The sequence below is a fragment of the Microbacterium bovistercoris genome (genome assembly GCF_003387575.1).
GTDB classification, from domain to species: domain Bacteria; phylum Actinomycetota; class Actinomycetes; order Actinomycetales; family Microbacteriaceae; genus Microbacterium; species Microbacterium bovistercoris.
In genome coordinates, this window is sequence record NZ_QUAB01000046.1 from 1 (window position 1) to 55,913 (window position 55,913).

The following is a 55,913-nucleotide window of genomic DNA, read 5'->3' on the forward strand; positions in this document are numbered from 1 at the left end:
CCCCCCCGCCGCAGAGGCCCCAGCAGGTCGCTGAAGTGGATCTCGTGGATCACGACGTCCGCTCCCGGATATCGCTTCCGGAACTCTGCGATGTGCTCCAGGAACATCGCGGAGTCGTTCCCCATGACTCCGAGGCGGAGCTCCCCGCAGATCCCCACCGCAGCGCTCCTGGCCTTGGCGACGCCGTCGAGGATCGCGCGATATCCGATCCGGAGATCGTCGCGGAGCTCGGCGCCGATCGGGGTCAGCTCGACCCTGCGACTGCTGCGGGTGAACAGGCGCGCGCCGATCGCCTGCTCCTGAGCATTGATCGCCTGACTCACCCGAGCCTGCGAGACGTGCAGGCGCTCCGCGGTGCGGCCGAAGTGCAGTTCGTCCGCAAGAGTGAGGAAGATCTCGATGTCGCGCAGTTCCACGCTCGCCTCCCGGCGATAACCGACAGGTTATCGCAGCATCCGTCTTTTCGCCCTTGATCGGGCGAAATCAGGATCGGATGCTGGTGATGACGACCCATCCGGGTCATCAGAACACAGCACAAGGAGGACGATCATGGATCTCACACTGAACGCCGTGACGCTCGCGGTCGAGGACCTGGCCCGCGCGAAGGCGTTCTACTCGGAAGGACTCGGCTGCGGCCGTCGATGACGTGCTGACGCGGGCCGAGCGGGCCGGCGGTTCGATCGTGCGACCGGCCGAGCGCGCCCAGTGGGGCGGCTACTTCGGCTACCTCGGCGACCCCGACGGACACCTGTGGAAGGTGGTGTCCACCGCGTGAGAAGAGCGCTGCGGATACGAAGAAGGCCCCGCCGAAGCGGGGCCTTCCTGCGGAGATTCGCCTTACTTGGCGGAGCCACCGAAGTTCTTGAAGCGCTGGTTGAACTTCTCGACGCGACCGGCCGAGTCCATGATGCGCTGCTTGCCCGTGTAGAACGGGTGCGAGGCCGAGGAGATCTCGACGTCGATCACCGGGTACTCCACGCCGTCCAGCTCGATGGTCTTGTCGCTGGTGACGGTGGAGCGGGTGAGGAAGGTCTCGCCCGAGCCGAGGTCGCGGAACACGACGGCGTGGTAGTCGGGGTGGATGTCAGTCTTCATGGGATTCCTTACGTGGTGCCCTGGATTTGGCCAGGGGCGAGGGAAGTCTGCGGTGCGGAAAAGCACCAAGGATCGATTCTAGCAGACGGCGGTCAGGATGCCGCGCGGGCGGCGTAGCGGCCCCCGTCGGATGTCAGCACGATCGGCATGCCGAACGCGATGCTGAGATTCTCGGCCGTCAGCGCCTCGTCCAGCGGCCCCGCGGCGACGACGCCACCGTCCCGGAGCAGCAGCACGTGGGTGAATCCGACCGGGATCTCCTCGACATGGTGGGTGACCATGACCATTGCCGGAGTGGTCGGCGAGGAGGCGTACCCGCTGAGCAGGCCGAGCAGCTCCTCACGCGACCCGAGGTCGAGGCTGGCCGTGGGCTCGTCGAGCAGCAGCAGCTCGGGGTCGGTCATGATCGCACGGGCGATCTGCACACGCTTCTGCTCACCGTCGCTGAGCGTGCCGAACAGACGGTCGGCGAGGTGGTCGAGATGCCACTCGGCGAGCACGCGCATCGCCTGACGCTCGTCGATGTCCTCGTACTCCTCGTTCCAGCGACCGAGCACGGAGTATGCGGCGGTGAGCACCGCGTTCAGCACGGTCTCGTCGCGGGGCACCCGTCGGGCCATCGCGCTCGACGCGAAGCCGATGCGGGGGCGCAGCTCGAACACGTCGGTGCGGCCCAGCTGCTCGCCGAGGATCTCGACGGCACCCGAGGTGGGATGCAGCAGCGTGTCGGCCAGCTGCAGCAGCGTGGTCTTGCCTGCGCCGTTCGGGCCGAGGACCACCCAGCGCTGATCGTCCGAGACCTCCCAGGTCACGTGATCGACGATGTTGCGCCCTTCGCGGCGCACGACGACATCGGTGAATTCCAGAGCACTCGGCATGTCGCCAGCCTATCGGCTCAGCCGGCCAGCTCCGCGTACAGCGCCTCGGTCGTGTCGGCGATCGCGCCCCAGCTGAACTGCGCGCGGGCGCGCTCGCGACCCGCCTCGCCGTACTCCCCCGCGCGCACGGGGTCGGATACCACCTCGGTGAGCACCGCGGCGAGGTCGGCGACGTACCGATCCGGATCCATCGGAGTCCCGGTTCCGTCCTGCACCTGATCGATCGGCACCAGACGCCCGGTGACGCCGTCCTCGACGACTTCGGGGATGCCGCCGGTCGCGGTGCCGACGACGGCGGCGCCGCACGCCATCGCCTCGAGGTTCACGATGCCGAGCGGCTCGTAGATCGAGGGGCAGACGAACGTGGTCGCCGCGGTGAGGATCGCCGAGAGCTCGTCGCGCGGCAGCATCCTGTCGATCCAGATGACTCCGTCCCGCGTCTGCTGCAGCAGCCGGACGAGTTCCTGCACCTCGGCCATGATCTCGGGGGTGTCCGGCGCGCCCGCGCACAGCACCAGCTGCACCTCGGGCGGCAGCGCGGCGGCCGCGCGCAGCAGGTACGGCAGCCCCTTCTGCCGCGTGATGCGGCCGACGAAGACCACGGACGGGCGGGCCGGATCCATGCCGACGCTCTGCAGGAATGCGGCATCCTCGACCGGTCGCCAGCGCTCCACGTCGATGCCGTTGTGGATCACGCGCACGCGGGCGGGATCCACCTGCGGGTAGCTGCGCAGGATGTCACTGCGCATGCCCGCGCTCACCGCGATGATCGCGGCGGCGTTCTCGTAGGCGAGCTTCTCGATGCCGCTCGAGACGGCGTAGCCGCCGCCGAGCTGCTCGGCCTTCCACGGTCGCAGCGGCTCGAGGCTGTGGGCCGTCAGCACATGCGGGATCCCGTGCAGCTGCGACGCCAGGTGCCCGGCGAAGTTCGCGTACCAGGTGTGGCTGTGCACGACGTCGGCACCGGCGACATCGCCGACCATCGCGAGATCCGTGCCCAGCGTCTGCAGCGCGGGGTTCGCACCCGCGAGCTCGACGGGGGTCCGATACGCGCGCGTGCCAGGCTCGTCACGGTCGGCGCCGAATGCCCTGACCTGTACGTCGATACTCCTGCGAAGGGCGGCGACGAGCTCCGCGACATGCACACCGGCACCGCCGTAGATCTCCGGCGGGTACTCCTTCGTGATGACATCGACTCGCATGTCGCAAACGCTAGTACACGACGTCATCCGCCCTCTATGGTGGAGCCATGTCGGCACCCAAGAAGGTTTTCGGGATCATCCTCGCCGGCGGCGAGGGCAAGCGGCTGATGCCCCTGACGGCGGATCGCGCCAAACCCGCGGTGCCCTTCGGTGGGCAGTATCGACTCATCGACTTCGCGATCTCGAACCTGATCAATTCGGGCCTCAGACAGGTCGTCGTGCTGACGCAGTACAAGTCGCACAGCCTCGACCGGCACATCACGCAGACCTGGCGGATGTCTTCGCTGCTGGACTCCTACATCACCTCGGTGCCCGCGCAGCAGAGGCTCGGCAAGCGCTGGTTCTCCGGCTCGGCCGATGCGATCCTGCAGAGCCTGAACCTCATCAACGACGAGCGCCCCGACATCGTCGTCGTCATCGGCGCCGACCACGTGTACCGGATGGACTTCCAGCAGATGGTCGACGCGCACGTCGCCTCGGGCGCGGCGGCCACGGTCGCCGGCATCCGGCAGCCGCTCGCTCTCGCCTCGCAGTTCGGCGTGATCGACGCCGACGCGGAGACGGGACGCATCAGGCAGTTCCTCGAGAAGCCGACGGATGCCACGGGGCTCGCCGACTCGCCCAACGAGGTGCTCGCCTCCATGGGCAACTACGTCTTCGATGCGGACGCCCTGGTGGCCGCGGTCGAGGCCGATGGCGAGCTCGCCACCTCCGGTCACGACATGGGCGGCGACATCGTGCCGTACTTCGTCTCGCGCGGTGAAGCGGGGTACTACGACATGAAGCAGAACGAGGTGCCTGGTTCTTCGCCGCGGGACCGCGCCTACTGGCGCGACGTCGGGACCATCGACTCCTTCTTCGACGCGCACATGGATCTCATCTCCACCCTGCCGGTGTTCAACCTGTACAACACCGCGTGGCCGATCCGCACGCAGTCGGTGAACGCGCCGCCCGCGAAGTTCGTCCGCGACGCGGTGGGCCGGATAGGGAATGCCATCGATTCGATCGTGTCCCAGGGGTCAGTGCTCTCCGGCACGCATCTGGAACGCAGCGTGGTGGGTCCGGGCACGCTGGCCTCGGGCGGCTCGACCATCACCGACTCGGTGCTGTTCGATCATGTGCACGTCGGACAGGGTGCCCGCGTGCACCGTGCGGTGCTGGACAAGAATGTCGTGCTCGAGGACGGCGCGACCGTCGGGGTCGATCGCGAACGCGACATCGAGCGCGGGTTCACCGTGACCGAATCGGGTCTCACCGTGGTCGGCAAGGGACTGCGCGTCGCCCGCTGACCGCTACGCTCGGACGGTGACCGCTGCGCGCTTCCTCGTCGTCCTCGATGCCGATTCCACCCTCATCCAGGATGAGGTGATCGAGCTGCTCGCCGAAGAGGCCGGACGCCGGGCCGAAGTGCAGGCGGCGACGGAGGCCGCGATGCGCGGCGAGGTCGACTTCGCGACGAGCCTGCGCTCGCGTGTGGCCGCGCTGACCGGTGTTCCCACGGCGGCGTTCGAGCGGGTGCGGGCGCGGGTGCGCCCGACGCCCGGTGTGCGGGCGCTGACCGCGGCGGTGCACGAGCGCGGCGGTGTCGTCGGCGTGGTCTCCGGCGGGTTCCACGAGATCCTCGACGGTGTCGCTCCCGGGCTCGGCGTCGACCGCTGGAGGGCGAACCGTCTGGTCGTCGCCGATGGAGCGCTCACCGGCGAGGTCGACGGCGAGATCGTCGATGCCGAGGCCAAGGCCTCGTCGCTGCTCGCCTGGGCGGCCGAACTCGGAGTGCCCTCATCCCGCACCGTCGCGATCGGCGACGGTGCCAACGATCTGCGGATGATGGACGTCGCCGGTCTGGGACTGGCGTTCAACGCCAAGCCGGCGGTGCGCGCAGCCGCCTCGCTGGTGATCGGTCCGCAGAACCTGTCCGAGGTCGTCCCGCTGCTCCCCTAGCCGGACGTCGGCGCCCGGCGTTAGCGTCGGTGCATGGACATCATCCTGATCCCTGGACTGTGGCTCGAGGCATCCAGCTGGGACGACGTGACGCCCGCGCTGCGCGCGGCGGGCCACCGGGTGCATCCGCTGACCATGCCCGGGGTGGGCGCGCCCGCATCCGACATCGGACTGGACGACTGGGTGGGCCACGTCACGGCACGGATCGATGACGTCGACGGTCCGACAGCGCTCGTCGGGCACTCCGGTGGCGGGGACGTGGCCTGGCTCGCGACCGACGCCCGCCCCGACCGCATCGACAGGCTCGTGCTCGTCGACGCACTCCCTCCCGCGGCGGACGAGCGAGTGAACGAGTTCCCGGTCGTCGACGGGGTGATTCCGTTCCCGGGATGGGAGAGCTTCTCGGCAGCCGATCTGCGGGACCTCGACGCACCCACCAGGGAGCGCATCGTGCGGGAGATGGCACCGATCCCGGAGCGCATCCCCGGAGACTCCATCGTGCTCTCCGACAGACGGCGCTTCTCCGTGCCGGTGACGGTGCTGGCCGGAGGTGAGGACCTCGAGGAGCTGGAGGCCGCACTCGCTGACTGGCCCGCCTACGACAAGGAGTTCCACGCGATCGAGGACATCAGCGTGGTGACGATCGGATCGGGGCACTGGCCGCAGTTCACCGTCCCTGACCGTCTCGCCCAGCTGATCCTGGCCGCGATCGCCTGAAACCCGTGCGGATGTCGGCGGCTCGGCCTATCGTCGGGACATGGACATCATCCTCGTTCCCGGTCTCTGGCTCGACGCGTCGTCCTGGGACCCGGTTCTGCACGCCCTGAAGACCGCGGGTCATCGTCCCTTCGCCATGACGATGCCGGGTGTCGGTGCTCCGGCGTCGGAGTCGTCCGAGATCGGCATGGCCGACTGGGTCGACGCGGTTGTCAATCGGATCGATGAAGCCGGTGAACCCGTGGTTCTCGTCGGGCATTCCGGCGGAGGCAACGTCGTGTGGGGTGCCGCCGACGCACGACCCGAGCAGGTGCGCCGCGTCGTGTTCGTCGACACGGTGCCGCCGCCGGGCGGCGCGATCAGTGACTTCACCGTCGTGGACGGGGTGATCCCCTTCCCCGGCTGGGACTTCTTCCCGGACGAGGACGTGAGCGACCTCGACGCCGAGACCCGGGCGCGGACAGCGCCACTCGCGCAGAGCGTTCCCGCGCGGGTTCCGACCGACGAGATCGTCCTCACGAGGGAGAGCCGTCACGGCATACCGGTCACGCTGCTGATGGGCGGACTCGATCAGCAGCAGTTCGAGTCCCAGGTCGACGGCTGGGGCCCCTACGGCGAGGAGTACCGCGCAATCGCGGATGCCACGGTCGTGAAGATCGGGTCAGGCCACTGGCCGCAGTACTCCGCGCCGGAACGACTGTCGGAACTGCTGGTGGAGGCGGTGGGTCGCTGAGTCAGTGCCCCATGCCGAGGCCGCCGTCGACCGGGATCACGGCGCCCGAGATGTAGGCGGCATCGTCCGAAGCCAGCCACGTGACGACGCCGGCGACCTCGTCGGCCGTCGCGAAGCGACCTGCCGGGATGCTGGCCTTGTACTGCTTCTGGGTGTCCTCGGGCAGTTCCGCGGTCATGTCGGTCTCGATGAAGCCGGGGGCGACGACGTTGGTCGTGATGCCACGAGCGCCGAGCTCGCGGGTGAGTGAGCGGGCGAAGCCGACCAGAGCGCTCTTCGAGGCCGCGTAGTTGACCTGTCCGGCCGAGCCGTAGAGGCCGACGACGCTGGAGATGAGGACGATCCGGCCGAAGCGGGCCCGCAGCATCCCCTTGGAGGCGCGCTTGACGACGCGGAACGAGCCGCCGAGATTGGTGGAGACGACGCTGTCGAAGTCGTCCTCGCTCATGCGCATCAGCAGCGTGTCCTTGGTGATCCCGGCGTTCGCCACGAGGATCTCGATCGGGCCGAGCTTCTGCTCGACCTCGGTGAACGCCGCGTCGACGGCAGCGGCATCCGTCACGTCGGCGCGGACCGTGAGCGTGCCCTCGGGACCCTCGCCGCTGCGGGCCGTGACCGCGACGCGGTAGCCGTCTCGGACGAAGCGTTCGGCGATCGCGCGGCCGATGCCGCGGTTTCCGCCGGTGACGAGGACGACGCGGTCAGCGCTCATGAGGGCTCCAGTTTCTTCGAGGTCGCTGGCCATCCTATCGAGCGGTGCGCGATCCGCAGGTGCGCGCGCGGCGTAGGCTGGAGGCACCGTGAAGAACACCCGAAACGCCCCCTCCGTCACCTCTCTGCCGCAGGCGCCGCACGACGAGGCGAACCACCGCGTGCGCCGGTACGCGCTGACCATGGGCATCCGCACGGTGTGCTTCATCCTCATGGTCGTCGTGCAGCCCTACGGATGGTGGACCTGGGCCTTCGGCGTCGGTGCCGCGGTGCTGCCGTACATCGCCGTGGTGTTCGCGAACGCCGGCAGCGACAGCAACGAGGTGCTCGCCGAGTCACCCGAGCGCCAGCTCGAGGCGCCCGCGGTCGCGGTGGACGACTCCGCCGGGCGTCCCACCATCGTCACGATCGATGAGAAGCGGGACGACGCGCAGTGACCGAGGAGCTGGAGTGCTCTCGCGCCGGATGCCGGCTCGCGGCCACTCATCACATTCTGTGGCGGAACCCGCGCATCCACGCCGAGGACCGGACGAAGGTCTGGCTGGCGTGCGATGAGCACGTCGGGTTCCTGAGCGAGTATCTGCGGTCGCGCGAGTTCCCCGTAGAGGTGCGAGAGGGCATTCCGCAGTGAGCAGTCGGCTGGTGCGCTGGAGCGTCTACGTGCTGGTGGCGGCGCTGTTCGCGGTGGCGTGCGCGTATCTTTCCCATTGGCAGTTCGATCGCAACGAGGAGCGCTCCCGGCAGATCGCCCTCGTCGAGAAGAACTACGATGCGGATCCCGTGCCGCTGGCGGACGCGATCGGCGCCGACGGCGCACTCGATCCGTCGGATGAATGGCTGCCGGTCGCGCTGCGCGGCACGTACCTCGCCGATCAGCAGGTGCTCGCGCGCAACCGGCCGCACGGCGGCACCAGCGCCTTCGAGGTGCTCGTGCCGTTCCGCGATGAGGATGGTCGCGTGTTCGTCGTGGACCGCGGCTGGGTGCCCCCGGCCGAGGACTCCAGCCCTTCCGCGGTGCCCGCTCCCCCGTCGGGCGAGGTCACGGTGATCGTACGACTGCGGCCGGGCGAGCAGCTCCCGCCATCGGGCCGAGGCGCCCCGGACGGGCAGGTGCCGACCATCAACCTGCCGCTGATCGCCCAGCAGACCGGTCTCGAAGACGTGATCACCTCCGCCTACGGACAGCTCGTGTCCGAGGATCCGCCGGCCGAGGCGCTCGGCGGCTTCGACAAGCCGACCGAGGATCCCGGTCCGCACCTGTCCTACGCGATCCAATGGATCCTGTTCGCCATCATGGGCTTCGCCTTCATCGGGTACATCATCCGCACCGAGATCGCGAAGGCGAAGGAGGACGCCGAGGGACGGCCCGCCCGCGCGTCGAAGCGGCGCCGCGACAAGGACGCCGAGACCGAGGACGCGCTGCTCGATTCGGTGCGCTGAGCCCGCGCGCCGTCGCGACATCTCGGAGATCTGCAGAATCCCGGACGCCCGCTGCCTCTCCGTTCCGGAATCCTGCATTTCTCCGATGCTGCCAAGGTCACACGAGCGCGAGCACCTCGTCGAGCGAACGGATGCTGTGCACTCCTGCCTGTGCGGCCTGGTGACCGCCGTCGAAGTGGACGAAGCGTGTGCCGAGACCCGTTGAGATCTCGAGGTCATGGTTCGTGTCACCGATCATGAGCACCTCGTCCGGCGCGAATCCGGATGTGTGCAGCCACCCGGCGATCACCTCGTGCTTCGAGGGGTGGAACGGGTCGGTGATCGAGAGGATCCGGTCGAACCGATGGGCGAGCCCGTGCGGCTCGAGCTGCCTGGTGAGCAGGTCTGTCAGGGTCGCGGATGCGAGTACCTGAATCACGCCGCGGTCAGTAAGCGTTGCGACAGTGGACTCTGCGCGGGTGTGCAACGCGGCTTCGCCCGTGCGCTGCTCCAACCAGCCGAGGTACTGCTCGGCTGCCGGGCGGAAGACGTCGTCACCGAGCCCGGCGTCGGCGTAGAAAGCGCGGATCGGGAACCGGAACGTCGCGCGGTATGCCGCCAGGTCGGGGAACGGCTCTCGATCATGGGTCGCCAGCACCCGGTTCATGACCTGGCGGCAGATCTCGGCGTCGTCGAGCAGCGTCCCGTTCCAGTCCCAGCAGATCGCGCGTATGCCCACCCCGGCATACTACGGTGAGGATGCGGGCCCGAGCGGCAGAACTCCGAGACCGTGCTGCGCGAGCAGCTACGCGAGCTCGATGAGGTCCTGGTAGTCCTTGCTCCAGATATCCTCGACGCCGTCGGGCAGGATCAGCACGCGCTCGGGGTTCAGTGACTCGACCGCACCGGGGTCGTGCGAGACCAGCACCACCGCGCCCTCGTAGTGCGCCAGAGCACCGAGGATCTCCTCGCGGGACGCGGGATCGAGGTTGTTGGTCGGCTCGTCGAGCAGCAGCATGTTCGCCGACGAGACCACGAGTGTCGCGAGAGACAGGCGGGTCTTCTCACCACCGGAGAGCACACCGGCCGGCTTGAGCACGTCGTCGCCGGTGAACAGGAACGAGCCGAGCACCTTCCGTGCCTCGGTCTCGTTGATGTCGGGCGCCGCCGACATCATGTTCTCCAGCACGGAACGACTCACATCGAGGTTCTCGTGCTCCTGCGCGTAGTAGCCGATCTTCAGGCCGTGACCGGGCTCCAGCTGCCCGGTGTCGGACTTGTCCACTCCCGCGAGGATGCGCAGCAGCGTCGTCTTCCCCGCGCCGTTCAGGCCCAGCACGACGACCTTCGAGCCGCGGTCGATCGCAAGGTCGACGTCGGTGAAGATCTCCAGCGAGCCGTACGACTTCGACAGGCCCGTCGCCATGAGCGGGGTCTTGCCGCAGGGCGCAGGCTTCGGGAAGCGCAGTTTCGCGACCCGATCGACCTGGCGGACCTCCTCCAACCCGGAGAGCAGCTTCTCGGCCCGCGCGACCATCTGGTGCGCGGCCGCGGCCTTCGAGGCCTTCGCGCCGAACCGGGCCGCCTGCAGCTGCAGCTGGGTCGCCTTCTTCTCGGCGTTGGCTCGCTCCTTCTTGCGGCGCTCCTCATCGGCCACCCGCTGACGCTGGTAGTTCTTCCAGTTCATGTTGTAGATGTCGATGATCTGGCGGTTCGCATCCAGGTAGAACACCCGGTTCACGGTCTCGCCGACCAGCTCGACATCATGGCTGATCACGATCAGCCCGCCCTTGTACCCCTTGAGGAACTCGCGCAGCCATACGACGCTGTCGGCGTCGAGGTGGTTCGTGGGCTCGTCGAGGATCATGGTTCCGGCATCCGAGAACAGGATGCGGGCCAGTTCGATGCGCCGGCGCTGACCACCGGACAGCGTCTTGAGCGGCTGGTCGAGGATGCGGTCCGGCAGCGAGAGGTTGTGCGCGATCGACGCGGCCTCCGCCTCTGCGGCGTACCCGCCCATGGCCTCGAACCGCTCGGTGAGGTTCGCGAACCGCCGCATCGCCTTGTCGGCGACCTTCGGATCGTCGGAGGCCATCTCGTGCGACGCGGTCGCGATGCCGAGCTGCAGCGTGCCCAGGCCGCGGGCGTCGAGGATCCGGGTGCGCGCGAGCATCTCCGGGTCGCCCGAGCGCGGATCCTGCGGCAGGTAGCCGAGCTCGCCCGACTTCGTGACCTTGCCGTCCGAGGGCAGCAGGTCTCCGGCGAGCACCTTCGTCAGGGTGGTCTTGCCCGCGCCGTTGCGGCCGACCAGTCCGATCTTGTCGCCATCGGCGACGCGGAAGGACACGCCCGACATCAGCACACGGGCGCCGACGCGGATCTCGAGGTCGTGCACGGCGAGCACAGCAGCATCCGATCTTCGAAGGGTGAGGGAGACGGCCGAATGGCCAGCTGATCAGTATACGTGGCCGACCTGAGCGAGAACGGTACCTGAGTATGACCCTTCTACGCCCCTGGGTTGATGTGCGACCCCATCCGCGCTTCCTACCGTTGTGACCGTGGACGCCATCAACGACTTCATCCTGGCCGCAGCCGCCTCCCCGTGGCTGCTGCTCGTCATGTTCGCCGTGGCCGTCGTGGACGCCGTGTTCCCGCCGGTGCCGAGCGAGACGGTGCTCGTCGCCGGAGCCGCCGCGGCCGCAGCCGTCGGTGGCTGGCCCACGATCCTCGCCCTCGTCCTCGCCGCCGCGCTCGGCGCGATGCTCGGCGACAACCTGGCCTACGCCCTCGGCCGCGCGATCGGCACGAGCCGGTTCCGCTGGATGCGCCGCCCACGCATCGCAGCGGCCTTCGAATACGCCCAGCACGCGCTGTCGCGCCGCGGTGCGACCCTCATCATCGGCGCCCGCTACATCCCGGTCGGCCGGGTCGCCGTGAACGTCTCCGCGGGTGCGCTCGGCTACCCGTGGCGCCGCTTCCTGCCGATCAGCCTCATCGCCGGTGCGACCTGGGGGCTTTACGGCGCCGCCATCGGCATCCTCGCAGGCAGCTGGCTGGCGAACCAGCCGTTCCTGGCGGCTGTTGTGGGTATCGTGGTCGCTGTCGCCGTCGGCATCGTCGTCGACCGCATCGCTGCGGCCCGGCGCCGCCGCAGGGAGAACCTCGAGGCCGGCACCCCCGCGGATGCTGCAGTGCCGGAGCCCGCCCGACTGGCAGGATGACATCTATGCGGAGGACGGCGGAGCGCAGATCCGCGCGGAAGGCGGCGAAGGGCGAGCGCGACGCGGCGCGGGAGACCGCCGCAGCAGAGAAGAGCGCGAAGAAGGCCGCGAAGGCCCAGAAACTGCGCTCCAACCCCTCACGCATCATCGCGATGTTCCGGCGCCTGCGCGACCGCCAGACCGCCCAGGTCGTCGTGCTCTCGATCATCGCCATCTCGCTCTACCCCGTCCTCGTGCCGGTGCACACGCAGCTCTACGGCACCTACCTGCCTGCAGTGATGGTCCTCGGTGGCGCGGCCGTCGCCGCGCCGATCGTCAGCAGACACCGCCCCCGCACCGCCATCGCACTCTTCCTCGTCGCGGCGGTGCTGCTCCCGCTGATGGCCGTCCTGCCCGAGACGGCGTCCTCGTCGCCGTGGCCGTGGTCGGTGCCGATGATCATCGCTTTCGTCGTGTTCCTCATGGCGATCACGCTGCAGCACGGCTGGCGGTACGGCCTGTTCGTGCTGGTCGCCGGTCTCTCGCTGGTCATGTTGCCTGCCGGAGTGATTCCGGACATCTCGATGTCGGGTGGTGTGATCGCCGATCTGATCGTCACGGCGTCCGTCGCCTCGGCGGCGTTCCTCATCGCCGTCCTCGTAGCCGGCCAGCTGCGGATCAGCGACGAACTGGTCAAGGAGCGCGCCCAGTCCGCCCAGGAGTTGGCCCGCCGCGAACTCGTCGAGGAGCGCACCCTCATCGCCAGGGAGCTGCACGATGTCGTCGCGCACAGCATGTCCCTCATCCAGGTGCAAGCCTCGACCGCCCGCTACCGACTTCCCGATCTGCCCGACGACGTCGCATCCGAGTTCGACGGCATCGCCGCGACGGCCCGCACGTCGCTCGGTGAGATGCGCCGCATCCTCGGCGTGCTCCGCACGGAGGATCACACGGCCGAGCTCGCCCCGCAGCGCGGCATCGACCACATCGGTGCGCTGGTCGAGACCACCCGCCGCGCCGGAGCGGATGTCGTGCTCTCCGGTCGAATCGAGGGGGATGTCGACGCCGCCGCGCAGATCGCGATGTACCGGATCACGCAGGAGGCTCTGAGCAACGCCGTCCGGCACGCGCCGGGTACGGCGATCACGGTCTTCATCGACGGCACCTCCGAGGACGTGGCCGTCCTGATCACCAACACGGCGCCGGCCGAGCAGGCGCCGCCGACCGCCGGCGGCGGCCACGGCCTGCGCGGCATGACGGAGCGCGCCGAACTGCTCGGCGGCTCCGTACACGCCGGCCCGGATGCTGCAGGAGGATGGACCGTGTCCGCGCGGCTGCCCCGGCATCCCGCGCCCGGTGCCGATCAGGAGGGAACAGTATGACGATCCGCGTGCTCGTGGCCGATGATCAGGGCATGGTGCGCGCGGGCTTCGCCGCGCTGCTCGACGCCCAGGACGGCATCTCGGTCGCAGGACAGGCCGCCGACGGCGACGAGGCGGTGCGCCTGTCCGCGCGCCTCGATCCCGACGTCATCCTGATGGACGTGCGGATGCCGGAACTCGACGGCATCGCCGCGACGCGACGCATCCTCGGTCCGTCCTACCCGTCGGCGCGCGTCCCGCGCATCCTGATGCTGACGACGTTCGACATCGACGACTACGTCTACGACGCCCTCGAGGCCGGCGCGAGCGGGTTCCTGCTCAAGGACGCGCTGCCGGACGACCTGGTGCACGCTGTGCGCGTGATCGCGTCCGGTGACGCCCTGCTGTCGCCGAAGGTGACGCGGCGCATGATCGAGCACTTCTCGTCGCGCAGACCGCATGCCCGCCGTACCGATCCGGCGTTCGCGGACCTCACCGAGCGTGAGCGCGAGGTGCTCGTGCTGATCGCCCAGGGGCGCTCGAACACCGAGATCGCCGGCACGCTGTTCATCGCAGAGCAGACCGTGAAGACCCATGTCGGGAAGGTCTTCGCCAAGCTGGGGCTGCGCGACCGCGTGCACGCGGTGATCTACGCCTACGACAACGGCCTGGTCGAGCCCGCGGCCTGATACCCCGGTACGAGACAGGACGACACCCGCGCGGGATGCCGGCCTGGATGCCGCATCCATAGCCTCCGAGGACACCACGATCCTCGGAGGCCAAGATGTCCCCATCCCCCGCTGCCCGCCTCGGGCGCGACCACGCGATCGACCTGGTCCGCGCCCTGTGCGTGACCGCCGTCGTCGTGCTGCACTCCCTGATGGTCGGGGTCACAGTCACCACCGACGGCCCGGTGTTCGCCAATGCCGGAGACTCCGGATGGTGGCTGGTCCCGGTCAGCTGGGTGCTGCAGGTGATGCCGCTGTTCTTCGTGATCGGCGGATTCGCGGGGCTCACAGCTTATGAGCGGATGCCGGAGGGTTCCGCCACCGCGTTCGTCACCGCGCGGCTGCACCGGCTGCTGCTCCCCGCCGTGGTGGTCATCGGCACCGCGGGTGTCGGACTCGCCGCGCTCACCCTGTCCGGCGTCCCCGCCGACCTCGTCGCCGTCGCGGGGTACCGGTTCGGTCAGCCGCTGTGGTTCCTCGCGGTGTTCCTGCTCTCGCAGGCGCTACTGCCGCTGCTGGTCCGCGCGCACCGTGCGGCACCGTTCTTCACGATCGGAGCGCTCGCCGGCGGTGCCGTCGTCGTCGACGTCGTGCGCGCGGCGACGGGTGTCGACGCGGTCGGATTGCTCAACCTCGGCTTCGTGTGGCTGACGATGCAGCAGCTCGGCTTCCATCTGGCGGACGGTCGCATCGATGCGCTGTCGCGACGGGCACGCACCGGCATCGGGTCGACCGCCCTCGCCCTGCTCGTGATCACCTTCCTCACCGGCATCTACTCCCCCGATCTCATCGCCAACATCAACCCGCCCACGGCGGCGCTGATCCTCGTCGGCGTCCTGCACACCGCCGCCTTCTCGCTGCTGCGTGCCCCGATCTCGGCCTTCGCCGCACGGCCCCGTGCCCGCGCCTTCGCCGAGTTCGTCTCGCAGCGCGCGATGACCATCTACCTCTGGCACATGACCGTCCTGCTGGTGCTCGCCGGGGTATCGGCGCTGCTGGCGACCACCGGCATGCTCGAGCTGCCCGCGCCGGCTTCCCCGGGCTGGTGGCTGGGCCGCCCGCTCTGGCTCGCGCTCGCCCTGGGACTCACCGCACTGATCAGCCTGCGGCTGTCGCGCATCGAGGCGATGCGCCTGCCGCGGCGGGCGCTCGGGACGGCCTCCGTCGCCATCGCGGCGGCGCTGGGCGCCGCGGCGATCGTGCTCCTGCTGGTGCGCGGGACGTCCACGACGACGGTGATCGCAGCGCTCACGGCCCTCGCGGGTGCACTCGCGATCGTGACGCCGGTGCCGTCACTCGAAGTACAGGGACTGGTGCAGCGCGCAGCGCGGGTTGAACGCGGCCCCGCATCCGGGGCACTCGGTGGCCACGCGGTACTCGGCGACGCTCATGCCGTGGGCGCACACACCGCATAGCGCCGCCACGGCACCTGCCTGCGCCGCCGGCCACACCGTACGCGGATGGCCGGCGGCCTCGTCGTGGCAGTGCACGCACGGATACCACTCGCCGCAGCAGTGGAACCGCATGGCGACCACATCGAGGCTTGTGCGGTAGTGCGCGCACCGCGTCTGGGCGTCGACGACGGCGCCGCGGACCAGATGCTCGCCCACGCGGATCATCGGACGATCCCGCGCGCCACCAGCGCGTCCCCGACGTCGTCGGCGTGCTTCATCGTGAGGATCAGCAGCGGCAGCGCCGCGCGCACGCCGAGCCGGGCTCCTCGTGCTCGCTGCGCGTCACGGACCTGGTCGGCGAGGCCCGCGATCACCGGCACCATCGCGATGGTGAGCGAGATCGTCAGGGCGACCGCCTCAGCGTCGACGCGGAACCGGTGAAGCGGGCGGAGCACGCGCTCCAGAACCGCCAGCAGGTCGCCCGACCGCGTCGTGCGGGTGACGAGGTCGGCGAGCAGCACGAGGGCGACCACCCGACCCGTGTTCACCAGTGCTGTGTCCGTTCCGGCGAACAGCCACAGTGCACCGCCGAGCACCAGCACGATCCAACGCAGGCGCCACCACGCCCGGCCGAGCGCGGCGATCGGCAGCCCCGCGATCGGATACATCGCCGATACCCCCAGAACCGCGGCGAGCATTCCGACCGGCTCGGGGCGCCAGACTGACAGCGCCAGGGCGCACGCCGCCAGCCCCGCGAGTTTCACCCCGGCCGGCAACCGGTGCAGCAGGCCCGTGCCCGGACGGTACAGAGCGATCATCTGCAGCTCGCCCGGTACTCGTCGATCACCTCTGCCGGGTCGCCCTGCGCCCGCACGCGACCGTCCTCGAACAGCACCGCGTCGTCGCAGCGCGCGGCGAGCCCGAGGTCGTGGGTCACCAGGACCAGCCGGGATTCCAGCCCCAGCAGCAGGTCGCCGATGCGGCGCGCGTTGCGCAGATCGAGTAGGGTGGTCGGCTCGTCGGCGACGACGAGCTCCGGCCCCGTCACGAGCACGGAGGCCAGCGCCAGAAGCTGACGCTGACCTCCCGAGAGCGCGGATGCCGGAACGTCGCCACGACCGGCCAGCCCGTACTCGGTGAGCACCGCCTCGATCCGCTCCGCCCGTTCGGCTCGCGGAACGCCCTGCAGCGACAGCGCGAGATCCTCCGCGGGCGTGGGCATGAGGATCTGCGCCTCGGGGTTCGTGAAGACGAACCCGACCCGGCGCCGCAGCTCCTTCGCCTCGCGTGCCGGGTCAAGCCCCAGCACGCGGAGGCGGCCGGAGGTCGGCAGGCGGAGGCCGTTCAACAGCCGTGCGAACGTGGACTTGCCCGAGCCGTTTCCCCCGATCACCGCGGTGCGCCGCGCGGTGAGCCGAATCGTGACGTCCGAGAGGATCGTGCGGCCATCCGCCTCGACACCGATTCCGTCGCACGCGACACCTGCGCCGGTCGCCGTATCAAGCCGCATGAACCGCCACCGCCGCGCGGCTCTCGAACGCCCGCGGGTAGGCACGGTGCAGGGCGACGGCGAGCACCGTCGCGGCGGCCGCCTTCAGCAGGTCGCCGGGCAGGAACGCCAGACTCGACAGCGCGGTCGGCGCCAGCGGCACACCGGTGACGAGGGCCTGCACCGGAATGCCGAAGAGGTAGACGACGAGGATGCCTCCCACGACCGCGCCGAGGCCGGCGCGCCACCACGTGAACCGGCTGCGATGGGCGATCAGCCCGATCACGACGGCGCCGGCGACCCAGCCGAGCAGGTAGCCGGCGGACGGGCCGACGAAGACGCCGAGTCCCCCGCGACCGCCGGCGAGCACGGGAAGCCCGATCGCGGCGAGGGCCAGCACCAGCAGCACGGCCAGCGCGCCGCGGCGCGCGCCGAGCACGAGGCCGGCGAGCATCACGCCCAGCGTCTGGGCGGTGATCGGCACACCGCCGGGCAGCGGTACGACGACCATGCCGAGCGCGACGATGAGCGCCGCGAAGACGGCGATGCGCGCGAGGTCGGCGCCGAGCGGGCGGTGGGATGCGGACATGAAGAACCTCCTGAACACTGTTCACCTGAACGGCGTTCAGTATACTGATTCCATGGCACCCGGACGACATGACCGCGACTCCGTCACGACTCTCGCCCTCGACCTGCTCGATCGCGTGGGCCTCCCCGATCTGTCCATGCGTCGGCTCGCCGCCGAGCTCGAAGTTCAGCCGAGCGCCCTGTACTGGCATTTCGCGAACAAGCAGGAGCTCCTCGCCGCGGTCGCCGACCGGATCCTCAGCCGCATCCCGCAGCCGGAGCCGGGCACCGACGTGACCGAGGTCGCCACCGGCATCCGCGATGCTCTGCTGACGTATCGGGACGGCGCCGAGGTCGTCATGTCCACCTACGCGCTGCGCCTCGGCGCACGCCGCGCACAGGACGCCCTGCAGGCGGTGATCGGCGACGCCGCGTCGGCCGACGCGCTCTTCGAGTTCATCCTCGGGCACACGACGCTGGTGCAGCAGCGGATGCACGCCCAGAGCATCGGCGCGGCGACGGATGCTGCGGACGACCCGGCGGCGGATCTCGACGCGGTGTTCCGCGCCGGAATCCGTGCCTTCGCCGCGCTCAGCGTCGTGCAGGATCCCCGGAGCTGACGGCCGGCGCCGCCGGCCCGTCGCCGAGCCGGAAGCCGGGGACTGCGGCGATCAGCAGGACGACCACGGCCAGCCCGAACACCACGGGGAAGCCGGACCCGGCGATCGGAAGACTGACGAACAGCAGCCCCGCGATGGCGATCGTCACCGCCGAACCCGTCGAGTCCGAGATCGACAGGGCCGAGGAGTTGAATCCTTCATCAGTCGGCGTCGAATAGGCCAGGGTGAGCACCGTGAGCCGCGGGTAGAGCAGCCCCATGCCGCCGCCTGCGAATCCCCACAGCACCACCACCACCCATGGAGCCGCGTGCACGGCGGCGACGACGAGGACCCCGCCGAAGCCGACCAGCATCAGGACCGTGCTGATCACCTCCATCCGGCGGCTGCCGAGGCGGTCGCCGTATCTGCCCTGCACCGCCGACCCGCCCGACCAGGCGAGCGCCGAAACGGTGAGCGCGAGCCCCGCGATCGTCGGGCTGAAGTCGAACCGCTCCATGAGCATCTTCGGCACATAGGCCTCCGCGGCGAAGAACGCGCCGGCGGCGAGCCCGCGCATCAGTACGACGCTCGGCAGCCGTGGTGCGGCCCGCAGCGTTCCCGCCGGCAGCAGCGGTCGGATCGCGAACGCGATGGCCATGACGGATGCCGCCGCGAGCGGCCAGCCCGCAGCCGGTGCGAGATCGGCGGCGAAACCGACCACGACCGCGGCGACGGCGACGATCACGGCGAGCATGATGCGGAGCCCGATCCGTGCGCCGGCCGGGAGCCCTTCGGCAGGCGGATCCTCCGCCTCACCGGGGTGCGTGTTCAGGTCGACACCGCGCAGGCGGACGGCGACCAGCACGAAGGCGACCGCCGTCAGCACGGCGACCCCGAGGAACGCCCACCGCCAGTGCAGGTACTGCGCCACTGCGCCCGCGAGGAACGGGCCGACCATCGACGGCACGACCCAGGCCGCGGCATAGGCGGCGAAGATCCGCCCGTGCAGCTGCGGCGGATACACCCGCGCGACGACGACGTAGAGCGCGACGGTCTGCCCACCGCCGCCGAGGCCCTGGATGAGCCGCCCGAGGACGAGCGTGTACATGTCGGTGGCGGCGCCCGCGATCACCAGACCGACGATGAACAGCGCGATCGCCGTGTACAGCGGCGCTCGCGGACCGGCCCGGTCGCTCCAGGCACCGGCCACGACCATGCCGATCACGCCGGTGGCCAGCGTTCCCGCGAACGCGACGGCGTACAGAGCCTCGCCCTGCAAATCCGTCGCGACCAGCGGCATCACCGTGGTCACGGCCAGCGCCTCTATCGCGGCGAGGAAGATCAGGACGACCGAGCCGACCGTGATGCCGAGTCGCTGGCCGTCCCAGATCGTCGCCGCGGATGCCGGGGCGCTCACCGTCCGACCAGCGGTGCGATGCGCTGCACGGCCTCGCGGATGAGCTCCGGGCTGGTGCCGAAGTTCAGCCGCACGTGTCCGCGTCCCTCCGCGCCGAAGGCCGGTCCGAAGTGCAGCGCGACCTTCGCCTCGCGGAGGATGCGCTTCGCCGGGTTGTCGCCCCAACCCAGGTCGGTCAGGTCGATCCAGGCGAGGTACCCCGCATCCGGCATCCGGTAGCGGGACCCGGGCAGGTGCTCCGCGAGCAGCGTGCCGAGCAGCCTGCGGTTCTCGTCGAGAGCGGCCAGCAGGCCGTCGAGCCAGGGATCGCTCTCGGGCGAGAACGCCGCAATCGCCGCGAGCAGCCCGAACTGTCCCGTCCGCCACTCCACCTCTACAGGCAGCCCGCGCAGGACGGACGCATGCTCGTCCGAGGCGGCGATCATCAGGGCGCACTTCAGCCCGGCCAGGTTGAACGCCTTGCTGGCGCTCGTGACGGCGAAGCCGACGCGCGCCGCAGCATCCGATGCCGCCAGAAACGGCGTGAAGCCGGCATCCGGCTGCACCAGCGGCGCGTGGATCTCGTCGGAGACGACCACGGCGCCGTGCCGCTCGGCGATCTCGGCGAGAGCCGCGAGCGATTCACGGCTGTGCACGGAACCGGTCGGGTTGTGCGGGTTGCACAGCAGCACGGCACGCGCACCGGTGGCGAGGGCCGCGTCGATGCCGTCGAGGTCGAGTTCCCAGCCCGTGCCGGTGTCGTGCAGGGGCACGCGCTCGACGACGGCGCCCGCCTCGTCGACCAGGTCGAAGAACGGCGGATACACCGGCGGCGTAACGATGACGCTCTCCCCCGGCGAGACCACGCGGCGCAGGATCTCGACGATCCCCATGCTCACGTCCGCCGTGGACCGGATGCGGGACGCGTCGGGCGTCCAGCCGAACCGGCGCTGCGCGAAGGCGGCGTACGCCTGTGCCAGCGGTGTCTGCGACGCGACGTAACCGGTGTCGCCGATGCGGACGGCGTGCTCGAGAGCCGTGCTGATCGCCGGCGCGAGCGGGAAGTCCGTCTCGGCGACGAACATCGGCAGGACGTCCTCCGGGTACTCCCGCCACTTCTCACTCGACCTTCGGCGCAGGACGTCGAGAGGAAGGGCGCGGATCGGAGCGACGGTCATGGAACGAGCCTAGCGATGCCGGCGACGGCGAAGGGCACGGCCGCCAGGCAGCCGTGCCCTTCAAACGTCTGTCAGATCGCGAAGCCGAGAGCGCGCATCATGTCGCGCCCGTCGTCGGTGATCCGCTCAGGACCCCACGGCGGCATCCACACCCAGTTGATGCGGAACCGGTCCACGACGTTGTCCAGGGCCTGCGCGGTCTGCTCCTCGAGCACGTCGGTGAGCGGGCATCCGGCGCTGGTCAGGGTCATGTGGATCACGAGCGCGTCGTTCTCGTCGTCCCAGGCGAGATCGTAGATCAGTCCCAGGTCGACGACGTTGATCCCGAGCTCGGGATCCATGACGTCCTTCAGAGCCTCGGTGACCTCGTCGTACTTCTCGTCGGTCAGCGTTGCGGTCATGCCCTCAGCCTACGCTTCGATGGGCGCGCTGGGGTCGAGGAAGCGGTCGTAGCCCTCGTCCTCGAGACGGTCGGCCAGCTCGGGGCCGCCCTCCTCGACGATCTTGCCCGCGACGACCACGTGCACGTAGTCGGGGCGGATGTAGCGCAGGATGCGGGTGTAGTGCGTGATCAGCAGCACGCCGAGGTTCGTCTCGGCCTTGGCGCGGTTCACGCCCTCGGACACGATCTTGAGCGCGTCGACGTCGAGGCCGGAGTCGGTCTCGTCGAGCACGGCGAACTTCGGCTTGAGCACCTCGAGCTGCAGGATCTCGTGACGCTTCTTCTCGCCGCCGGAGAAGCCCTCGTTGACGTTGCGCTGCGCGAACTTGGGATCCATGCGCAGGTTCGCCATCGCGGACTTGACGTCCTTGGTCCAGGCGCGGATCGAGGGCGCCTCGCCGTCGAGCGCGGTCTTCGCCGTGCGCAGGAAGTTCGTCACCGTGACGCCGGGGATCTCGACCGGGTACTGCATGGCGAGGAACAGGCCGGCACGGGCGCGCTCGTCGACGGACATCTCGAGGACGTCCTCGCCGTCGAACGTGATGGTGCCCTGGGTGACGGTGTACTTCGGGTGACCGGCGATCGTGTACGCCAGGGTCGACTTGCCGGAGCCGTTCGGGCCCATGATGGCGTGCGTCTCACCCGTCTTGATCGTCAGGTCGATGCCGTTGAGGATCGGGGTGGTTCCGGCATCCGTCTCGACCGTCACGTGCAGGTCGCGGATCTCAAGAACAGACATTCAGATTTCCTTCGTTTCTCGTGCGACGGCGGCTCAGGCCGCGACCGTCGCACTCGGGTCGATGAGCACGTCGTCTCCGTCGATCGTGACGGTGTAGACCGGGACGGGCTCGAAAGCGGGGAGGTTGAGGGGCTTGCCCGTGACGAGCGAGAATGCGGAGCCGTGCGCCCAGCACTCCAGCGTCTCGCCCTCGACGAAGCCCTCGGCCAGCGAGATGTCGCCATGGGTGCAGGTGTCGCCGATCGCGTGCACGACGTCGTTCGAGTCGCGCACGACGGCGATCGGCTTGCCGTCGAGCACCACGCGCAGCGGGGTGTCCTGCTCGAGCTCGCTGAGCGCGCAGGCGCGCTGGGCGGTCACGCGTTCACCTGCGCGAGTTCGGCCTCGATGGCGACCATGAGCTCCTCCTCCAGCGAGGGGATGCCGAGGCGCTGCACGATGTCGCTGAGGAAGCCCAGCACGACCAGACGTCGCGCCTGCTCCTCGTCGATGCCGCGAGCCTGCAGGTAGAACAGCTGCTCGTCGTCGAAGCGGCCGGTGGCGCTGGCGTGGCCGGCCCCGAGGATGTCGCCTGTCTCGATCTCGAGGTTCGGGATCGAGTCCGCGCGAGCGCCCTCGGTGAGCACCAGGTTGCGGTTGGCCTCGTAGGAGTCGGTGCCGACGGCGTCGGCCCCGATGAGCACGTCGCCGATCCACACGCTGTGCGCGCTCTCACCCTGCAGCGCGCCCTTGTAGAGCACGTCGCCGACGGTGTGCGCACCCTTGTGGTACAGGTACACCTGCGACTCGAGGTGCTGCCCGGCGTCGGCGTAGGAGAGGCCGTAGAGGCGACCCTCCGATCCGTTGCCGGCGAGCTCGACATTCGGGTTCACGCGGACCAGGCCGCCGCCGAAGCTGACGACGGAGTGCGTGAGCGCGGCGTCACGGCCGACCTGCGCCTGGTGGGATGCGGCGTGCACCGCGTCGTCCTGCCACTGCTGAACGCTGACGACCGTGAGCTTGGCACCGTCGCGAACCAGGATCTCGACGTTCTGCGCGTACTGGGCGGAGCCCGTGTGACGCAGCAGGACGGTCGCCGAGCTGTTGATGCCGGCCTCGATGACGATATGCCCGTCGGCGCGGCGCTCGGCACCCTGGCCGGTGATCGTCACGACGATCGGCTCGGCGACCTCGGCGTCGGACGGGATGTCGATGTGCAGAGCCTCGGCGGAGCCCTTCCAAGCGACCGCGGAGACGACGTCCTCCGGGCGGAAGAACTCACCCCGCGGAGCAATGCCCGCAGCGAGCGGCGTGCCGACGTACTGATCGGATCTGACCTCGTAGGTCACGCCGTCGTTCTGCGGGGCGGCCTCGAACAGGGCACGCAGCTTCTCGACCGGCGTGTGCTTCCAGTTGACCTCACGTCCGTTCGGAGCGCCGAAGTCGTCCGGCTCGAACGAGTGCGGCCGCTCTGAACGGGTCTGCACCGGCACGAAGGCAGGCTCGACCTCGATGTATGCGGTTGTCACGGGTCAGCCCACCGAACCTTCCATGCCCATCTCGATGAGCTTGTTCAGCTCCATCGCGTACTCCATCGGCAGCTCTCGGGCGATCGGCTCGATGAAGCCCCGCACGATCATCGCCATCGCCTCGTCCTCCGGCATGCCTCGGGACTGCAGGTAGAACAGCTGCTCCTCGCTGACCTTCGAGACGGTCGCCTCGTGGCCGAGCTGCACGTCGTCGACGCGGATGTCGATCGCCGGATAGGTGTCGGAGCGGGACTGCGTGTCGACCAGCAGCGCATCGCAGCGCACGGTGTTCGCTGAGTGGTGCGCTGCGGGGTCCACCCGCACCTCGCCGCGGTAGCCGGCGCGGCCGCCGCCGCGGGCGATCGACTTCGAGACGATCGACGACTGCGTGTACGGCGCCATGTGGATCATCTTCGCGCCGGCGTCCTGGTGCTGGCCAGGGCCCGCGAAGGCGACCGACAGGGTCTCGCCCTTGGCGTGCTCGCCCATCAGGTAGATCGACGGGTACTTCATCGTCACCTTGGAGCCGATGTTGCCGTCGACCCACTCCATGGTCGCGCCCTCGTGCGCCACGGCGCGCTTGGTGACCAGGTTGTAGACGTTGTTCGACCAGTTCTGGATCGTCGTGTAGCGAACGCGGGCGTTCTTCTTCACGATGATCTCGACGACGGCCGAGTGCAGCGAGTCGGACTTGTAGATCGGGGCGGTGCAGCCCTCGATGTAGTGCACGTAGCTGTCCTCGTCGGCGATGATCAGCGTGCGCTCGAACTGGCCCATGTTCTCGGTGTTGATCCGGAAGTAGGCCTGCAGGGGGATCTCGACGTGCACGCCCTTGGGGACGTAGACGAACGAGCCACCCGACCAGACAGCGGTGTTCAGCGCCGCGAACTTGTTGTCCCCCGGAGGGATGACGGTGCCGAAGTACTCCTCGAAGAACTCCGGGTGCTCGCGCAGCGCCGTGTCGGTGTCCATGAAGATGACACCCTGCTGCTCGAGATCCTCGCGGATCTGGTGGTAGACCACCTCGGACTCGTACTGCGCGGCGACACCGGCGACCAGGCGCTGACGCTCGGCCTCGGGGATGCCGAGGCGCTCGTAAGTCTCGCGGATGTCCGCGGGGAGGTCCTCCCAGGACTGCGCCTGCTTCTCGGTGGAGCGGACGAAGTACTTGATGTTGTCGAAGTCGATCTCGCTGAGGTCCGCACCCCAGGTCGGCATCGGCTTGCGGCCGAACAGGCCGAGACCCTTCAGACGGGTCTTCAGCATCCACTCGGGTTCGTTCTTGAGTCCGGAGATGTCGCGCACGACGGCTTCGCTCAGGCCGCGCTTCGCGCTGGCGCCGGCGACGTCCTCATCGTGCCAGCCGAACTCGTACACCCCCAGCCCTTCGAGCTCGGGGCGGTCGATCAGCACATCCGACATACACACTCTCCTCTACAGGCCGCAAACGGTGTCATCCGCCCCGACATGCCCGACCCCGTCGAGTGAGCAGGGAGGGGATGCCGCTGTGGGGCCCTCATCAGCGACGCGTTCATCGCGCCTAAACTGTTGATGATGCGTCTCGCGCTCGGCGCGCGCATCGCAACAATCCGATTCTACAGGTTCCGCCGACACCCGAGCCGTTTCCCCGGGATGCGTGCGGGCCGGAGGTGCCATGCACGCCAGTTCCGTCACGTCCCGATCCGAGACGAGCATCGCCATCCACCGACCTCTCCGCGTGTTCGCCTGGCTCTCGTTCCTCGCCGAGGTCATCATCATCGGCACCGGCGGTGCGGTGCGGCTCACCGGCTCCGGTCTCGGATGCTCCGAATGGCCGCTCTGCACACCCGAATCCCTGATCCCGCTGCCCGAACAGGGCATCCACGGCCTCATCGAGTTCGGCAATCGCACCATGACTGGCGTGGTGGGGCTGGTAGCGCTGGCGGTCGTGCTGCTCACCGTGCACGCGGTCGGAGGTCGTCGCCTGGTGCTCCGCGCGCTGTGGTTCGCGGTCGGCGGCGTCGTGCTGGCCGTCGCGGTGTACGCGATCGCCGAGGTGCTCGGAGTCGCATACTCCGCGGCGCTGATGTCGGCGGCGCTGCTGCTCTCAGTGATCGCCGGAGCCGTCGACTCGCTTCGTCGCACTGAGCAGCGGCGGGACCTCGCCCTGCTCGCCTGGATCGTGCTCGCCGGCGTCATGGCACAGGCCGTCGTCGGGGGCTTCGCCGTGCTCACCGACCTGAACGCGTTCATCGTCGGCTTCCACTACGCATCCTCACTGCTGCTGGTCTGCGTCACCGCCGCCTACCTCGTGCGCCTGTACGCGGCCCCCGGCCCGCGGGAGACCGCCGTGCCGCGCTGGTTCGCGATCCTCACCCACGTCACAGGCCTCGCACTGGCCGTCACCATCCTGTTCGGCGTGCTCACCACGGGTTCCGGCCCGCACTCCGGCGACGCCGACATCAAGCGCACGGGCTTCGACGCGACCTGGCTCGCCCACGTGCACTCCTGGCCCGGCTACATCCTCGCCGCGCTCATCGTCGCGCTGCTGGTCAGCGCCTGGGTACTGCGCCTGCCGACCAGGAACTGGCTGATCGTGCTGACTGCGACCGTGCTCGTGCAGGTGCTCGTCGGGGTGCTGCAGGCCCGGCACGGGCTGCCTCCGGTGCTGGTCGGCATCCACATGATGCTCGCCTCGCTGTCGGCCGCGGCGTACACGGTCGTCGTCCTGAAGCTGAAGCGACCGGTCGCGACGGAGCACGCGCCCGCCGTCGCGGCGCACGCAGGCCACGCATAGGCCGCACATATCCCTCGCATCGAGGGGTGCGGCAGAGTTCCGGGCATGAAGAAGACATCCCTGCTCCGTTCCATGCCGTACCTCCTCCTGGTGCTGCTCTCGCTCGCCGCGATCGGCGTCGGGGGCTGGCTGTCCACCCGTCAGATCGGCGCGATGACGTCGGCGCTGCTGGACGGAACGGCCACGGGCGTCGAGGTCTACGCCGGGCAGAGCTGGGTCGTCCTCGGCGCGGTCGTGCTCGGGGCCGGCGTGGTCGGTCTGCTGCTCGCGCTCGCTCTCGCCGCTGCGAAGGCCCTCGTGCCCCAGTCGCCGCCTGAGGTCGTCGAGGCGATCGACCGGTCGGCGGAGCAGGAGGCGCCGGCCGCCGACGAGGCCGACGACGCCGAGGTCGACGACGAGCGGCCGATGGCGGTCGACTCCCCCGACGAGCCCGTCGGCGCGGCATCCGCCCGCTGACAGGAAGACGAAGGGCCGGCTCCGCGTACGGAGTCGGCCCTTCGTCATCCCTCGATCAGAACGGCAACAGCGGGTCGACCGCGACCGCGAAGAAGATGAGTGTCAGGTACGTGATCGAGGCGTGGAACACGCGCATCGGGCGCGGCTCGTTGTGATGCACGGCACGGTTGTAGAGCCGGTGGGATTCGTAGATGAACCATCCGCCGAAGACCAGCGCCGAGACCGTGTAGACCAGGCCCATCCCCGCCACCGGGATGAGCAGCAGCGAGCACGCGACGGTCGCCCAGGCGTAGAGGATGACCTGCAGGCCCACCTGTGACGGGGATCGGGTGACGCCGAGCATCGGCACGTCGACGTCGTCGTAGTCGTCCTTGTACTTCATCGACAGCGGCCAGTAGTGCGCCGGGGTCCACAGGAACACCAGCACGAACAGCACCATCGGCGGCCAGGCGAGCGAGCCGGTCACCGCCGTCCAGCCGATCAGCACCGGGAAGCAGCCGGCGATGCCGCCCCAGATGATGTTCTGCTCGGTACGCCGCTTGAGGATCATCGTGTAGATGACCACGTAGAAGAAGATCGCGACGGCGGACAGGGTCGCGGCGAGCCAGTTGGTCGTCCACCACAGCCACGCGGTGGAGACGACGGCGAGCACCCAGGAGAAGACCAGCGCGCCGCGCGGTGACACCTCGCCCGTGACCAGCGGACGGTTCTTCGTGCGCTTCATGTGCACGTCGATGTCGCGATCGAGGTACATGTTGAAGGATGCCGCGGAGCCGGCGCTCATCGCGCCGCCGAAGACCGTCGCGAGGATGAGTCCGACGTCGGACCAGGTGAACGGCGCCCCGTCCTTGGCGAGGATCATCACCGGCACGGTGGAGACGAGCAGGAGCTCCATCACACGCGGCTTCGTCAGCGCCACATACCCCTGGATCTTCTGACCGAGCGAGTACGCACGCGCATCGGTCTGCGACATCGTCGAGATCGCGATCGCCTCCTCCGTGGGATGCTGACAGTTTCATCCGAGTCTACGGCACCGGTCGTCATGTAACAGGCATGTGAAATCCTTCACATGAGAACGACACCCACTGAAATACGACGTTGTAGAGCGCTAAGCTCAAAATCTCCAGGAGCGCTCATGTGCTGCGCATACCCTTCCGTAACGGCGCGGACGTGCACGCACGAGCGCCTTTTTCCTTGTCTGAAGGGGCATAAACCGTGACGGAAGTCATCTGGAACGATCTCGACCGGCGAGCGGTGGACACCGCCAGAGTGCTGGCTGCGGATGCCGTGCAGAAGGTGGGGAACGGCCACCCGGGCACGGCGATGAGTCTGGCCCCTGTGGCCTACCTGCTGTATCAGCGGGTGATGCGCCACGACCCGGCCGACACGCAGTGGATCGGCCGCGACCGTTTCATCCTGTCGGTCGGGCACTCCTCCCTCACCCAGTATGTGCAGCTCTACCTCGGCGGATTCGGCCTCGAGCTGTCCGACCTCGAGTCGCTGCGCACCTGGGGCTCCCTGACCCCCGGTCACCCGGAGTACGGGCACACGAAGGGCGTCGAGATCACGACAGGTCCGCTCGGCCAGGGCCTCGCCTCGGCGGTCGGCTTCGCCTACGCCTCGCGCTACGAGCGCGGCCTGTTCGACCCGGATGCTGCGGCGGGCGCCAGCCCCTTCGACCACCACGTGTACGTGATCGCCGGTGACGGCGACCTGCAGGAGGGCGTGACCAGCGAGGCGTCGTCGCTCGCCGGCCACCAGCAGCTCGGCAACCTGATCGCGATCTACGACTCGAACCAGATCTCCATCGAGGGCGACACGAACGTGGCCTTCACCGAGGACGTGCGTCAGCGCTACGAGTCCTACGGCTGGCAGGTGCTCGAGGTCGACTGGCGCCGCACCGGACAGTACGTCGAGGACGTGCAGGAGCTGAACGACGCGATCGAGCAGGGCAAGGCCGAGACCGGCAAGCCCACCCTGATCATCCTGAAGACCATCATCGGCTGGCCGGCGCCGAACAAGTCCGGCACCGAGTCGGTGCACGGCAACGCCCTGGGTGCCGACGAGGTCGCCGCGACGAAGGTCGTGCTCGGCTTCGACCCCGAGAAGCACTTCGTCGTCGAGGACGGCGTCATCGCGCACACCCGCGAGCTCGCCGCCCGCGCAGCCGAGGACCGCGCCGCCTGGCAGACGTCCTTCGACGCGTGGGCCGCCGCCAACCCCGAGCGCAAGGCGCTGCTGGACCGGCTCGAGGCGCACGCGCTCCCCGAGGGCATCGAAGGCGCCCTGCCGGTGTTCGAGGCCGGCACCGAGGTCTCCACCCGTGCGGCATCCGGCAAGGTCATCAACGCCCTCGCGCCGCAGCTCCCCGAGCTGTGGGGCGGCTCGGCCGACCTGGCCGGCTCGAACAACACCACGATCTCGGGCGCGCCGTCGTTCATCCCCGCCGAGTGGTCCACGCACGACTGGAACGGCAGCCCCTACGGCCGCGTGCTGCACTTCGGCATCCGCGAGCACGCCATGGGCTCGATCCTGAACGGAATCGTGCTGCACGGCCCGACCCGTCCGTTCGGCGGCACGTTCCTCATCTTCAGCGACTACATGCGCCCAGCGGTGCGCCTGGCCGCGTTGATGGACGTGCCGAGCGTCTTCGTCTGGACGCACGACTCCGTCGCGCTCGGTGAGGACGGCCCGACCCACCAGCCGATCGAGCAGCTCGCCTCGCTCCGCGCCATCCCGAACCTCACCGTCGTCCGCCCGGCCGACGCCAACGAGACCGCGGCGGCCTGGCTCGAGATCCTCAGTCGGCACGGCGGCCCGACCGGCATCGCCCTGACCCGCCAGAACATCCCCGTGTTCGCGCGCGGCGCGGGCGCGGCATCCGGCGACGAGTTCGCCTCCGCCGCGAACACCGCCAAGGGCGCGTACGTGCTCGCCGAGGCGCCGAACGGCACGCCGGACGTCATCCTCATCGCCACGGGCTCCGAGGTGCAGCTGGCGGTCGCCGCGCGTGAGACGCTGGCCGGCGAGGGCGTCAACGCCCGCGTCGTCTCGGCGCCCTCGCTGGAGTGGTTCGCCGAGCAGGACGAGGCGTACCGTGAAAGCGTGCTGCCCAAGGCCGTCACCGCCCGCGTCTCCGTCGAAGCCGGCTCCGTGCTGAGCTGGCGGGGCATCGTCGGCGACCGCGGCCGCTCGATCGGCATCGACCACTTCGGCGCCTCCGCCGACTACAAGACCCTGTTCCAGAAGTTCGGCATCACCGCCGAGGCCGTCGTCGAGGCGGCGCGCGAGAGCATCAAGGAGAACGCATGAGCACCCCCACCGCAGACCTCTCGGCCGCCGGCGTCAGCATCTGGCTCGACGACCTGTCCCGCACCCGCATCCAGTCGGGCAACCTGCAGCAGCTCATCGACACCCGCAACGTCGTCGGCGTCACCACCAACCCGACGATCTTCGCGAACTCGATGACCAACCCCGACGACACGTCGTACGACGCGCAGGTGCACGAGCTGGCCGTGTCGGGAGCCACCGCGGCCGACGCCGTGTTCGCGGCGACCACGCAGGACGTCCGCGACGCGCTGGACGTGTTCCGCCCGGTCTACGACGCCACCGGCCACGTCGACGGCCGTGTGTCGATCGAGGTCTCCCCCGACCTCGCCCACGACACCGAGGGCACGATCGCCCAGGCCAAGGAGCTGTGGGACCGCGTCGACCGCCCGAACCTGCTCGTCAAGATCCCCGCGACCAAGGCGGGCCTGCCCGCCATCGCCGCGACGATCGGCGCCGGCATCAGCGTCAACGTGACGCTGATCTTCAGCCTGGAGCGCTACGCCGAGGTCATCGACGCCTACCTGACCGGTCTCGAGACCGCGAAGGCTGCGGGCATCGACCTGTCGACGATCCACTCGGTCGCCTCGTTCTTCGTCTCCCGCGTGGACACGGAGACCGACAAACGTCTCGCAGCGATCGGCACGGACGAGGCCACCGCGCTGAAGAGCAAGGCGGGCCTCGCCAACGCGCGACTCGCCTACGAGCTCTACGAGCAGACCTTCGCGGGCGATCGCGCGAAGGCGCTGCTGGATGCCGGTGCCACCCTGCAGCGCCCGCTGTGGGCGTCGACCGGTGTGAAGGACCCGGCGCTGCCTGACACCCTTTACGTGACCGAGCTGGTCGCCGCCGGTGTCGTGAACACCATGCCGGAGAAGACCCTGGAGGCCACCGCCGACCACGGTGTCGTCACGGGTGACACCGTGACCTCGACCTACGAGGCGTCGCGCGAGGTCTTCGAGGGCCTGAAGGCCGTCGGGGTCGACTTCGACGACGTCACGCAGGTGCTCGAGGACGAGGGCGTCGCGAAGTTCATCGACTCCTGGCACGACCTCCTCACCCAGGTCGCGGCGGGGCTCGAGGCCGCGCGATGAGTGTCGCCGTCCACGTCTCGGGGGCGGTCGCCGCCGCCGTCGAGGACACCGTCCCTCGGCTGGTCGCCGAGCTCATCGCGACCCGCCTCACCAGCGGCGACCCCACGATGTGGGGACCGGAGGCCGAGGCCGAGGCCTCCATCCGTCTCGGCTGGCTGGAGGCGGTGTCCTACTCGCGTCCGCTCGTGCCTGAGATCACGGCTCTGCGCCAGGAGCTCGCAGGCAAGGGCGTCGACCGCTTCGTGCTGGCCGGCATGGGCGGCTCGTCCCTCGCACCCGAGGTCATCACCCAGACCGCGGGCGTCCCTCTGACGATCCTCGACTCCACCGCGCCCGGGCAGGTGCTGGCCGCTCTCGACGACGACCTCGCGCGTACCGCGCTCGTGGTGTCGTCGAAGTCCGGCTCGACCGTGGAGACCGACTCGCAGCGGCGCACGTTCGAGGCCGCCTTCCGCGACATCGGCATCGACCCCGCAGAGCGGATCGTCGTGGTCACCGACCCCGGTTCGCCGCTCGACGCCTCCGCGCGCGAGGCCGGGTACCGCGTCTTCAACGCGGACCCGAACGTTGGCGGCCGCTATTCGGCACTCACCGCGTTCGGCCTGGTGCCCTCCGGTCTCGCCGGCGCAGATGTCTCCGAGCTGCTCGACGAGGCGGAGGCCTCGCTGCTCGAGGTCGCCATCGACACCGCCTCGAACCCCGCTCTGCGCCTCGCCGCGGCGATCGCCGGCGCCGACCCGCGCCCCGACAAGCTCGGCCTGATCACCGACGGCACGCACATCGTCGGGCTGCCGGACTGGATCGAGCAGCTCATCGCGGAGTCCACCGGCAAGGAGGGCACCGGCATCCTGCCCGTGGTGCTGCTGCCGGTCTCCCCCGAGGTCGAGACGACACCGGCCGACCTTCAGCTGGTGCGCCTCGTCGACGACGCCGACGAGTTCCATCTGCCAGAGCGTCACCACGGCGAGATCCTCGTCAGCGGCACGCTCGGCGCGCAGTTCGTGCTCTGGGAGTACGCCACCGCGATCGCCGGCTACCTGCTCGGCATCAACCCGTTCGACCAGCCCGACGTCGAGTCGGCGAAGGTCGCGGCGCGCGGTCTGCTCGATGCGCGTCCCGAGCCCGCCCCTGCCGCATTCGTGCAGGAGGGCATCGAGGTGCGGGTGTCCGACCCGGCCCTGGCTTCCTCCGGCACGATCGAGGGCGTCCTCGACGCGCTCTGGGCTCAGCTGCCCGATGACGGCTACGTGGCCGTGCAGGCCTACGTGAACCGCCTAGACCTGCCCCAGCTGCAGGGACTGCGCGAGATGGTCGCGGCGGACTCCGGGCGTCCCGCCACCTTCGGATGGGGCCCGCGTTTCCTGCACTCCACCGGGCAGTACCACAAGGGCGGTCCCGCCCAGGGCGTCTTCCTGCAGATCCTGGAGCGCACCGACGTGGACCTGGAGATCCCGGACCGTCCGTTCACCTTCGGACAGCTCATCGAGGCTCAGGCCGCAGGCGATGCCGCCGTGCTCGCACAGCACCGACGCCCCGTCGTCTCCCTGACCGTCGCCGACACGTCCGCCGATGTGATGGCGCTGTTCGAAGCCGCTCAGTGATCCCACTGACACCGTGACAACGATCGAGGCACTCCACCGATGACAGTATCCATCTCGCGCGGGCACAACCCGCTACGCAATCCCGCCGACCGCCGTCTGAACCGGATCGCCGGGCCGAGCGCCCTGGTGATCTTCGGAGTCACCGGCGATCTGTCCCGCAAGAAGCTCATGCCTGCGGTGTACGACCTGGCCAACCGCGGTCTGCTGCCCCCTGGGTTCGCCCTGGTCGGCTTCGCCCGCCGCGACTGGGAGGACCAGGACTTCGCGCAGGTCGTCTATGAGGCCGTCAAGCAGCACGCGCGCACGCCGTTCCGCGAGGAGACCTGGCAGCACCTGCTGCAGGGCATCCGGTTCGTGCAGGGCACCTTCGACGATCCGGAGTCGTTCCGCCGTCTGCGGGAGACCGTCGAGAAGCTCGACGTCGAACGCGGCACGATGGGCAACCACGCCTACTACCTGTCGATCCCGCCGAAGGACTTCCCGACGGTCGCCCGTCAGCTCAAGGAGTCCGGGCTCGTCGGCGATGCGAGCGACGATGATCAGTGCTGGCGACGTGTCGTGATCGAGAAGCCGTTCGGCAACGACCTGGACTCGGCCCGCGCGCTCAACAGCGCCCTCGAGGTCGCGTTCCCCGCGGACTCGATCTTCCGCATCGATCACTACCTCGGCAAGGAGACGGTGCAGAACATCCTCGCTCTGCGCTTCGCCAACGAACTGTACGAGCCGATCTGGAACCGCAACCACATCGATCACGTGCAGATCACGATGGCCGAGGACATCGGCGTCGGCGGTCGCGCCGGGTACTACGACGGCATCGGCGCGGCGCGCGACGTCATCCAGAACCACCTTCTGCAGCTGCTCGCCCTGACGGCGATGGAGGAGCCGATCAGCCTCTCGGCCGAACACCTCCGCGCCGAGAAGGAGAAGGTCCTCGAGGCCGTCGAGCTGCCCGCCGACCTGTCGCTCGCCACCGCGCGCGGCCAGTACGCCGGCGGCTGGCAGGGCGGCGAGAAGGTGAACGGCTTCCTCGAGGAGGACGGGATGAACCCCCAGTCCACCACCGAGACCTATGCCGCCGTGAAGCTGGAGATCGCGAACCGCCGCTGGGCCGGGGTGCCGTTCTACCTGCGGACCGGCAAGCGTCTCGGTCGCCGCGTCACCGAGATCGCCGTCGTCTTCAAGCGTGCCCCGCATCATCTGCTCGCCCGCACCTCCGAGCTCGGGCAGAACGCTCTGGTCATCCGCGTGCAGCCCGACGAGGGCGTCACGATCCGCTTCGGATCGAAGGTCCCCGGCGCCGGCACGCAGGTTCGCGACGTGACCATGGACTTCGGCTACGGGCACGCCTTCACCGAGGCGAGCCCCGAGGCGTACGAGCGCCTCATCCTGGACGTGCTGCTCGGCGACCCGCCGCTGTTCCCGCGGCACGAGGAGGTCGAGTTGTCCTGGAAGATCCTCGACCCTGTCGAGGAGTACTGGGCCGCGCAGGGCGGTCCGCTCGAGCAGTACGCCCCCGGCTCCTGGGGCCCGGCATCCGCCGACGCCCTGCTGGCCCGCGACGGACGAGTCTGGAGACGCCCGTGATCATCGACCTGCCCGACACCACCGTCAGCCAGATCGCCAAGCAGCTCGTCAGGACCCGCGAAGAGGGCGGCGCCGTCGCTCTCGGGCGCGTGCTGACGCTCGTCATCGCCGCACGCAACGGCGTGGCGGAGGAAGCGATCGACGCCGCGAACGACGCCTCCCGCGAGCATCCCATGCGGGTGATCGTCCTCACCGTCGGTGATGGACCGTCCCGCCTGGACGCCCAGATCCGCGTCGGCGGCGACGCCGGGGCGAGCGACGTGGTCGTGCTGCGCGCCTACGGCGAGGCAGCGAGCAACGCGGAGAGCCTCGTCACCGGCCTGCTGCTGCCCGATGCGCCCGTGGTGGCGTGGTGGCCCGACGAGGCGCCGACCGACGCCGCGGCGGCTCCGCTGGGCCGTATCGCGCAGCGCCGGATCACGGATGCCGCGACATCACCCGACGTGCGCGACAGGCTCGCGCTGCTGGGGCGCACCTACACACCCGGAGACACGGATCTCGCCTGGACCCGTCTGACCCACTGGCGCGAGCAGCTGGCTGCTGTCCTGGACCAGCCGCCCTACGAGGCCGTCACCGGTGTCGAGGTCCGCGGCGCCGCCGCATCCCCCTCCACGGCGCTCCTCGCCGCCTGGCTGCAGCAGGCGCTCGAGGTGCCGGCGCGCTGGTCCTACGAGGACCCGGAGCACTGGCAGGAGGGCATCAAGTCGGTGCGCCTGCACCGTGCTTCCGGCGACATCCTGCTGGAGCGCCCGTCGCCCGGCGTCGCGCTGCTCACCCAGCCCGGTCAGCCCGACCAGGAGCTGCATCTGCCGCGACGCACGCTGCGCGAATGCCTGGCCGAGGAGCTGCGCACCCTCGATGCGGACGTGCTGTACGGTCGAGTCATCACCGATGGCTGGGAGCGGCTGGGGCCGCCGGAAACGGGAGCATGACGATGGAGCAGGCGCGCGCGGTGAAGACGGTCGTCGTCGAACCGACTCCGGCGGAGCTCGCCGACAGGGTCGCCGACCGCTTCCTGACCAGGTTGCGCGCCCGCACCAGGGATGGCCGCGTCGCCCACGTCTGCCTGACCGGCGGTTCGATGGGCGGCGCCGTCCTCGCCGCTGCCGCCGAGCATCCTCGTGCGGCGAAGATCGACTGGTCGCTGGTGCACTTCTGGTGGGGTGATGAGCGCTTCGTCGCCCGTGACGATGCCGACCGCAACTCGCTGCAGTCCCGCCGCGCCCTGCTCGACCGCATCCCTGTGCCCGCCGAGAACGTGCACGAGGCTGCCGAACCGGGCGAGATGACCCTGGACGAGGCGGCGGCGGCCTATGCGGCCGAACTGGCGCGCTACGGCACGGACGAGCGTCCCTGGCCGTCGTTCGCGGTGTGCTTCCTCGGCGTCGGGCCGGACGGGCATATCGCCTCGCTGTTCCCGGATCGTCCCGAGGTGACGGTGACGGATGCCGCGGTGCTGCCTGTGCGGGATTCCCCGAAGCCCCCGCCGGAGCGCATCACGCTGACCCGCCCCGTGATCAACGCGTCGAAGCGCGTCTGGTTGGTGCTCACCGGTGCCGACAAGGCCTCAGCGCTCGGTCTCGCGCTGGCCGGTGCGAGTTACGCGAGTGTTCCGGCCGCCGGGGCCAAGGGCCGTCGGCGTACGGTCTTCTTCGTCGACGAGGCCGCCGCCTCGGAGGTCTCTCCCGATCTGATCGATCTGGATTACTGAGCGGGTTCGTCCGGGCTGTCCGCGGAGCCGTTCTGCGGCGTCCCCGCTTCGGTCTGCTGCGTGGCGGGGCCTGTTGATGCGGTGCTGCTCCCCCGCGTGATCGCGTGCTCCTGGCTCTCGCTGATGATCTGCGGGTGGTATCGGGCGAGGCCGAACACGCCCCACACGGCGATCCCGCCTGCGACGGCGAACCCGATCTGCACCCACAGCGGCGCGGCGTCGGCCTCGCCGAGCACGAGGATGCCGATGAGCACGGCCACGATCGGATCGATCACCGTGAGGCCGGCGATCACGAGGTCGGGCGGCCCTGACGCGTAGGCCGTCTGGACGAAGTAGCCACCGGCGATCGCCGCGGAGATCAGGGCGATCACGCAGACCAGAGTCACCCAGTCGAACTCCCCGGCCTGGATGCGGCTGATCACCGCCTTCGCCAGAGTGGCGACGAAACCGTACAGGATGCCGGCGCCGGTGACGTAGAAGAGCGCCCGCATCCGGTGCCGCAGCACCAGCCAGCAGACGAACAGCGCGATGATCACGACGAGCAGGATCGCGAGGATCACGAACAGATCGCGTTCGGTGATGGGTCGCTCGGTCGCGTAGATCGCCGCCAGCGTGACGAAGAGGAAGATGCCGCCCACGCAGGCGAAGATCGCGGTGAGCGACTGCCGTGTCGGCGAGTGCCCGGAGATGCGGGCGTTCAGCAGGGTCGTGATGACCAGCGCGATGGCGCCGAGAGGCTGTACGACGATCAGCGGTGCCACTGCCAGGGCGGCGAGCTGACACACGACCGCGAGCCCGAGCATGAGCGTGCCGATCAGCCAGGACGGCCGCGTGAGCAGATGCTTCAACTGCCCCATCGAGAGACCAGTGGCACCCTGCGTGCCCGTGATCCGTTCGACCTTCTCCACACCGCGGTGCTGGTACTGCGCGCCCAGCGACATGAACACGGCACCGGCCAGAGCGAGCGGAATGCCCATCAACAGCCCGGGGTTCTCGAAAACCCCGACCAGCTGGTCCGTGACATCCCCCGCCATCCCCGCTCCATTCACACGTACGACTGTACCCGGCACGGTGAGCGAACCCGGCGCACAGTAGGGTTGTGGCGTGACTGTTCTTGCCATCCGCATCATGGGAGACCCGGTTCTGCACGCACGCGCGGACGAGGTGGGTGAGGTCACGGACGAGATCCGGACGCTGGTCGCGGACATGTTCGAGACCATGGACATCGCTCCCGGAGTGGGCCTGGCCGCCCCGCAGGTCGGCGTCGCCCTGCGCATCTACACCTACTCGTATGTCGACGACGACGAGCAGCCGTGGCGCGGCGCGATCCTGAACCCGGTGCTCTGGATGACCCCGCCCGAGCCCGGCTCCCCCGATCCCGACCTCGAGTCGGAGGGATGCCTGTCGTTCCCCGGCGAGCGGTTCCCGCTGCGTCGCTCCGACCGTGTCCTGGTCACCGGGACCGACCTCGAGGGCGAACCCGTGCGCATCGAGGTGGACGGCTGGCGTGCTCGCATCATGCAGCACGAGTTCGACCACCTGGACGGCATCCTCTACGTCGACCGGCTCTCGGACGGCGACTGGAAGACGGCGCAGAAGATCGCCCGCAAACGCGGGTGGGGCCGCCCCGGCAAGAGCTGGATGCCCGGCGTCGACGACCTCGAGGGCTGAACCCCCTGAGAACGCCGCGGCCCCGCTCCGAGACGGGACCGCTGAGGGCGCCGTCAGACCGCGGCGTCGGCCGCCGCACGCAGCGCGGCGACGTCGATGCGGTTCATGCCTTGCAGCGCCGCGCCGGCAGCTGCCGCACGGCGCGGATCCGGGTCGGTGAGCAGTTCGACGAGCGCCTGCGGCACGACCTGCCAGGAGAGCCCGAAGCGATCCTTCAGCCAACCACAGCGGCTCTCCTCGCCGCCGTTCGAGACGAGTTCGTCCCAGTAGCGGTCGACCTCGGCCTGATCGGCGCAGTCGATCACGAATGACACCGCCTCGGTGAACGGGAACTGCGGCCCGCCGTTGAGTCCGAGGAACGTCTGCCCGTCCAGCTCGAACGAGACGGTCAGGACCGGCCCGCCGTCACCCATGCGGCTGACATCGGTGATGCGTGAGTCCGGAAAGACCGACACGTAGTACTCCGCCGCGTCGAGGGCCTGTCCGTCGAACCAGAGGTTGGGGGTGATGCGAGGCATTCGATTCCTTCCATAGGGCCGCCCGTTCGGCGGCTTCATATGTGAGTCGGAGCCGGTTCGCCGTCCTCGACATCGGCGCGAAGATCACTTGAGAATTATCCGGCGCGCGGGGTCGGATCGGAAAGAAGAAGGCCCGGCCTCTGAAGAGGCCGGGCCTGTGGCTCCCCCGGATGGACTCGAACCATCAACCTGCCGATTAACAGTCGGCTGCTCTGCCAATTGAGCTACAGGGGATCATCTCTGGCGTGCCACCCGCGGGCGGGCAACTCGACAAGCTTAGCAAACTCCGGAGGTGCTCAAGAACACGACGAGCGCCCCGGGCGTGCCGCGCTCAGCGCTGCGAATCGGCCTCGGCGTTCGGCGCCCAGATCATGTTCCTGCCTACCCCGCGGGCGACGACGTGGCCGCCGCGCAGCATGAGCGAGGCGGCGTTCAGTTCCCTGATGAAGGCCGCGTCGTTGGTGACCATCAGCGCGGCCATCGCTCGCTCCTGGCGGCGCCGCGTGATGGCGTCGAAGACGACATGGCGCACCTCCGGGTCGAGGTTGGCCAGAGGTTCGTCCGCGATGAGCACGCGGGGCTCCATCACCAGCGCTCGCGCGATCGCCACGCGCTGACGCATCCCCGCGCTGAGCTCGTAGGGGAACTTGTTCGCGGCTCCCAGCGGCAGATGCAGTTCGTCGAGCAGGGTGGCCACGCGGATCGCGAGCGCCCTGCTGTTGACCTTGCGCTCGCGGAGCGTGATCGGCTCGCTGATGATCTCACCCGCGGTGAGACGCGGCGGCAGGTCCCCTCCTGCGCCCTGACCGACGAAGCCGGTGAGCGCGCCCAGCATCCGCTTCTTCCGCCCGCCTCGGCGCGCGTCGATGCCGCACACCTGCGCGCGACCGCCGACGATCCGCACCGACGGATCCTCACGACCTGCGAGCGCCACCACCAGGGTCGACTTCCCCGATCCGGTGGGTCCCGCGACGCAGAGCAGCTCACCGGGAGGAAGGGTGAAGGTCACACCGTCGACCGCTCTGGTCGCGCCTCCGTGCCCGACCCTGTCGATGACCAGGTCGGAGCAGTCGATCGCGGCGTCACTGGTGTTGCGGGGCATCTCCCCATCCTGCCCGACGCACCGGCGCTCCGCGCCTACGACTCGGAGAAGCGCTGTCTCTCGGCGTCCAGATCTCGCAGCCGCACCCGCAGCGCCCTGCCGCCGTCGGACTCCGCGGGCACGCGCTGCACCGCCCCGAGCAGCTCGTTCTTCTCCTGCTCGATGCTACGGATGATCAGGCGACGCGCGAGATCGGTGGTGGATGCCACGGCTCCCTGCTCGTCACGCGCAGGGAACGAGGTCATCAGGAGTTCCCCGCCAAGGGAGCGGTAGGGCTCCCGCACGGCGTTCACCGCTTCGACGGACCAGTTGGGGCGCGTCCAGTCGGCGACCGCGACGGCCTCGCGCACGGCCTCCAGAGCCGGATGACGGAACGGATGCTGCAGCCCTCGGCGCAGCATGTCGGTGTCAGCCTGGTGGCCGTACTGGAGCGCGCCGATGAGCGTGTCCCGCTCCAGCGCCACTTCGGCGCTGCGCGGCAGGCTCGCCAGAGTGACGATCGACATCGCGGGTGCCCCGGAGTCCGGCTCCGCCGGCATGGAAGGCGCCCCGGGCTGCGGGGAGGTCTCGCGCCGCTGCGTCCCCTGTCCGCCGCTGTGCGGCGCTCTGCGCACCTCGGCGTGCACGGCGGTCGGGTCCATGCCCAGCCGTCGCGCCAGCACGCGCTCGTAGCCGGGCCGGAGCAGCTCGTCGCGGATCTCGGCGACGATCGGGGCGGCGGCGCGCAGCGCGCCCACCTGCCCTTCGACGGTGGAGAGGTCGAAGCCCGACAGCTTGCGGTCGATCGCGAATTCGAACATCGGCACCTTCGTGTCGATGAGGCCGCGTACCGCGGCATCCCCCCGCTGCAGGCGCAGCTCGCAGGGGTCGAGCCCGTCGGGCGCGACCGCGACGAAGGTCTGCGCGGTGAACCGGGAGTCCTCCGAGAAGGCTCGCAGCGCGGCCTTCTGACCCGCCTCGTCGCCGTCGAACGTGAAGACCACCTCGCCCGATCCCGAGACATCGCCCATCACGCGGCGCAGCACCTTGATGTGCTCGGCGCCGAACGCGGTGCCGCAGGTGGCGATCGCGGTGGTGACGCCGGCGAGGTGGCAGGCCATCACATCGGTGTACCCCTCGACCACGACGACGCGGCGGGGGTCGCCGCGGGCGATGTCGCGCTTGGCGAGGTCGAGCCCGTACAGCACCTGCGCCTTCTTGTAGATCGGGGTCTCAGGCGTGTTCAGGTACTTCGGACCCTTGTCGTCGTCGAAGAGCCTGCGCGCGCCGAAGCCGATCGTCTGCCCTGTGACGTCGCGGATCGGCCACACCAGCCGTCCGCGGAAGCGGTCGTACACCCCGCGCTGGCCGGTGGAGACCAGACCGGCGTTGCTGAGCTCTTCGCGGGTGAAGCCCTGAGCGGTCAACGCCTTCAGCATGCCGTCCCAGCCCCGGGGGGCGAAGCCGACGCCGAAGTGCGCGGCAGCACCGGCGTCGAAGCCGCGCTGGCCGAGGAACGCCCTGGCGACCTCGGCCTCGGGGCTCAGCAGCTGCGAGCGGAAGAACTCCGCCGCGGCGGTGTTCGCCGCGTACAGCCTGCTTCGCCCGCTGGTCTCGGGGGCCGCCCCGCCGTCCTCGTAGTGCAGCGAGTAGCCGATGCGCCCCGCGAGTCGCTCGACGGCCTCGGTGAAGCTGACGTGGTCCATCTCGCGCAGGAACGAGTACACGTCGCCGGACGCCCCGCATCCGAAGCAGTGGTAGAAGCCGACCTGCGGCCGCACGTGGAAACTCGGGCTCTTCTCGTCGTGGAACGGGCACAGCCCCTTCAGCGATCCGACCCCCGCTGATTTCAGGGCGACCCGCTCCCCCACGATGTCGGCGATGTTGGTGCGCGACTTGACCTCGTCGATGTCGGCCTGCAGGATGCGCGGCATCAGCGCGCCCCCTCGGCTGTCGTCGCCGCGGCGATCCGCGCGCGGGCGCCGGGCCGGGCGTGACGAGGCGACCAGATGCCGACCTCGGCGGGATCGATGTCGCCGACCAGACGGTTGTGCCAGTCCACCGCGGTCTGATCGGTCAGGCTCGCGATCTGGTCGACCACGACCCTGGCGCGCTGATAGTCGGTCTCGGCGTCGTGGAAGTCGGCGGCGAACGCCGGCTCGAGCACATCGGCGCCGGCCGTCCAGAGCGCGTCGGTCGACCACAGGGCGTCGGCGAGCCGCTTCAGCACGCGGCGCTGCTCCTTGTACACGCCGCGGCGCGCGTCGATCGTGACGATCGCCTGGCCCATGATGCCCTTCAGCACGGCGATCTCGGCCTCGACCACGCGCGGCACGACGACATGCGCGTTGTACCGCGCGAGCGAAGGACCTCCGTACTCCGCACGCGTCGCCGACACGGATGCCCGTGCGAAGCGCCCGATCATGTCGCTGGTGAGGTTCTTCAGCCGGGCGAGGTCGCGGCGCGAGCGGTCGAAGGACTTCAGCCACATCGGCTGGGAGTTCAGCCGGTACAGCGCATCGGCGAGCTCGTCGCGGGTGAAGTCGTAGCCGACCCACTGCTGGATGCGGCTGACGAGTGCGTGGTGCTCGACCGGGTCCGAGAGCTGCGCGACGTCGAGGTACCCGTTGACGATCGCGTCCTCGAAATCGTGCACCGAGTACGCGATGTCGTCGGAGAGATCCATGATCTCGGCCTCGATGCAGCGCAGCCGCCCCGGGGCTCCCTCGCGCATCCAGCGGAACACGGCCTCGTCGTCGGGATAGACGCCGAATTTCAGCCGGCCGCCCGGATCCGGGACGGGGCTGTCGACCGTCCAGGGGTACTTGCAGGTCGCATCGAGGCTGGCGCGGGTGAGATTGAGTCCCACGGACCTGTCGCCGTCATCGAGCACTTTGGCCTCGAGGCGGGTGAGGATGCGCAGCGACTGCGCATTGCCCTCGAAGCCGCCGATGTTCTCGGCCCACTCGTTCAGAGCGCGCTCGCCGTTGTGCCCGAAGGGCGGATGCCCGAGGTCGTGACTCAGGCAGGCGGTGTCGACCACGTCGGCCGAGACGCCGAGGGCGACCGCGAGCTCGCGGCCGACCTGGGCGACTTCGAGCGAGTGCGTCAGGCGGTTGCGGGCGAAGTCAGCCGTACTCGCCGGGCTGAGCACCTGCGTCTTCGCCGCCAGGCGGCGCAGGGCTGCCGAGTGCAGCACGCGGGCGCGGTCGCGCGCGAAGTCGTCGCGCTCGGAGCGGTGGGTCTCGGCGAAGAAGCGCTCCGCGTCATGCGCGTCGTAGCCGTCCCCGAACCCGGCCGCTGAGCCTGCCTGCGGGTCAGCCGCCACTGTTCTCGATCTCCGCTCCTCGCATCATCTCGCCGGTGTCGGACCCGATCTCGCGCGAGTCCAGCCAGCCATCCGGCAGTGCCGTGCGCTTCGGGGAGCCGGCCCGTCCGCGCTGTCCCTCGGCACCGGCTCCGGGGTAGGGGGCGTCACCGAGCGTGCCGAGCAGGTCGTCGATCTCCTGCAGTGTGGACGCACGTGCGAGGGCCGCGCGCAGCTCGCCGCCGACGGGATAGCCCTTGAAGTACCAGGCGACGTGCTTGCGGATGTCCTTGCATCCGCGGTCCTCGTCCTCGAAGAACTCGACCAGCAGCTCCGCGTGCCGGCGGAAGGCCGCGGCGACGAACTGCAGCGTCGCGTCGACGTGCACGCCCTCGCCGCCGAAGGCGGATGCCAGTTCGCCGAACAGCCACGGACGTCCGAGGCATCCGCGTCCGACGACCACGCCGTCGGCGCCGGTCTCGGCCATCATCCGCACCGCGTCGTCGGCCGACCAGATGTCGCCGTTGCCCAGCACGGGGATGCTGGTGACGGCCTGCTTGAGCTCGCCGATCGCCGCCCAGTCCGCGTGACCCGAGTAGTACTCGCCGGCGGTGCGCGCGTGCAGCGCGACGGCCGCGGCCCCGGCGTCCTCCGCCGCGCGACCCGCGTCGATGAACGTGAGGTGGTTCTTGTCGATGCCCTTGCGCATCTTGACCGTCAGCGGCACGTCGCCGGCCGCCTTGACGGCGCGGTCGACGATGTCGGCGAACAGGGTGGTCTTCCAGGGCAGCGCCGCTCCCCCGCCCTTGCGGGTGACTTTGGGCACGGGGCAGCCGAAGTTCAGGTCGATGTGGTCGGCCCGGTCCTCGGCGACGATGATGCGGACGGCCTCGGCGATGGTCGCCGGGTCGACACCGTAGAGCTGGATCGAGCGCGGAGTCTCCGACTCGTGATGCTGGATGAGGCGCATCGTGATGGCGTTGCGCTCCACGAGCGCCCGCGAGGTGATCATCTCGCTGACGTAGAGACCGGCGCCGTACTCGCGGCAGAGCCGGCGGAAGGCGGTGTTGGTGATCCCGGCCATGGGTGCGAGGACCACAGGCACGTCGAGCTCGATCGGGCCGATGCGGAGGGCGCTGGCGGGGGCGGTGACAACAGACATATCCCCTCCATTCTCCCAGAATCCGGCGCTGCTCGGCGGCACCGAACATAGGCTGGGGATATGACCGACCTCCCCCTCCGCCAGATCCCGTTCGCCGACGCCGCAGGTGCCGAGAAGACGCTGGACGACTACGGAGCCGATGTCGTGCTGGTGGTCAACGTCGCCTCCAAGTGCGGGCTCACCCCGCAGTACGAGCAGCTCGAGCAGCTGCAGCGCGCCTACGAGTCCCGTGGTTTCACCGTGCTCGGATTCCCCTGCAACCAGTTCTTCGGTCAGGAACCGGGCTCGATGGATCAGATCCTGGACTTCTGCTCGACCACCTACGGAGTCACGTTCCCGGTGAACGACAAGGTGAAGGTCAACGGCCGCAGCGCCACCGACCTCTACAAGGCTCTCAAGCAGACCTCGGATGCCGACGGCAAGGCCGGCCGCGTGGAGTGGAACTTCGAGAAGTTCCTGGTCTCGTCGGACGGCTCGGTGCAGCGGTTCCGCCCGAAGCAGAAGCCGGACTCCCCCGAGATCGTCTCGGCGATCGAGGGTGCGCTGGCCGCCGCCGGCCGCTGAACGGAAAGCGTTCACCTGCCGGTCGATCGCCCGCCATCTTCGTCTCCTAGCTTCTCCGCGGCGGCAACCCGCCCGCGACGAAGAGGAGACCTGGAATGCCAGAACGACTGCCGATGAGCCGGCGCACCGTACTCACCGCAGGAGCGATCGGGGCCGTCAGCGCCGCCCTTCCGCTCGGGGCCGCGAACGCGCAGACGACGGGAACATCGGCGCCCGGGAAGCCGGCGGCGACGGCCCCGCGACTGCGGTTCCACGAGGACCGGACGTTCAAGGTCATCCAGTTCAACGACACGCAGGACGATGAGCGGACCGACCGGCGCACGGTCGAACTGATGGAGAAGGTCCTCGATCAGGAGAAGCCCGACTTCGTCGTGATCAACGGCGACGTGATCTCCTCCGGCTGCGAGACCCGTCTCGCGGTGAAGCAGGCGATCAACAACGTCGTGCAGCCGATGGAATCCCGCCGCATCCCATGGGCGGTCACCTACGGCAACCACGACGAGGACTCGCTGCCCGCGTCGGGCGTCGACGAGGCGGGGATGCTCGAGTTCTACCGCTCCTACGACTACAACCTGAACGCCGAGAACGCCCGCGGCCTCACCGGGACGAGCAATACGATCGTGTCGATCGCATCGGCGGCGAAGAAGAACCGCGAGGCCTTCGCCCTGTGGCTGCTCGACTCGGGTCGCTACGCACCGGAGAACATCGCCGGTCAGGACTTCACCGGCTACCCGGACTGGGACTGGCTCCGGATGGACCAGGTCTCCTGGTACCGCGAGCAGTCCCAGCGCCTCGAGCAGCGCAGCGGCCGCAAGATCCCCGGGCTGATGTTCATCCACATCGCGCTCTGGGAGCACCGCTTCATGTGGTGGGGCGGCGTCGACACCCGCACTCCCGCGGACGCCGCACGAGGCAAGGCGCGCCACCGCATCACGGGCGAGCGCAACGAGGACGAGTGCCCCGGGCCGTTCAACTCCGGCATGTACAACGCGATCCTCGAGCGCGGTGACGTGAAGGGGGTCTTCGTCGGACACGACCACATCAACGACTACTACGGCGACTACTACGGCGTGCTGCTCGGCTACGCGCCGGGCACCGGCTTCGGCGCCTACGGCCTGAACGGCGCGGAGCGCAACCGCATGCGAGGCGGCCGGGTGTTCGAGCTCACCGAGAACGGCGACGACGTGTCGATCCAGACCAGGGTCGTCTACGCGCGCGACCTCGGCATCGACCTGACCGCGAACGACCAGCCGATGCAGCCTCTGCCGCTGGGACCGAAGCAGCAGAGCATCTGATCACCCTTCTGACGAGAGAGGCCCGGTCCAGGGACCGGGCCTCTCTCAGGTCTGCGCTCAGCCGGCGAGCTCTTCCTCGGAATCGGCACCGCGCTGCGCCCACACGTCGCGAATGACGTTCTGGAACGCCTCGGCCGGCTGTGCGCCGCTGACGCCGTACTTGCCGTCGATCACGAAGAACGGCACGCCGTTGATGCCGTACGCGCGCGCCTGCGCCTGGTCGGCGCGCACAGCATCGAGGTACTGCGAGGACTGCAGGACCTCGGCCGTCTCGGCGGCATCCAGGCCGACCTCGGCGGCCAGTGCCACGAGGTCGTCGATGCGGCCGACGTGCCTGCCCTCGGTGAAGTATGCGGACATCAGCCGCTCCTCCATCTCGTGCTGCAGCCCCTTGGCCTTGGCGTGGTGCAGCAGCTCGTGCGCCTTCACCGTGTTGGTGTGCTGCAGCTTGTCGAAGTTGTACTCCAGACCGGCCTGCGCGGCCACGTTCGTCACGTGCGAGAGCATCTGCTCGACCTGCTCCCTGGGCATGCCCTTGTGTCCGGCGAGGAAGTCGATCTCGTCGCCGTCGAAGTCGACCGGGGTGTCGGGTGAGAGCTCGAAGGAGTGGAAGGTGATCCGCACCTCGGGGGCGTCCTCGTCGGACGCGGTCGCCGCCAGGCCCGCCTCGAGGTTGCGCTTGCCGATGTAGCACCACGGGCAGGCGATGTCGGACCAGATGTCGATGGAGATGGGTTCGCTCACAACATCATTCAACCGGATGGATGCCCGTCCTATTCCGCGGGGGCGTTCACCGCCCCGCCGAACCGGCGGTCGCGGTCGAGGTAGACACCGATCGCCCGCCAGAGCTCCTCGCGGGAGAAGTCGGGCCAGAGCGTGTCGAGGAAGACCATCTCGGCGTAGGCGGACTGCCAGAGCAGGAAGTTCGAGGTGCGCTGCTCCCCCGAACTGCGCAGGAACAGGTCGACGTCGGGGATGTCCGGCACGTAGAGGTGGCGTCCGATCGCCTTCTCGGTGATCGCGCTGGGCTTCATCCGCCCTGCCTTCACGTCCTCGGCGATCGCGCGCATCGCGTCCACCAGCTCGATGCGTCCGCCGTAATTGACGCACATCGTCAGGGTGAGCACGTCGTTGCCGCGGGTGAGCTGCTCGGCGTACTGCAGCTCCTTGATGACCGAGCCCCACAGACGCGGCTTGCGGCCGGCCCAGCGCACCCGCACGCCCCACTCGTTGAGCTGGTCGCGCCGGCGGTGCAGCACGTCGCGGTTGTAGCCCATCAGGAAGCGCACCTCCTCCGGGGAGCGCGCCCAGTTCTCCGTCGAGAAGGCGTACACCGAAAGGTGCTTCACGCCGGCCTGGATGGCCCCGGCGACGACGTCGAGCAGCACCTCCTCGCCGGCCTTGTGCCCCTCGATGCGGTTCAGGCCGCGGCGGTTCGCCCAACGTCCGTTGCCGTCCATGACGATCGCGACGTGATTCGGCACCGCGGGGAACGCGGGAGGATGAACGCCGGTCCAGTCCAGCGGCCGGTACGGGACGGCGTCCTTGTGCGTGTACGGCTTCGGGGTCACCGCATTCCTTCCGAGAGGTGCTCGAGCGAGCGGATGCCACGCTCGAGGTGGTACTGGGCGTAGGCCGCCACCGTGCCGGATGCGGCGGCGGTGTCTGCCGGCGACGCAGCATCCACCAGCTCCCAGTCGCCGACGAGCAGAGCCCGCAGCAGTGCGAGCGCGGATGCCGCAATGCGCGGGCTTCCGGCCGGCGCGCAGTCCCCACACACCAGCCCGCCCAGCTGTGCGACAAAGGCCGTGTGCGGGCCGGGGGCGCCGCAGCGCGCGCAGTCGTCCAGAGAGGGCGCCCAGCCCGACAGCGCCATCACGCGCAGCAGGTAGGAATCCAGGATGCTGCGCGCCGCGTGCTCGCCGCGGGAGAGCGCGCGCAGCCCGCCCACCAGCAGCAGGTACTGCTCGGGGGTCGATTCCGCCTCGTTCAGCCTGTCGGCGGTCTCGACCATGGCGTTCGCGGCGGTGAACCGGTCGTAGTGCGCGGCGATGTCCGAACCGTACGAGCCCAGTGACTCGGCCTGCTGCACGATGTCGAGGGTGCGGCCCTGGTAGAGCTGCACGTCGGCGACCATGAACGGCTCCAGCCTGGCGCCGAACTTGGAGGACGTGCGCCGCACGCCCTTGGCGACCGCGCGGATCTTCCCGTGCCGTCGGGACAGCATGGTGAGGATGCGGTCCGCCTCGCCGAGCTTGTGGGTGCGCAGGACCACCGCTTCGTCTCGGTAGGTCGGCATTGTTCGATTATCCCCCGCGCCGGGGACAATGGACGTGTGACCGAACCGCTCTTCACCATCCCGCTCTGGGCCGATCTGCTCGGCGTCGGACTCGGCGGCATCCAGGGTGCGATGTTCGCCTCGGGATTCCAGGGACAGCGCCGCCTCGACTGGCTGGGGGTCGCGATCATCGGCATCATGATCGGCATGGGCGGCGGTCTCATCCGCGACCTGCTGCTCGGCCAGCCGCCCGCCACGCTGCAGAGCAACTGGTACCTGATCACGGCCGCCGGCGCGGCGCTGGTGGGGATGCTGCTGGCCGGGGTGTTCAACCGCCTGAACGCCGTGATCGTCGGCCTCGACGCCGTGGTCATCGGCATGTTCGGCGCCTTCGGCACCAGCAAGGCGATTGCGTTCGGCATCCCGCCCGTGCCCGCCGTCTTCATCGGCGCCTGCGCGGCCGTCGGCGGCGGCGTGCTGCGCGACATGCTGATGGGGCTGCCGGTCGCGATCATGCACGTCGGCTCGCTCTACGCCGTCGCGGCCGCCGCCGGCTGCACGTTCATCGTCGTCGCGCACGGACTGGGTATGAACATCACGCTCGCCGCCGTGCTCGGCATCGTGGTGACCGCCGTGATCCGCGTGCTGGCCGTCATCTTCGATCTCTCGCTGCCGGAGCAGCGGCGGCTGTACCGCCGCAAGGTCGCGGCCGAGACCGGGATGATCCCGATCATCAAGCCCTGAACAGGACGTCGCCCCGGGGCCGGCGTGGTGTGGCACGGTCCCGGGGCGCAGTCGCAGTCACGCGGCCGGTTGCGCCGCGGACGGACCTCCGTGCACGGGTGACGGCACGGAGGTGGATCGGTTGCCGGGTCAGACCCCGGCGAGCTCGCTCCGGCGCGTGCGCACCGAGCGGTTCACGCAGGACACGATGGCCTTGAGCGAGGCGGTCGAGATGTCGCCGTCGATGCCGACGCCCCACAGCCGCTGGTCGTCGACCTGCAGCTCGACATAGGCCGCAGCCTGCGCGTCGCCGCCGGTGGAGAGAGTGTGCTCGACGTAGTCGTAGAGCGTGATCTCCACGCCGCGCTCGCGCAGCACCTCGATGAACGCGGCGATCGGGCCGTTGCCCCGGCCCACGGCCTCGTCGCGCGCCTCACCGTCGCGCAGCACGACGTCGAGGACGACCTCGCCGGACATGTCGCTGCGGGTCTGGGTGCCGAGCAGCTCGAAGCGGCCCCACTTCTGTGCGGCGTCGTCGGCGGGCAGGTACTCGTCGTTGAAGATCTTCCAGATCTGGTCGCTGGTGACCTCACCGCCCTCCGCGTCGGTCTTGGCCTGCACGACGCCGGAGAACTCGATCTGCAGCTTGCGCGGCAGGTCGAGGGCGTGGTCGGTCTTCAGCAGGTAGGCGACGCCGCCCTTGCCGGACTGCGAGTTGACGCGGATGACGGCCTCGTAGGAGCGGCCGAGGTCCTTCGGGTCGACGGGCAGGTAGGGCACGCCCCACTCGATGTCGTCCACCGAGACGCCCTGTTCCTCGGCCTTCGCCGCCATGGCCTCGAAGCCCTTCTTGATCGCGTCCTGGTGCGAGCCGCTGAATGCGGTGAAGACGAGGTCGCCGGCCCACGGACTGCGCTCCGGGACGGGGAGCTGGTTGCAGTACTCGACCGTGCGCTTGACCTGGTCGACGTCGCTGAAGTCGATCTGCGGGTCGATGCCCTGCGTGAACAGGTTGATGCCCAGCGCCACCAGGTCGACGTTGCCGGTGCGCTCGCCGTTGCCGAACAGGCATCCCTCGATGCGGTCGGCACCGGCCATGTAGCCCAGTTCGGCGGCGGCGATCGCGGTGCCGCGGTCGTTGTGCGGGTGCAGCGAGAGGATGACGTTCTCGCGGTGCGCCAGGTGGCGGTTCATCCACTCGATCGAATCGGCGTAGACGTTCGGCGTGGCCATCTCGACGGTGGCCGGCAGGTTGATGATCACCTTGCGGTCGGGCGTGGGCTCGAGCACCTCGATCACGGCGTTGCACACCTCGACGGCGTACTCCAGTTCGGTGCCGGTGTAGCTCTCCGGCGAGTACTCGTAGTAGACCTCGGTGTCAGGGATGCGCTTCTCGAACTCACGGCACAGGCGTGCGCCCTCCAGGGCGATCTGCTTCACGCCCTCGCGGTCCGAGCGGAACACGACCTCGCGCTGCAGCACGCTGGTGGAGTTGTAGAAGTGCACGATGGCCTGCTTGGCCCCGGCGATGGCCTCGTAGGTGCGCTCGATCAGGTGCTCACGGCACTGGGTCAGCACCTGGATGGTGACGTCGTCGGGGATCAGGTTCTCTTCGATCAACTGGCGGACGAAGTCGAAGTCGGTCTGGCTAGCCGACGGGAACCCGACCTCGATCTCCTTGTAGCCCATGCCGACGAGCAGCTCGAACATGACGCGCTTGCGCTCGGGCGACATCGGGTCGATGAGCGCCTGGTTGCCGTCGCGCAGGTCGACGGCGCACCAGCGCGGCGCCTCGGTGATGCGCTTGCCGGGCCAGGTGCGGTCGGGCAGGTCGACGCGGATCTGCTCGTGGAAGGGCCGGTACTTGTGGACCGGCATCGCGGAGGGCTTCTGGTTGTTCTTCATGATCGGTGCTGTTTCTCTTCGTCAGGAAAGTAGTCAGGCCAACACAAGCGCCGCGACGAGAGAGGCCCGATAGTCAGGACTCGTCGCGGCAGCTAAGAAGAAGCAGACCGCCCAGAGGCATGGCTCAATGCTAACACCCGACTTGGCACAATGCTCACGGCACGAGCGCGAGCTTGCCTCCGGGGTGTCGCTCTGCGAGGAGCCGAAGCGCCTCCGGCGCTTGGGCGAGCGGGTACTCACGAGCCATCGGGACGACGAGTTCGCCGCGCTCAGCGGCCTCGACGAGTTCGATGCGCACCGCATCGCGGTACCGCGCCGTCTCGGGCTGCGAACCCGAACTCGCCTGGAAGCCGTGTTCGGCGGCGGCCGCAGGCGCGACGATCGTCACGATCCGACGTCGGTCGCTCACCAGGGCGAGCGATGCGTCGATCGCCTCATCGGTGCCCGCGGCGTCGAGCGCAGCATCGATCGCCTCGACACCGGCATCCGCCATCGCCGCACCGATGCGATACAGCAGCCCGTCGCCGTACTCGACCGGGGTGCCGCCGAAGCGCCGCACCTCGCCTGCGCGCCGCGCGCTCGCCGTCCCGATGACCCGGATGCCGCGCTGCGCAGCCTGCTGCAGCACGCTGACGCCGACTGCACCCGAGGCCGCATGAAGCAGCAGGGTCTCGCCGGGCCGTGCGTCCACGGCGTGCAGCATGGCCGACGCCGTGGAGCCCGCCAGCAGTAGGTTGGCGGCCTCCGCGTGTGTCAGCGGCGCGGGCTTGCGCAGCACCTTCTGCGCCGGCACGGTGACCTCGGTGGCGTAGCCGCCGTTGATGCGGAAGGCGATCACCTCGTCCCCGATCCCGATCCGCCCGGTGACGATCTCGGTGTCCGGGCCCACCGCCGTGATGACGCCGGACACCTCGTAGCCGATCGGCGCGGGCAGGTTCACGCCCGGGCGGGCGACCGCGAGGTGCTTCGCATCGGCCGGGTTCACGCCGGCCGCGCGCACCTCGATCGTCACTTCGCCGTGGCCGGGAGCCGGCGGATCGTACTCCTCGAAACGCCAGCGTTCGGGGCTCCCCCACTCGGTTGCGATCCAGTGCCATGCCATTCCTCCACGCTAGCGCCGCTGCGGATAGCGTGGAGGGATGCGCCTGCGCTCCGCTCTCCGCTCCGTCCTGATCGCCGGGTTCTTCGCCGTCCTCACTGTGGCCGTGCTGCCGGCATCCGTCGCGCGAGCAGACGTCGACGACTTCTCGTACTCCACGTGGGATTCGCAGTACCAGATCGGCCTCGATGACGAGGGTCGCGCGCTGATGCACGTCACGGAGACCGTGGTGGCGGAGTTCCCCCAGACCGATCAGAACCGCGGCATCGTGCGCGGATTGGCGGAGGTGTACGGCAGCGCGCCGCTGTATCCCCGAGTGATCTCGGTGACCGATGGCGAGGGCCATGACGTGCCCTACGAGACGGAGTCCGACGACGACGTGCTGTTCGTCTCGATCGACGACGACACATACAAGCACGGCTCGACCACCTACGTCATCGAGTACACGATGCGCGACGTGTTCCACACGCCGGATGACGCGGAGATCGACGAGTTCTACTGGGATCTGCTGCCACTGGACTCCACGCAGGACATCGCGCGGTTCACCGGCAGCATCCGGTTCGACGATGCGCTGACCGGTGCGACGGCCGGCCTGCCCAGCTGCTACCAGGGTGGCTACGGCGCGAAGGCCACCTGCGATCTCGTCGAACAGGCCGGCGTCTACACCGTGACCGCGACGGACCTGGGCGCGGGTGAGGGCGTGACCGTCGCCTTCCCGTTCGAACCCGGCACCGTGACGCCGTCGCCCGCCCTGCAACCCGATCCCCTGACCGATGTCATCCCCTACGGTCTCGCGGGCGGCGGACTGCTGCTCGGCGGAGCGGGACTCCTGTCGGTCGGCCTGATGAAGCGACGGCACCGAGGGCAGGGCGACGGGATCGTCGTCGCGCAGTACGAAGTGCCGGCGGACCTCCCGCCGCTGTTGGCGGCCCTGCTCGAGGGCAGCAAGGCGAAGGCGATCCCTGCCGAGATCGTGCACCTCGGCGTGCACGGCGCGCTGCGCATCGAGGACGGGAAGAAGAAGCCGAGGCTCACGTTCCTCGCCGGCGAGAACGTCGGCGATCCACTGGATTCCGCGACGCTGCGCGGCCTCTTCCCCGACCGTGAGCCCGGCGATCAGGTCGACCTCGGCACCCCGGACACCGATCTCGCCCGGCGCCTCTCCAACCTGCCGAAGACCGCGGCGACCGCGGCATCCGACCGCGGGCTCACCGAGTCGCGGCGATCGGCAGGAGGGCTGGTGCTCGGGATCCTCGGGGTCGTGGCCGGACTCATCGCCGTCGGACTAGCGATCCCCGGGCTGGCGGTGCAGCGACCAGCGGCGATCGTCGCCTTCGTCATCAGCGTTCTGCTCCTCGCCGCGACGATCGTCCTCGCCGTTCTGCTGATGCTGAAGAAGACTGTTCTCACGCCGAAGGGCGCCGAGACCCGCGAGCTGCTGCTCGGCGCGCGCGAGTACATCCGTCTCGCCGAGGCGGATCGCATCCGGATGCTGCAGTCGTACACGGGCGCTGAGCGGCGCAGCGACGGCGAGGTCGACATCATCGTGCTCTACGAACGACTGCTCCCCTACGCGATGCTGTTCGGACTCGAGAAGGAATGGGCCGAGGTGCTCGAGGTGCAGTACGAGCGCGCCGGCAGCGCGCCGGGCTGGTACGCCGGGTACACGATGGGCTCGTTCGGATCGTCGCTGTCGACCATGGGCGCTACCCTGCACGCGACGCCGGTCGCGACGTCGTCCTCCTCCTCGAGCGGCTCATTCGGCGGCGGGTTCTCCGGCGGCGGCGGAGGCGGCGGGTTCTCCGGCGGGCGGTGACCGCCTCTTGCGCGAATCGGCACCGCGGGACACTGTGGACGGATGCACCTCACGCAGATCGCTCAGCACGCCGACGACCTCGACCGAGCCGCGCGCTTCTACACGGACCTGCTCGACGCACGGCCCACGGGACGCTTCGACCCGCCGGGCCTCGTGTTCTACGACCTGGACGGCACGCGTCTGCTGCTGGAACGAGGGGCGCCGGCCGCTCTCATCTATCTCGCGGTGACGAACATCCACGACAGGGTCGACCGGCTCCGCGCCACCGGCGTGACGATCGAGACCGAGCCTCACGTCATCTTCGAACACGAGGACGACACTCTCGGTCCGGCCGGGACCCAGGAATGGCAGGCATTCATCCGCGACAGCGAGGGCAATCTCGTCGGCCTTGTCGAGCATGTTGTGCCGAGCGACTAGCCGAGGGCACCGCTTGAGCCGCTGCGCGGCGCGCTCGGCGCCAGCAGCCCGAGCACGACGTACAGAAGAGCACCGGTGAAGAGCGCCAGGCCGATCACGAGGACCAGGCGTCCCCAGCGGCGACGCGCGCCGACCAGACCGAGGGCGGCGAGTACGAGCCCCAGTGCGCCGGGGTAGTACGGCCCGAACACCGACCCGAAAAGGCCCGCCGCCGTCCCGAGGACCGCGCCGACGGCCAGCACAGTCCGGCGCCACCACCGTTCCGGGTCACGCCCGTTCCCCGCACCCATGATTCATGGTCGCATCAGATGGGACCTGACGCACGCCCTTCGTCTCGCTGCGCTCGCTCAGGACCCGGGGAGGTGACGAAGGGCGCCGAAGATCGGAAGGAGCGTCAGAACCCGAGCCGGCCGAGCTGCTTGGGATCGCGCTGCCACTCCTTGGCTACCTTCACATGCAGCTTCAGGAACACCCGAGTGCCGAGCAGCGGCTCGATCTGTGCGCGCGCAGTGGCGCCGACATCGCGCAGGCGCGAGCCCTTGCGGCCGATGATGATCGCCTTCTGGCTGTCGCGCTCGACGACGATCGAGGCGAACACGTCGGTGAGGTCGCTGTCCTCGCGCGGCGCGATGTCGTCGATGACGACGGCGATGGAGTGCGGCAGCTCGTCGCGCACGCCCTCCAGCGCCGCCTCACGGATGATCTCGGCGACCCGGTCCTCGAGCGACTCGTCGGTGACGACGCCGTCCTCGTAGAGCGCGGGGCCGGTGGGCATCAGCGCGAGCACCTCGTCGGCGAGCACGTCGAGCTGGTCGTTCGCGACCGAGGACAGCGGGATGACGGCCGCCCAGTCCTCACGCAGCGAGTCCACCTCGATGAGGCGCTCGGTGATCTCGTCGCGTTCCGCGGCATCCGTCTTGGTGACGATCGCGATCTTCTTCGCGCGGGGGTAGCCGTCGAGCGACGCCGCGATACGGCGGTCGCCGGGGCCGACCTTCTCGGTCGCCGGCACGCAGAAGCCGATCACGTCGACGTCGCCGAGCACCTGCTCGACGAGGTCGTTGAGCCGTTCACCGAGAAGCGTGCGCGGCTTGTGGATGCCGGGGGTGTCGACGATCACGAGCTGCCCGCCGGGCCGGTTCACGATGCCGCGGATCGCGCGCCGCGTGGTCTGCGGCTTCTCACTGGTGATCGCGATCTTCTCGCCCACCAGGGCGTTCGTCAGCGTGGACTTGCCCACGTTCGGACGCCCCACGAACGTGACGAATCCGCTGTGCTTGTCTTCACTCATCTTCCGACTCCTCCTCCGGCGCCCGTTCCACGAACACCGTAGCGATACCTCTTCCGCGACCGCGCGATGCGCCCCCGGTGAGCACCAGTCCGTCGACGACGGCCGTGGCTCCTGGTTGCGGCACCTGGCCGAGGGCCTTGCCGAGCAGGCCGCCGATCGAGTCGACGTCCTCGTCCTCGAGCTCCAGGTCGAACAGGTCGCCGACGTCCTCCAGCGACAGTCGCGAATTCACCCGGTAGCGACCGTCGCCGAGTTCGACGACCTCTGCCGGACCCCGGTCGTACTCGTCGGCGATCTCACCGACCAGCTCCTCGATGAGGTCCTCCAGCGTGACCAGACCCGAGATGCCGCCGTGCTCGTCGATCACCAGGCACACGTGCACGGCGTCGCGCTTCATCTGCTGCAGCAGCGTCTCCGCCCGCATCGACTCCGGCACGAACGTCGCCGGCCGTGCGATCGGGCGCACCGGCGCGCCGCGCCAGGCGCTCTCGTCCCGGTAGGCGAACTGCACCAGGTCCTTCAGGTACAGCACGCCCACCACGTCGTCGGCGTCGTCGTCGACCACCGGCATCCGCGAGACGCCCTTGGACAGGAACAGGTCCATCGCCTCGGTCGTCGTCGCCGTGGCATCCACCGCCACCATCTCGGTGCGCGGCACCATCACGGCCCGCACGAACTGGTCGGTGAAGTCGAACACCGAGTGGATGAGGTCGCGGTCGTCCTCTTCGATGAGGTCGTTGGACGCGGCCTCGTCGACCATGCTGAGCAGCTGCTCCTCGGACGCGAACGTGCTGCGTCCGCCACCGGGCGTCACCCGGCGACCGAGTGCCACCAGTCCTTGCGCGAGCGGGCCGAGCACGACGCGCACCCCGTGCACGACCGGTGCCCAGATCCGCAGCAGTCCGTCGGCGTGGTGGCGCCCGAACGAACGCGGGCTCGC

Annotated in this window: 59 protein-coding genes, 1 tRNA gene and 1 pseudogene (1 of these 61 running past the window's edge); 27 read left to right on the top strand and 34 right to left on the bottom strand. The window is 69.4% G+C overall.

Going from position 1 to position 55,913, the window contains the following annotated elements:
• A partial coding sequence (locus DY023_RS13275) for a LysR family transcriptional regulator (protein WP_116242823.1) occupies window positions 1-416 on the bottom strand: 416 nt, incomplete at its 3' end.
• 230 nt (window positions 417-646) lie between these two features.
• Between DY023_RS13275 and DY023_RS18390 the strand changes: the two genes are divergently transcribed.
• Window positions 647-775 carry a VOC family protein gene (locus DY023_RS18390; protein WP_281271939.1) on the top strand — a complete coding sequence of 43 codons (129 nt, stop codon included), beginning with the start codon at window positions 647-649 and terminating at the stop codon, window positions 773-775.
• A gap of 62 nt (window positions 776-837) precedes the next feature.
• Here DY023_RS18390 and DY023_RS13285 read toward each other — a convergent pair whose 3' ends face one another.
• The 3 genes from DY023_RS13285 to glgA form a co-directional block, all read right to left on the bottom strand.
• Window positions 838-1,095 carry a type B 50S ribosomal protein L31 gene (locus DY023_RS13285; protein ID WP_116242824.1) on the bottom strand — a complete coding sequence of 86 codons (258 nt, stop codon included), beginning with the start codon at window positions 1,093-1,095 and terminating at the stop codon, window positions 838-840.
• A 92-nt stretch (window positions 1,096-1,187) separates the two neighbouring features.
• Entirely contained in the window at window positions 1,188-1,973 is a 786-nt protein-coding gene (locus DY023_RS13290; protein WP_116242825.1) for an ABC transporter ATP-binding protein, read from the bottom strand.
• 17 nt (window positions 1,974-1,990) lie between these two features.
• On the bottom strand, window positions 1,991-3,175 hold the full coding sequence (gene glgA, locus DY023_RS13295; protein WP_116242826.1) for a glycogen synthase: 1,185 nt from the start codon (window positions 3,173-3,175) through the stop codon (window positions 1,991-1,993).
• A 47-nt stretch (window positions 3,176-3,222) separates the two neighbouring features.
• Between glgA and glgC the strand changes: the two genes are divergently transcribed.
• The 4 genes from glgC to DY023_RS13315 are packed head-to-tail and all read left to right on the top strand — an operon-like array spanning window position 3,223 to window position 6,566.
• Complete coding sequence (gene glgC / locus DY023_RS13300; RefSeq protein ID WP_116242827.1) at window positions 3,223-4,464, top strand: glucose-1-phosphate adenylyltransferase; 1,242 nt, start codon at window positions 3,223-3,225, stop codon at window positions 4,462-4,464.
• A 16-nt stretch (window positions 4,465-4,480) separates the two neighbouring features.
• A complete protein-coding gene (serB, locus tag DY023_RS13305; RefSeq protein WP_116242828.1) occupies window positions 4,481-5,116 on the top strand; it encodes a phosphoserine phosphatase SerB in 636 nt (211 codons plus the stop codon).
• Window positions 5,117-5,149: 33 nt separating this feature from the next.
• Window positions 5,150-5,833, top strand: a complete 684-nt coding sequence (locus tag DY023_RS13310; RefSeq protein ID WP_116242829.1) for an alpha/beta fold hydrolase — start codon at window positions 5,150-5,152, stop codon at window positions 5,831-5,833.
• 40 nt (window positions 5,834-5,873) lie between these two features.
• On the top strand, window positions 5,874-6,566 hold the full coding sequence (locus DY023_RS13315; protein ID WP_116242830.1) for an alpha/beta fold hydrolase: 693 nt from the start codon (window positions 5,874-5,876) through the stop codon (window positions 6,564-6,566).
• Window position 6,567: 1 nt separating this feature from the next.
• Here the strand turns inward: DY023_RS13315 and fabG are convergent, their stop codons facing one another.
• Window positions 6,568-7,278: a 3-oxoacyl-ACP reductase FabG gene (fabG, locus tag DY023_RS13320; protein ID WP_116242831.1), complete on the bottom strand. Its 711-nt coding sequence runs from the start codon at window positions 7,276-7,278 to the stop codon at window positions 6,568-6,570.
• A gap of 88 nt (window positions 7,279-7,366) precedes the next feature.
• Here fabG and DY023_RS13325 point away from each other — a divergent pair, with 88 nt between their 5' ends.
• Genes DY023_RS13325 through DY023_RS13335 form a run of 3 tightly spaced genes read left to right on the top strand, consistent with a single transcriptional unit; the run spans window position 7,367 to window position 8,717 of the window.
• On the top strand, window positions 7,367-7,714 hold the full coding sequence (locus DY023_RS13325; protein ID WP_116242832.1) for a DUF3099 domain-containing protein: 348 nt from the start codon (window positions 7,367-7,369) through the stop codon (window positions 7,712-7,714).
• Window positions 7,711-7,908, top strand: coding sequence for a hypothetical protein (locus tag DY023_RS13330; RefSeq protein ID WP_116242833.1), 198 nt, complete (start codon window positions 7,711-7,713; stop codon window positions 7,906-7,908). The genes DY023_RS13325 and DY023_RS13330 overlap by 4 nt, the downstream gene beginning before the upstream one ends.
• Window positions 7,905-8,717, top strand: a complete 813-nt coding sequence (locus tag DY023_RS13335; RefSeq protein ID WP_116242834.1) for an SURF1 family cytochrome oxidase biogenesis protein — start codon at window positions 7,905-7,907, stop codon at window positions 8,715-8,717. The genes DY023_RS13330 and DY023_RS13335 overlap by 4 nt, the downstream gene beginning before the upstream one ends.
• 97 nt (window positions 8,718-8,814) lie before the next feature.
• On the opposite strand, the gene DY023_RS13340 is transcribed toward DY023_RS13335, so the two are convergent.
• Entirely contained in the window at window positions 8,815-9,435 is a 621-nt protein-coding gene (locus DY023_RS13340) for an HAD family hydrolase (protein ID WP_116242835.1), read from the bottom strand.
• Between the two features lie 66 nt (window positions 9,436-9,501).
• Window positions 9,502-11,100, bottom strand: coding sequence for an ABC-F family ATP-binding cassette domain-containing protein (locus DY023_RS13345; RefSeq protein WP_116242836.1), 1,599 nt, complete (start codon window positions 11,098-11,100; stop codon window positions 9,502-9,504).
• Between the two features lie 154 nt (window positions 11,101-11,254).
• Here DY023_RS13345 and DY023_RS13350 point away from each other — a divergent pair, with 154 nt between their 5' ends.
• From DY023_RS13350 to DY023_RS13365, 4 genes are all read left to right on the top strand, one after another.
• Window positions 11,255-11,917: a DedA family protein gene (locus tag DY023_RS13350; RefSeq protein ID WP_116243094.1), complete on the top strand. Its 663-nt coding sequence runs from the start codon at window positions 11,255-11,257 to the stop codon at window positions 11,915-11,917.
• 5 nt (window positions 11,918-11,922) lie between these two features.
• Complete coding sequence (locus tag DY023_RS13355) at window positions 11,923-13,278, top strand: sensor histidine kinase (RefSeq protein ID WP_181905852.1); 1,356 nt, start codon at window positions 11,923-11,925, stop codon at window positions 13,276-13,278.
• Complete coding sequence (locus DY023_RS13360) at window positions 13,275-13,946, top strand: response regulator (protein WP_116242838.1); 672 nt, start codon at window positions 13,275-13,277, stop codon at window positions 13,944-13,946. Before DY023_RS13355 ends, DY023_RS13360 begins: the two co-directional genes overlap by 4 nt.
• A gap of 95 nt (window positions 13,947-14,041) precedes the next feature.
• A complete protein-coding gene (locus DY023_RS13365) occupies window positions 14,042-15,400 on the top strand; it encodes an acyltransferase family protein (protein ID WP_245958705.1) in 1,359 nt (452 codons plus the stop codon).
• A gap of 18 nt (window positions 15,401-15,418) precedes the next feature.
• On the opposite strand, the pseudogene DY023_RS18430 reads toward DY023_RS13365, so the two are convergent.
• The 4 genes and pseudogenes from DY023_RS18430 to DY023_RS13385 form a co-directional block, all read right to left on the bottom strand.
• Window positions 15,419-15,604: pseudogene (locus DY023_RS18430) on the bottom strand (CHY zinc finger protein); the annotation flags it as partial.
• Window positions 15,601-16,197, bottom strand: a complete 597-nt coding sequence (locus tag DY023_RS13375; RefSeq protein ID WP_116242840.1) for an energy-coupling factor transporter transmembrane component T family protein — start codon at window positions 16,195-16,197, stop codon at window positions 15,601-15,603. The gene DY023_RS13375 and the pseudogene DY023_RS18430, both read right to left, overlap by 4 nt.
• Window positions 16,194-16,889, bottom strand: coding sequence for an energy-coupling factor ABC transporter ATP-binding protein (locus tag DY023_RS13380; protein ID WP_116242841.1), 696 nt, complete (start codon window positions 16,887-16,889; stop codon window positions 16,194-16,196). Before DY023_RS13380 ends, DY023_RS13375 begins: the two co-directional genes overlap by 4 nt.
• A complete protein-coding gene (locus tag DY023_RS13385; RefSeq protein ID WP_116242842.1) occupies window positions 16,879-17,457 on the bottom strand; it encodes a biotin transporter BioY in 579 nt (192 codons plus the stop codon). The genes DY023_RS13380 and DY023_RS13385 overlap by 11 nt, the downstream gene beginning before the upstream one ends.
• A gap of 52 nt (window positions 17,458-17,509) precedes the next feature.
• On the opposite strand from DY023_RS13385, the gene DY023_RS13390 reads away from it, so the two are divergent.
• Entirely contained in the window at window positions 17,510-18,055 is a 546-nt protein-coding gene (locus DY023_RS13390; RefSeq protein WP_116243095.1) for a TetR family transcriptional regulator, read from the top strand.
• Here DY023_RS13390 and DY023_RS13395 read toward each other — a convergent pair.
• The 7 genes from DY023_RS13395 to sufB form a co-directional block, all read right to left on the bottom strand.
• Window positions 18,027-19,451 (bottom strand): MFS transporter, encoded by a 1,425-nt coding sequence (locus DY023_RS13395; RefSeq protein ID WP_116242843.1) that lies wholly within the window; start codon window positions 19,449-19,451, stop codon window positions 18,027-18,029. The two genes, DY023_RS13390 and DY023_RS13395, sit on opposite strands and share 29 nt — an antisense overlap.
• The gene (locus DY023_RS13400) at window positions 19,448-20,608 is read right to left on the bottom strand and encodes a MalY/PatB family protein (RefSeq protein ID WP_116242844.1); all 1,161 of its coding nucleotides are present in this window, start codon (window positions 20,606-20,608) and stop codon (window positions 19,448-19,450) included. The genes DY023_RS13395 and DY023_RS13400 overlap by 4 nt, the downstream gene beginning before the upstream one ends.
• A 71-nt stretch (window positions 20,609-20,679) precedes the next feature.
• Window positions 20,680-21,009, bottom strand: coding sequence for a metal-sulfur cluster assembly factor (locus tag DY023_RS13405; protein WP_116242845.1), 330 nt, complete (start codon window positions 21,007-21,009; stop codon window positions 20,680-20,682).
• A 9-nt stretch (window positions 21,010-21,018) separates the two neighbouring features.
• Window positions 21,019-21,789 (bottom strand): Fe-S cluster assembly ATPase SufC, encoded by a 771-nt coding sequence (gene sufC, locus DY023_RS13410; RefSeq protein ID WP_116242846.1) that lies wholly within the window; start codon window positions 21,787-21,789, stop codon window positions 21,019-21,021.
• Between the two features lie 33 nt (window positions 21,790-21,822).
• Window positions 21,823-22,149 (bottom strand): non-heme iron oxygenase ferredoxin subunit, encoded by a 327-nt coding sequence (locus tag DY023_RS13415; protein ID WP_116242847.1) that lies wholly within the window; start codon window positions 22,147-22,149, stop codon window positions 21,823-21,825.
• Complete coding sequence (sufD, locus tag DY023_RS13420; RefSeq protein WP_116242848.1) at window positions 22,146-23,297, bottom strand: Fe-S cluster assembly protein SufD; 1,152 nt, start codon at window positions 23,295-23,297, stop codon at window positions 22,146-22,148. The genes DY023_RS13415 and sufD overlap by 4 nt, the downstream gene beginning before the upstream one ends.
• A gap of 3 nt (window positions 23,298-23,300) precedes the next feature.
• A complete protein-coding gene (gene sufB / locus DY023_RS13425; protein WP_116242849.1) occupies window positions 23,301-24,719 on the bottom strand; it encodes a Fe-S cluster assembly protein SufB in 1,419 nt (472 codons plus the stop codon).
• A 232-nt stretch (window positions 24,720-24,951) separates the two neighbouring features.
• Here sufB and DY023_RS13430 point away from each other — a divergent pair, with 232 nt between their 5' ends.
• Together DY023_RS13430 and DY023_RS13435 are read left to right on the top strand one after the other, a co-directional pair.
• Window positions 24,952-26,073: a COX15/CtaA family protein gene (locus DY023_RS13430; protein ID WP_116242850.1), complete on the top strand. Its 1,122-nt coding sequence runs from the start codon at window positions 24,952-24,954 to the stop codon at window positions 26,071-26,073.
• Between the two features lie 45 nt (window positions 26,074-26,118).
• A complete protein-coding gene (locus DY023_RS13435) occupies window positions 26,119-26,529 on the top strand; it encodes a hypothetical protein (RefSeq protein ID WP_245958706.1) in 411 nt (136 codons plus the stop codon).
• Window positions 26,530-26,584: 55 nt separating this feature from the next.
• Here the strand turns inward: DY023_RS13435 and DY023_RS13440 are convergent, their stop codons facing one another.
• Window positions 26,585-27,517, bottom strand: coding sequence for a heme o synthase (locus tag DY023_RS13440; protein WP_425453467.1), 933 nt, complete (start codon window positions 27,515-27,517; stop codon window positions 26,585-26,587).
• A gap of 227 nt (window positions 27,518-27,744) precedes the next feature.
• Here DY023_RS13440 and tkt point away from each other — a divergent pair, with 227 nt between their 5' ends.
• Genes tkt through pgl form a run of 6 tightly spaced genes read left to right on the top strand, consistent with a single transcriptional unit; the run spans window position 27,745 to window position 35,846 of the window.
• Complete coding sequence (tkt, locus tag DY023_RS13445; protein WP_116242852.1) at window positions 27,745-29,841, top strand: transketolase; 2,097 nt, start codon at window positions 27,745-27,747, stop codon at window positions 29,839-29,841.
• Window positions 29,838-30,950, top strand: a complete 1,113-nt coding sequence (gene tal / locus DY023_RS13450; RefSeq protein WP_116242853.1) for a transaldolase — start codon at window positions 29,838-29,840, stop codon at window positions 30,948-30,950. Before tkt ends, tal begins: the two co-directional genes overlap by 4 nt.
• Window positions 30,947-32,551 carry a glucose-6-phosphate isomerase gene (locus tag DY023_RS13455; RefSeq protein ID WP_116242854.1) on the top strand — a complete coding sequence of 535 codons (1,605 nt, stop codon included), beginning with the start codon at window positions 30,947-30,949 and terminating at the stop codon, window positions 32,549-32,551. Before tal ends, DY023_RS13455 begins: the two co-directional genes overlap by 4 nt.
• A 39-nt stretch (window positions 32,552-32,590) precedes the next feature.
• Window positions 32,591-34,135, top strand: a complete 1,545-nt coding sequence (gene zwf / locus DY023_RS13460) for a glucose-6-phosphate dehydrogenase (RefSeq protein ID WP_116242855.1) — start codon at window positions 32,591-32,593, stop codon at window positions 34,133-34,135.
• Entirely contained in the window at window positions 34,132-35,067 is a 936-nt protein-coding gene (locus tag DY023_RS13465) for a glucose-6-phosphate dehydrogenase assembly protein OpcA (RefSeq protein WP_116242856.1), read from the top strand. The genes zwf and DY023_RS13465 overlap by 4 nt, the downstream gene beginning before the upstream one ends.
• 2 nt (window positions 35,068-35,069) lie before the next feature.
• On the top strand, window positions 35,070-35,846 hold the full coding sequence (gene pgl, locus DY023_RS13470; protein ID WP_116243097.1) for a 6-phosphogluconolactonase: 777 nt from the start codon (window positions 35,070-35,072) through the stop codon (window positions 35,844-35,846).
• On the opposite strand, the gene DY023_RS13475 is transcribed toward pgl, so the two are convergent.
• Window positions 35,840-36,880, bottom strand: coding sequence for a DMT family transporter (locus DY023_RS13475; protein ID WP_116242857.1), 1,041 nt, complete (start codon window positions 36,878-36,880; stop codon window positions 35,840-35,842). The two genes, pgl and DY023_RS13475, sit on opposite strands and share 7 nt — an antisense overlap.
• A 70-nt stretch (window positions 36,881-36,950) precedes the next feature.
• Between DY023_RS13475 and def the strand changes: the two genes are divergently transcribed.
• On the top strand, window positions 36,951-37,517 hold the full coding sequence (gene def, locus DY023_RS13480) for a peptide deformylase (RefSeq protein ID WP_116242858.1): 567 nt from the start codon (window positions 36,951-36,953) through the stop codon (window positions 37,515-37,517).
• A gap of 53 nt (window positions 37,518-37,570) precedes the next feature.
• Here def and DY023_RS13485 read toward each other — a convergent pair whose 3' ends face one another.
• The 6 genes from DY023_RS13485 to dusB form a co-directional block, all read right to left on the bottom strand.
• On the bottom strand, window positions 37,571-38,035 hold the full coding sequence (locus tag DY023_RS13485; RefSeq protein ID WP_116242859.1) for a VOC family protein: 465 nt from the start codon (window positions 38,033-38,035) through the stop codon (window positions 37,571-37,573).
• A gap of 158 nt (window positions 38,036-38,193) precedes the next feature.
• A tRNA-Asn gene (locus tag DY023_RS13490) sits at window positions 38,194-38,269 on the bottom strand.
• A gap of 97 nt (window positions 38,270-38,366) precedes the next feature.
• On the bottom strand, window positions 38,367-39,137 hold the full coding sequence (locus DY023_RS13495; protein WP_116242860.1) for an ATP-binding cassette domain-containing protein: 771 nt from the start codon (window positions 39,135-39,137) through the stop codon (window positions 38,367-38,369).
• A gap of 35 nt (window positions 39,138-39,172) precedes the next feature.
• Window positions 39,173-41,050: a DNA primase gene (dnaG, locus tag DY023_RS13500; protein ID WP_116242861.1), complete on the bottom strand. Its 1,878-nt coding sequence runs from the start codon at window positions 41,048-41,050 to the stop codon at window positions 39,173-39,175.
• On the bottom strand, window positions 41,050-42,444 hold the full coding sequence (locus tag DY023_RS13505) for a deoxyguanosinetriphosphate triphosphohydrolase (protein WP_116242862.1): 1,395 nt from the start codon (window positions 42,442-42,444) through the stop codon (window positions 41,050-41,052). Before DY023_RS13505 ends, dnaG begins: the two co-directional genes overlap by 1 nt.
• A complete protein-coding gene (dusB, locus tag DY023_RS13510) occupies window positions 42,434-43,585 on the bottom strand; it encodes a tRNA dihydrouridine synthase DusB (protein ID WP_116242863.1) in 1,152 nt (383 codons plus the stop codon). The genes DY023_RS13505 and dusB overlap by 11 nt, the downstream gene beginning before the upstream one ends.
• Window positions 43,586-43,645: 60 nt before the next feature.
• Between dusB and DY023_RS13515 the strand changes: the two genes are divergently transcribed.
• Both DY023_RS13515 and DY023_RS13520 read left to right on the top strand, forming a co-directional pair.
• On the top strand, window positions 43,646-44,149 hold the full coding sequence (locus DY023_RS13515; RefSeq protein ID WP_116242864.1) for a glutathione peroxidase: 504 nt from the start codon (window positions 43,646-43,648) through the stop codon (window positions 44,147-44,149).
• Between the two features lie 95 nt (window positions 44,150-44,244).
• Window positions 44,245-45,444, top strand: coding sequence for a metallophosphoesterase family protein (locus DY023_RS13520; RefSeq protein ID WP_116242865.1), 1,200 nt, complete (start codon window positions 44,245-44,247; stop codon window positions 45,442-45,444).
• A gap of 57 nt (window positions 45,445-45,501) precedes the next feature.
• Here the strand turns inward: DY023_RS13520 and DY023_RS13525 are convergent, their stop codons facing one another.
• Genes DY023_RS13525 through recO form a run of 3 tightly spaced genes read right to left on the bottom strand, consistent with a single transcriptional unit; the run spans window position 45,502 to window position 47,743 of the window.
• Window positions 45,502-46,188 (bottom strand): DsbA family oxidoreductase, encoded by a 687-nt coding sequence (locus DY023_RS13525; protein ID WP_116242866.1) that lies wholly within the window; start codon window positions 46,186-46,188, stop codon window positions 45,502-45,504.
• A gap of 29 nt (window positions 46,189-46,217) precedes the next feature.
• Complete coding sequence (locus tag DY023_RS13530) at window positions 46,218-47,015, bottom strand: isoprenyl transferase (protein ID WP_116242867.1); 798 nt, start codon at window positions 47,013-47,015, stop codon at window positions 46,218-46,220.
• Window positions 47,012-47,743, bottom strand: a complete 732-nt coding sequence (gene recO, locus DY023_RS13535) for a DNA repair protein RecO (protein ID WP_116242868.1) — start codon at window positions 47,741-47,743, stop codon at window positions 47,012-47,014. Before recO ends, DY023_RS13530 begins: the two co-directional genes overlap by 4 nt.
• 36 nt (window positions 47,744-47,779) lie before the next feature.
• Between recO and DY023_RS13540 the strand changes: the two genes are divergently transcribed.
• Window positions 47,780-48,466: a trimeric intracellular cation channel family protein gene (locus tag DY023_RS13540; RefSeq protein WP_116242869.1), complete on the top strand. Its 687-nt coding sequence runs from the start codon at window positions 47,780-47,782 to the stop codon at window positions 48,464-48,466.
• A 129-nt stretch (window positions 48,467-48,595) separates the two neighbouring features.
• On the opposite strand, the gene leuA is transcribed toward DY023_RS13540, so the two are convergent.
• Window positions 48,596-50,350, bottom strand: coding sequence for a 2-isopropylmalate synthase (leuA, locus tag DY023_RS13545; RefSeq protein WP_116242870.1), 1,755 nt, complete (start codon window positions 50,348-50,350; stop codon window positions 48,596-48,598).
• Window positions 50,351-50,504: 154 nt separating this feature from the next.
• Complete coding sequence (locus tag DY023_RS13550) at window positions 50,505-51,452, bottom strand: NADP-dependent oxidoreductase (protein WP_116242871.1); 948 nt, start codon at window positions 51,450-51,452, stop codon at window positions 50,505-50,507.
• A 37-nt stretch (window positions 51,453-51,489) separates the two neighbouring features.
• Here DY023_RS13550 and DY023_RS13555 point away from each other — a divergent pair, with 37 nt between their 5' ends.
• A complete protein-coding gene (locus DY023_RS13555; protein ID WP_116242872.1) occupies window positions 51,490-53,265 on the top strand; it encodes a DUF2207 family protein in 1,776 nt (591 codons plus the stop codon).
• Window positions 53,266-53,307: 42 nt separating this feature from the next.
• A complete protein-coding gene (locus DY023_RS13560) occupies window positions 53,308-53,682 on the top strand; it encodes a VOC family protein (protein WP_116242873.1) in 375 nt (124 codons plus the stop codon).
• Here DY023_RS13560 and DY023_RS13565 read toward each other — a convergent pair.
• The 3 genes from DY023_RS13565 to DY023_RS13575 form a co-directional block, all read right to left on the bottom strand.
• The gene (locus DY023_RS13565; protein WP_147303306.1) at window positions 53,679-53,972 is read right to left on the bottom strand and encodes a hypothetical protein; all 294 of its coding nucleotides are present in this window, start codon (window positions 53,970-53,972) and stop codon (window positions 53,679-53,681) included. The genes DY023_RS13560 and DY023_RS13565 overlap by 4 nt on opposite strands.
• Before the next feature lie 104 nt (window positions 53,973-54,076).
• Window positions 54,077-54,973, bottom strand: coding sequence for a GTPase Era (gene era / locus DY023_RS13570; RefSeq protein WP_116242875.1), 897 nt, complete (start codon window positions 54,971-54,973; stop codon window positions 54,077-54,079).
• On the bottom strand, window positions 54,966-55,913 hold the 3' portion of the coding sequence (locus DY023_RS13575; RefSeq protein ID WP_116242876.1) for a hemolysin family protein. It continues 324 nt past the right edge of the window; 948 of the gene's 1,272 nt are visible here — the last part of the coding sequence; its start codon lies off the right edge, out of view — the gene reads right to left on this strand; it ends in the stop codon at window positions 54,966-54,968. Before DY023_RS13575 ends, era begins: the two co-directional genes overlap by 8 nt.

Bases quoted from the DNA above. Each gene is read 5' to 3' on its own strand.
- DY023_RS13400 (WP_116242844.1), bottom strand. From the start codon at position 20,608: ATGACCGTCGCTCCGATCCGCGCCCTTCCTCTCGACGTCCTGCGCCGA.
- DY023_RS13355 (WP_181905852.1), top strand. From the start codon at position 11,923: ATGCGGAGGACGGCGGAGCGCAGATCCGCGCGGAAGGCGGCGAAGGGC.
- DY023_RS13375 (WP_116242840.1), bottom strand. From the start codon at position 16,197: ATGATCGCTCTGTACCGTCCGGGCACGGGCCTGCTGCACCGGTTGCCG.
- DY023_RS13385 (WP_116242842.1), bottom strand. From the start codon at position 17,457: ATGTCCGCATCCCACCGCCCGCTCGGCGCCGACCTCGCGCGCATCGCC.
- DY023_RS13315 (WP_116242830.1), top strand. From the start codon at position 5,874: ATGGACATCATCCTCGTTCCCGGTCTCTGGCTCGACGCGTCGTCCTGG.
- DY023_RS13390 (WP_116243095.1), top strand. From the start codon at position 17,510: ATGGCACCCGGACGACATGACCGCGACTCCGTCACGACTCTCGCCCTC.
- DY023_RS13290 (WP_116242825.1), bottom strand. From the start codon at position 1,973: ATGCCGAGTGCTCTGGAATTCACCGATGTCGTCGTGCGCCGCGAAGGG.
- dusB (WP_116242863.1), bottom strand. From the start codon at position 43,585: ATGTCTGTTGTCACCGCCCCCGCCAGCGCCCTCCGCATCGGCCCGATC.
- DY023_RS13285 (WP_116242824.1), bottom strand. From the start codon at position 1,095: ATGAAGACTGACATCCACCCCGACTACCACGCCGTCGTGTTCCGCGAC.
- DY023_RS13430 (WP_116242850.1), top strand. From the start codon at position 24,952: ATGCACGCCAGTTCCGTCACGTCCCGATCCGAGACGAGCATCGCCATC.
- DY023_RS13435 (WP_245958706.1), top strand. From the start codon at position 26,119: ATGAAGAAGACATCCCTGCTCCGTTCCATGCCGTACCTCCTCCTGGTG.
- DY023_RS13380 (WP_116242841.1), bottom strand. From the start codon at position 16,889: ATGCGGCTTGATACGGCGACCGGCGCAGGTGTCGCGTGCGACGGAATC.
- DY023_RS13520 (WP_116242865.1), top strand. From the start codon at position 44,245: ATGCCAGAACGACTGCCGATGAGCCGGCGCACCGTACTCACCGCAGGA.
- DY023_RS13555 (WP_116242872.1), top strand. From the start codon at position 51,490: ATGCGCCTGCGCTCCGCTCTCCGCTCCGTCCTGATCGCCGGGTTCTTC.
- DY023_RS13560 (WP_116242873.1), top strand. From the start codon at position 53,308: ATGCACCTCACGCAGATCGCTCAGCACGCCGACGACCTCGACCGAGCC.
- DY023_RS13360 (WP_116242838.1), top strand. From the start codon at position 13,275: ATGACGATCCGCGTGCTCGTGGCCGATGATCAGGGCATGGTGCGCGCG.
- era (WP_116242875.1), bottom strand. From the start codon at position 54,973: ATGAGTGAAGACAAGCACAGCGGATTCGTCACGTTCGTGGGGCGTCCG.
- tal (WP_116242853.1), top strand. From the start codon at position 29,838: ATGAGCACCCCCACCGCAGACCTCTCGGCCGCCGGCGTCAGCATCTGG.
- DY023_RS13550 (WP_116242871.1), bottom strand. From the start codon at position 51,452: ATGGCATGGCACTGGATCGCAACCGAGTGGGGGAGCCCCGAACGCTGG.
- DY023_RS13475 (WP_116242857.1), bottom strand. From the start codon at position 36,880: ATGGCGGGGGATGTCACGGACCAGCTGGTCGGGGTTTTCGAGAACCCC.
- zwf (WP_116242855.1), top strand. From the start codon at position 32,591: ATGACAGTATCCATCTCGCGCGGGCACAACCCGCTACGCAATCCCGCC.
- glgA (WP_116242826.1), bottom strand. From the start codon at position 3,175: ATGCGAGTCGATGTCATCACGAAGGAGTACCCGCCGGAGATCTACGGC.
- DY023_RS13565 (WP_147303306.1), bottom strand. From the start codon at position 53,972: ATGGGTGCGGGGAACGGGCGTGACCCGGAACGGTGGTGGCGCCGGACT.
- DY023_RS13310 (WP_116242829.1), top strand. From the start codon at position 5,150: ATGGACATCATCCTGATCCCTGGACTGTGGCTCGAGGCATCCAGCTGG.
- DY023_RS13455 (WP_116242854.1), top strand. From the start codon at position 30,947: ATGAGTGTCGCCGTCCACGTCTCGGGGGCGGTCGCCGCCGCCGTCGAG.
- recO (WP_116242868.1), bottom strand. From the start codon at position 47,743: ATGCCGACCTACCGAGACGAAGCGGTGGTCCTGCGCACCCACAAGCTC.
- DY023_RS13495 (WP_116242860.1), bottom strand. From the start codon at position 39,137: ATGCCCCGCAACACCAGTGACGCCGCGATCGACTGCTCCGACCTGGTC.
- sufB (WP_116242849.1), bottom strand. From the start codon at position 24,719: ATGTCGGATGTGCTGATCGACCGCCCCGAGCTCGAAGGGCTGGGGGTG.
- fabG (WP_116242831.1), bottom strand. From the start codon at position 7,278: ATGAGCGCTGACCGCGTCGTCCTCGTCACCGGCGGAAACCGCGGCATC.
- DY023_RS13405 (WP_116242845.1), bottom strand. From the start codon at position 21,009: ATGACCGCAACGCTGACCGACGAGAAGTACGACGAGGTCACCGAGGCT.
- DY023_RS13515 (WP_116242864.1), top strand. From the start codon at position 43,646: ATGACCGACCTCCCCCTCCGCCAGATCCCGTTCGCCGACGCCGCAGGT.
- DY023_RS13365 (WP_245958705.1), top strand. From the start codon at position 14,042: ATGTCCCCATCCCCCGCTGCCCGCCTCGGGCGCGACCACGCGATCGAC.
- glgC (WP_116242827.1), top strand. From the start codon at position 3,223: ATGTCGGCACCCAAGAAGGTTTTCGGGATCATCCTCGCCGGCGGCGAG.
- leuA (WP_116242870.1), bottom strand. From the start codon at position 50,350: ATGAAGAACAACCAGAAGCCCTCCGCGATGCCGGTCCACAAGTACCGG.
- dnaG (WP_116242861.1), bottom strand. From the start codon at position 41,050: ATGCCGCGCATCCTGCAGGCCGACATCGACGAGGTCAAGTCGCGCACC.
- DY023_RS13485 (WP_116242859.1), bottom strand. From the start codon at position 38,035: ATGCCTCGCATCACCCCCAACCTCTGGTTCGACGGACAGGCCCTCGAC.
- sufC (WP_116242846.1), bottom strand. From the start codon at position 21,789: ATGTCTGTTCTTGAGATCCGCGACCTGCACGTGACGGTCGAGACGGAT.
- pgl (WP_116243097.1), top strand. From the start codon at position 35,070: ATGGAGCAGGCGCGCGCGGTGAAGACGGTCGTCGTCGAACCGACTCCG.